This is a genomic window from Roseateles sp. P5_D6 (assembly GCF_054049415.1).
Genome location: NZ_JBFUMK010000008.1, coordinates 1 through 53746 on the forward strand (window position 1 = coordinate 1; position 53746 = coordinate 53746).

Annotated in this window: 59 protein-coding genes and 1 riboswitch (1 of these 60 cut by a window edge); of the genes, 38 read left to right on the top strand and 21 right to left on the bottom strand. The window is 67.7% G+C overall.

Annotation, left to right across the window (positions count from 1 at the left end; all coding sequences use genetic code 11):
• On the bottom strand, window positions 1–509 hold a 509-nt coding region (locus ACXJKM_RS12385; RefSeq protein WP_457352647.1), incomplete at its 3' end, for a hypothetical protein.
• Between the two features lie 581 nt (window positions 510–1090).
• On the opposite strand from ACXJKM_RS12385, the gene dgoD reads away from it, so the two are divergent.
• The 12 genes from dgoD (at window position 1091) to ACXJKM_RS12445 (ending at window position 14809) form a co-directional block, all read left to right on the top strand.
• Window positions 1091–2239, top strand: a complete 1149-nt coding sequence (dgoD, locus tag ACXJKM_RS12390; RefSeq protein ID WP_056202424.1) for a galactonate dehydratase — start codon at window positions 1091–1093, stop codon at window positions 2237–2239.
• A complete protein-coding gene (locus tag ACXJKM_RS12395; protein ID WP_457352649.1) occupies window positions 2233–3132 on the top strand; it encodes a 2-dehydro-3-deoxygalactonokinase in 900 nt (299 codons plus the stop codon). Before dgoD ends, ACXJKM_RS12395 begins: the two co-directional genes overlap by 7 nt.
• A 1-nt stretch (window position 3133) precedes the next feature.
• Window positions 3134–3751: a 2-dehydro-3-deoxy-6-phosphogalactonate aldolase gene (locus ACXJKM_RS12400; protein WP_056202418.1), complete on the top strand. Its 618-nt coding sequence runs from the start codon at window positions 3134–3136 to the stop codon at window positions 3749–3751.
• A 36-nt stretch (window positions 3752–3787) separates the two neighbouring features.
• Window positions 3788–6181, top strand: a complete 2394-nt coding sequence (locus ACXJKM_RS12405) for a beta-galactosidase (RefSeq protein WP_457352651.1) — start codon at window positions 3788–3790, stop codon at window positions 6179–6181.
• 83 nt (window positions 6182–6264) lie between these two features.
• On the top strand, window positions 6265–7170 hold the full coding sequence (locus tag ACXJKM_RS12410) for an SMP-30/gluconolactonase/LRE family protein (RefSeq protein ID WP_457352653.1): 906 nt from the start codon (window positions 6265–6267) through the stop codon (window positions 7168–7170).
• Window positions 7171–7196: 26 nt separating this feature from the next.
• Window positions 7197–8171 carry an arabinose ABC transporter substrate-binding protein gene (locus ACXJKM_RS12415; protein WP_457324440.1) on the top strand — a complete coding sequence of 325 codons (975 nt, stop codon included), beginning with the start codon at window positions 7197–7199 and terminating at the stop codon, window positions 8169–8171.
• 1 nt (window position 8172) lies between these two features.
• Window positions 8173–9684 carry an L-arabinose ABC transporter ATP-binding protein AraG gene (gene araG / locus ACXJKM_RS12420; protein ID WP_457324438.1) on the top strand — a complete coding sequence of 504 codons (1512 nt, stop codon included), beginning with the start codon at window positions 8173–8175 and terminating at the stop codon, window positions 9682–9684.
• Window positions 9685–9686: 2 nt separating this feature from the next.
• Window positions 9687–10667, top strand: coding sequence for an L-arabinose ABC transporter permease AraH (araH, locus tag ACXJKM_RS12425; protein ID WP_457352654.1), 981 nt, complete (start codon window positions 9687–9689; stop codon window positions 10665–10667).
• A 170-nt stretch (window positions 10668–10837) separates the two neighbouring features.
• Window positions 10838–11605: an SDR family oxidoreductase gene (locus tag ACXJKM_RS12430; RefSeq protein ID WP_457324439.1), complete on the top strand. Its 768-nt coding sequence runs from the start codon at window positions 10838–10840 to the stop codon at window positions 11603–11605.
• Window positions 11602–12552, top strand: a complete 951-nt coding sequence (locus ACXJKM_RS12435; RefSeq protein WP_457352656.1) for a LysR family transcriptional regulator — start codon at window positions 11602–11604, stop codon at window positions 12550–12552. Before ACXJKM_RS12430 ends, ACXJKM_RS12435 begins: the two co-directional genes overlap by 4 nt.
• A gap of 49 nt (window positions 12553–12601) precedes the next feature.
• Entirely contained in the window at window positions 12602–14020 is a 1419-nt protein-coding gene (locus tag ACXJKM_RS12440) for a dihydrolipoyl dehydrogenase (protein WP_457352658.1), read from the top strand.
• A gap of 18 nt (window positions 14021–14038) precedes the next feature.
• Window positions 14039–14809, top strand: coding sequence for an exodeoxyribonuclease III (locus ACXJKM_RS12445; protein ID WP_457352660.1), 771 nt, complete (start codon window positions 14039–14041; stop codon window positions 14807–14809).
• 27 nt (window positions 14810–14836) lie between these two features.
• On the opposite strand, the gene ACXJKM_RS12450 is transcribed toward ACXJKM_RS12445, so the two are convergent.
• Window positions 14837–15049 (bottom strand): DUF4287 domain-containing protein, encoded by a 213-nt coding sequence (locus ACXJKM_RS12450; RefSeq protein ID WP_057301230.1) that lies wholly within the window; start codon window positions 15047–15049, stop codon window positions 14837–14839.
• Between the two features lie 122 nt (window positions 15050–15171).
• On the opposite strand from ACXJKM_RS12450, the gene ACXJKM_RS12455 reads away from it, so the two are divergent.
• Window positions 15172–16080 (top strand): SDR family oxidoreductase, encoded by a 909-nt coding sequence (locus ACXJKM_RS12455; protein WP_457352661.1) that lies wholly within the window; start codon window positions 15172–15174, stop codon window positions 16078–16080.
• Here ACXJKM_RS12455 and ACXJKM_RS12460 read toward each other — a convergent pair.
• The 3 genes from ACXJKM_RS12460 to ACXJKM_RS12470 form a co-directional block, all read right to left on the bottom strand.
• On the bottom strand, window positions 16077–16724 hold the full coding sequence (locus ACXJKM_RS12460) for a CatA-like O-acetyltransferase (protein WP_457352663.1): 648 nt from the start codon (window positions 16722–16724) through the stop codon (window positions 16077–16079). The two genes, ACXJKM_RS12455 and ACXJKM_RS12460, sit on opposite strands and share 4 nt — an antisense overlap.
• Window positions 16725–16828: 104 nt before the next feature.
• Complete coding sequence (locus ACXJKM_RS12465) at window positions 16829–17080, bottom strand: hypothetical protein (protein ID WP_157281978.1); 252 nt, start codon at window positions 17078–17080, stop codon at window positions 16829–16831.
• Window positions 17081–17380: 300 nt separating this feature from the next.
• Window positions 17381–18109: a helix-turn-helix transcriptional regulator gene (locus ACXJKM_RS12470; protein ID WP_082532931.1), complete on the bottom strand. Its 729-nt coding sequence runs from the start codon at window positions 18107–18109 to the stop codon at window positions 17381–17383.
• A gap of 87 nt (window positions 18110–18196) precedes the next feature.
• Here ACXJKM_RS12470 and ACXJKM_RS12475 point away from each other — a divergent pair, with 87 nt between their 5' ends.
• Together ACXJKM_RS12475 and ACXJKM_RS12480 are read left to right on the top strand one after the other, a co-directional pair.
• The gene (locus ACXJKM_RS12475; RefSeq protein WP_056202384.1) at window positions 18197–18613 is read left to right on the top strand and encodes a DUF4902 domain-containing protein; all 417 of its coding nucleotides are present in this window, start codon (window positions 18197–18199) and stop codon (window positions 18611–18613) included.
• Between the two features lie 68 nt (window positions 18614–18681).
• Complete coding sequence (locus tag ACXJKM_RS12480) at window positions 18682–19224, top strand: PaaI family thioesterase (RefSeq protein WP_056202381.1); 543 nt, start codon at window positions 18682–18684, stop codon at window positions 19222–19224.
• Here the strand turns inward: ACXJKM_RS12480 and ACXJKM_RS12485 are convergent.
• From ACXJKM_RS12485 to edd, 3 genes are all read right to left on the bottom strand, one after another.
• Entirely contained in the window at window positions 19221–19775 is a 555-nt protein-coding gene (locus ACXJKM_RS12485; protein ID WP_457352665.1) for an MOSC domain-containing protein, read from the bottom strand. The genes ACXJKM_RS12480 and ACXJKM_RS12485 overlap by 4 nt on opposite strands.
• Window positions 19772–20395 (bottom strand): bifunctional 4-hydroxy-2-oxoglutarate aldolase/2-dehydro-3-deoxy-phosphogluconate aldolase, encoded by a 624-nt coding sequence (gene eda / locus ACXJKM_RS12490; RefSeq protein ID WP_200955318.1) that lies wholly within the window; start codon window positions 20393–20395, stop codon window positions 19772–19774. The genes ACXJKM_RS12485 and eda overlap by 4 nt, the downstream gene beginning before the upstream one ends.
• A 170-nt stretch (window positions 20396–20565) precedes the next feature.
• The gene (edd, locus tag ACXJKM_RS12495) at window positions 20566–22395 is read right to left on the bottom strand and encodes a phosphogluconate dehydratase (protein WP_056202374.1); all 1830 of its coding nucleotides are present in this window, start codon (window positions 22393–22395) and stop codon (window positions 20566–20568) included.
• Between the two features lie 136 nt (window positions 22396–22531).
• Between edd and ACXJKM_RS12500 the strand changes: the two genes are divergently transcribed.
• Window positions 22532–23155: a gamma-glutamylcyclotransferase gene (locus tag ACXJKM_RS12500; protein ID WP_157281976.1), complete on the top strand. Its 624-nt coding sequence runs from the start codon at window positions 22532–22534 to the stop codon at window positions 23153–23155.
• On the opposite strand, the gene ACXJKM_RS12505 is transcribed toward ACXJKM_RS12500, so the two are convergent.
• The gene (locus ACXJKM_RS12505) at window positions 23156–23764 is read right to left on the bottom strand and encodes a nucleotidyltransferase family protein (protein WP_056202371.1); all 609 of its coding nucleotides are present in this window, start codon (window positions 23762–23764) and stop codon (window positions 23156–23158) included.
• A gap of 399 nt (window positions 23765–24163) precedes the next feature.
• Here ACXJKM_RS12505 and pdxH point away from each other — a divergent pair, with 399 nt between their 5' ends.
• Complete coding sequence (gene pdxH, locus ACXJKM_RS12510) at window positions 24164–24799, top strand: pyridoxamine 5'-phosphate oxidase (protein WP_056202368.1); 636 nt, start codon at window positions 24164–24166, stop codon at window positions 24797–24799.
• Here pdxH and ACXJKM_RS12515 read toward each other — a convergent pair.
• Genes ACXJKM_RS12515 through ACXJKM_RS12535 form a run of 5 tightly spaced genes read right to left on the bottom strand, consistent with a single transcriptional unit; the run spans window position 24796 to window position 31126 of the window.
• The gene (locus tag ACXJKM_RS12515; RefSeq protein WP_056202365.1) at window positions 24796–25281 is read right to left on the bottom strand and encodes a DUF3299 domain-containing protein; all 486 of its coding nucleotides are present in this window, start codon (window positions 25279–25281) and stop codon (window positions 24796–24798) included. The genes pdxH and ACXJKM_RS12515 overlap by 4 nt on opposite strands.
• Window positions 25282–25301: 20 nt before the next feature.
• Window positions 25302–26489, bottom strand: coding sequence for an FtsX-like permease family protein (locus ACXJKM_RS12520; RefSeq protein WP_056202362.1), 1188 nt, complete (start codon window positions 26487–26489; stop codon window positions 25302–25304).
• Window positions 26486–27127 (bottom strand): ABC transporter ATP-binding protein, encoded by a 642-nt coding sequence (locus tag ACXJKM_RS12525; protein ID WP_056202358.1) that lies wholly within the window; start codon window positions 27125–27127, stop codon window positions 26486–26488. Before ACXJKM_RS12525 ends, ACXJKM_RS12520 begins: the two co-directional genes overlap by 4 nt.
• Window positions 27127–27663, bottom strand: a complete 537-nt coding sequence (gene msrA, locus ACXJKM_RS12530; RefSeq protein WP_056202354.1) for a peptide-methionine (S)-S-oxide reductase MsrA — start codon at window positions 27661–27663, stop codon at window positions 27127–27129. Before msrA ends, ACXJKM_RS12525 begins: the two co-directional genes overlap by 1 nt.
• 10 nt (window positions 27664–27673) lie before the next feature.
• Window positions 27674–31126, bottom strand: a complete 3453-nt coding sequence (locus ACXJKM_RS12535; protein ID WP_082532930.1) for a DUF748 domain-containing protein — start codon at window positions 31124–31126, stop codon at window positions 27674–27676.
• A 37-nt stretch (window positions 31127–31163) separates the two neighbouring features.
• On the opposite strand from ACXJKM_RS12535, the gene ACXJKM_RS12540 reads away from it, so the two are divergent.
• Window positions 31164–31952, top strand: coding sequence for a YdcF family protein (locus ACXJKM_RS12540; protein WP_162247846.1), 789 nt, complete (start codon window positions 31164–31166; stop codon window positions 31950–31952).
• A 160-nt stretch (window positions 31953–32112) separates the two neighbouring features.
• On the opposite strand, the gene ubiD is transcribed toward ACXJKM_RS12540, so the two are convergent.
• The gene (ubiD, locus tag ACXJKM_RS12545; RefSeq protein ID WP_056202345.1) at window positions 32113–33651 is read right to left on the bottom strand and encodes a 4-hydroxy-3-polyprenylbenzoate decarboxylase; all 1539 of its coding nucleotides are present in this window, start codon (window positions 33649–33651) and stop codon (window positions 32113–32115) included.
• 219 nt (window positions 33652–33870) lie between these two features.
• Between ubiD and ACXJKM_RS12550 the strand changes: the two genes are divergently transcribed.
• The 18 genes from ACXJKM_RS12550 (at window position 33871) to tolA (ending at window position 48669) form a co-directional block, all read left to right on the top strand.
• Window positions 33871–34722 (top strand): lytic transglycosylase domain-containing protein, encoded by an 852-nt coding sequence (locus ACXJKM_RS12550; RefSeq protein ID WP_056202343.1) that lies wholly within the window; start codon window positions 33871–33873, stop codon window positions 34720–34722.
• A 19-nt stretch (window positions 34723–34741) separates the two neighbouring features.
• Window positions 34742–34867: riboswitch (ZMP/ZTP riboswitch) on the top strand.
• A 59-nt stretch (window positions 34868–34926) separates the two neighbouring features.
• Window positions 34927–36180 (top strand): serine hydroxymethyltransferase, encoded by a 1254-nt coding sequence (gene glyA / locus ACXJKM_RS12555; RefSeq protein WP_056202341.1) that lies wholly within the window; start codon window positions 34927–34929, stop codon window positions 36178–36180.
• An 11-nt stretch (window positions 36181–36191) separates the two neighbouring features.
• Window positions 36192–36635, top strand: a complete 444-nt coding sequence (gene nrdR, locus ACXJKM_RS12560; protein ID WP_056202338.1) for a transcriptional regulator NrdR — start codon at window positions 36192–36194, stop codon at window positions 36633–36635.
• Window positions 36636–36792: 157 nt separating this feature from the next.
• Window positions 36793–37344 carry a GspH/FimT family pseudopilin gene (locus tag ACXJKM_RS12565; RefSeq protein ID WP_056202335.1) on the top strand — a complete coding sequence of 184 codons (552 nt, stop codon included), beginning with the start codon at window positions 36793–36795 and terminating at the stop codon, window positions 37342–37344.
• Between the two features lie 114 nt (window positions 37345–37458).
• The gene (locus tag ACXJKM_RS12570) at window positions 37459–37932 is read left to right on the top strand and encodes a type IV pilin protein (protein ID WP_457352671.1); all 474 of its coding nucleotides are present in this window, start codon (window positions 37459–37461) and stop codon (window positions 37930–37932) included.
• Between the two features lie 2 nt (window positions 37933–37934).
• Window positions 37935–38543 carry a pilus assembly FimT family protein gene (locus tag ACXJKM_RS12575; protein WP_457352673.1) on the top strand — a complete coding sequence of 203 codons (609 nt, stop codon included), beginning with the start codon at window positions 37935–37937 and terminating at the stop codon, window positions 38541–38543.
• A complete protein-coding gene (locus ACXJKM_RS12580; RefSeq protein ID WP_157281970.1) occupies window positions 38537–39274 on the top strand; it encodes a PilW family protein in 738 nt (245 codons plus the stop codon). The genes ACXJKM_RS12575 and ACXJKM_RS12580 overlap by 7 nt, the downstream gene beginning before the upstream one ends.
• Window positions 39271–40602 carry a PilX N-terminal domain-containing pilus assembly protein gene (locus tag ACXJKM_RS12585; RefSeq protein ID WP_457352675.1) on the top strand — a complete coding sequence of 444 codons (1332 nt, stop codon included), beginning with the start codon at window positions 39271–39273 and terminating at the stop codon, window positions 40600–40602. Before ACXJKM_RS12580 ends, ACXJKM_RS12585 begins: the two co-directional genes overlap by 4 nt.
• Before the next feature lie 2 nt (window positions 40603–40604).
• A complete protein-coding gene (locus ACXJKM_RS12590) occupies window positions 40605–41921 on the top strand; it encodes a type IV pilus modification PilV family protein (RefSeq protein ID WP_457352677.1) in 1317 nt (438 codons plus the stop codon).
• 31 nt (window positions 41922–41952) lie between these two features.
• Complete coding sequence (ribD, locus tag ACXJKM_RS12595) at window positions 41953–42984, top strand: bifunctional diaminohydroxyphosphoribosylaminopyrimidine deaminase/5-amino-6-(5-phosphoribosylamino)uracil reductase RibD (protein WP_457352679.1); 1032 nt, start codon at window positions 41953–41955, stop codon at window positions 42982–42984.
• Window positions 42985–43033: 49 nt separating this feature from the next.
• A complete protein-coding gene (ribBA, locus tag ACXJKM_RS12600) occupies window positions 43034–44131 on the top strand; it encodes a bifunctional 3,4-dihydroxy-2-butanone-4-phosphate synthase/GTP cyclohydrolase II (RefSeq protein WP_056202317.1) in 1098 nt (365 codons plus the stop codon).
• Between the two features lie 16 nt (window positions 44132–44147).
• Window positions 44148–44621, top strand: a complete 474-nt coding sequence (gene ribH / locus ACXJKM_RS12605; RefSeq protein WP_056202314.1) for a 6,7-dimethyl-8-ribityllumazine synthase — start codon at window positions 44148–44150, stop codon at window positions 44619–44621.
• Window positions 44618–45112 (top strand): transcription antitermination factor NusB, encoded by a 495-nt coding sequence (gene nusB / locus ACXJKM_RS12610; RefSeq protein ID WP_056202311.1) that lies wholly within the window; start codon window positions 44618–44620, stop codon window positions 45110–45112. Before ribH ends, nusB begins: the two co-directional genes overlap by 4 nt.
• Before the next feature lie 10 nt (window positions 45113–45122).
• Window positions 45123–46301 carry a pyridoxal phosphate-dependent aminotransferase gene (locus ACXJKM_RS12615; protein ID WP_457352681.1) on the top strand — a complete coding sequence of 393 codons (1179 nt, stop codon included), beginning with the start codon at window positions 45123–45125 and terminating at the stop codon, window positions 46299–46301.
• Complete coding sequence (ybgC, locus tag ACXJKM_RS12620) at window positions 46298–46693, top strand: tol-pal system-associated acyl-CoA thioesterase (RefSeq protein WP_457352683.1); 396 nt, start codon at window positions 46298–46300, stop codon at window positions 46691–46693. The genes ACXJKM_RS12615 and ybgC overlap by 4 nt, the downstream gene beginning before the upstream one ends.
• Window positions 46690–47367, top strand: a complete 678-nt coding sequence (gene tolQ, locus ACXJKM_RS12625) for a protein TolQ (protein ID WP_056202298.1) — start codon at window positions 46690–46692, stop codon at window positions 47365–47367. Before ybgC ends, tolQ begins: the two co-directional genes overlap by 4 nt.
• Window positions 47367–47804: a protein TolR gene (tolR, locus tag ACXJKM_RS12630; RefSeq protein ID WP_457352685.1), complete on the top strand. Its 438-nt coding sequence runs from the start codon at window positions 47367–47369 to the stop codon at window positions 47802–47804. Before tolQ ends, tolR begins: the two co-directional genes overlap by 1 nt.
• 1 nt (window position 47805) lies before the next feature.
• A complete protein-coding gene (tolA, locus tag ACXJKM_RS12635) occupies window positions 47806–48669 on the top strand; it encodes a cell envelope integrity protein TolA (RefSeq protein ID WP_457352687.1) in 864 nt (287 codons plus the stop codon).
• A gap of 18 nt (window positions 48670–48687) precedes the next feature.
• Here the strand turns inward: tolA and ACXJKM_RS12640 are convergent, their stop codons facing one another.
• The 5 genes from ACXJKM_RS12640 to ACXJKM_RS12660 form a co-directional block, all read right to left on the bottom strand.
• A complete protein-coding gene (locus ACXJKM_RS12640) occupies window positions 48688–49968 on the bottom strand; it encodes a response regulator (protein WP_457352689.1) in 1281 nt (426 codons plus the stop codon).
• 95 nt (window positions 49969–50063) lie between these two features.
• Entirely contained in the window at window positions 50064–50564 is a 501-nt protein-coding gene (locus ACXJKM_RS12645) for a DoxX family protein (RefSeq protein ID WP_457352691.1), read from the bottom strand.
• Window positions 50561–51259 (bottom strand): HvfC/BufC family peptide modification chaperone, encoded by a 699-nt coding sequence (locus ACXJKM_RS12650; RefSeq protein ID WP_457352693.1) that lies wholly within the window; start codon window positions 51257–51259, stop codon window positions 50561–50563. The genes ACXJKM_RS12645 and ACXJKM_RS12650 overlap by 4 nt, the downstream gene beginning before the upstream one ends.
• The gene (gene bufB, locus ACXJKM_RS12655; RefSeq protein ID WP_457352965.1) at window positions 51256–52098 is read right to left on the bottom strand and encodes an MNIO family bufferin maturase; all 843 of its coding nucleotides are present in this window, start codon (window positions 52096–52098) and stop codon (window positions 51256–51258) included. The genes ACXJKM_RS12650 and bufB overlap by 4 nt, the downstream gene beginning before the upstream one ends.
• 13 nt (window positions 52099–52111) lie before the next feature.
• Window positions 52112–52375, bottom strand: coding sequence for a BufA1 family periplasmic bufferin-type metallophore (locus ACXJKM_RS12660; RefSeq protein WP_056202282.1), 264 nt, complete (start codon window positions 52373–52375; stop codon window positions 52112–52114).
• A gap of 100 nt (window positions 52376–52475) precedes the next feature.
• On the opposite strand from ACXJKM_RS12660, the gene ACXJKM_RS12665 reads away from it, so the two are divergent.
• Complete coding sequence (locus ACXJKM_RS12665; protein WP_056202280.1) at window positions 52476–53066, top strand: sigma-70 family RNA polymerase sigma factor; 591 nt, start codon at window positions 52476–52478, stop codon at window positions 53064–53066.
• A complete protein-coding gene (locus ACXJKM_RS12670; RefSeq protein ID WP_082532926.1) occupies window positions 53063–53257 on the top strand; it encodes an anti-sigma factor family protein in 195 nt (64 codons plus the stop codon). The genes ACXJKM_RS12665 and ACXJKM_RS12670 overlap by 4 nt, the downstream gene beginning before the upstream one ends.
• Here ACXJKM_RS12670 and pcp read toward each other — a convergent pair whose 3' ends face one another.
• Window positions 53258–53746, bottom strand: the 3' portion of a protein-coding gene (pcp, locus tag ACXJKM_RS12675; RefSeq protein ID WP_056202277.1) for a pyroglutamyl-peptidase I. It continues 165 nt past the right edge of the window; 489 of the gene's 654 nt are visible here — the last part of the coding sequence; its start codon lies beyond the right edge, outside the window; it ends in the stop codon at window positions 53258–53260. It abuts the gene before it with no gap.

Genomic DNA, 53746 nt, shown 5'->3' on the forward strand with positions numbered 1-53746 from the left:
TCGCCCAGGCCGTAGACGTTCTCGCCCACGCCCAGCGACAGCTGGTCGTGGACGTGGTGGCGCACCAGGCCGTCCTTGCCGGCCCACTGGATGAAGCCCAGGCCGCGCCAGTCGCTCTTGGTCAGCACGCGATCGCCTTCGCGGAAGGTCAGGCTCCAGCCGTCGCCCTTCTTGACGTCGACCGAGAGGGCGCCGCTGGTCAGCGTGGCCTGGGTGTCGCCGTTGTCGATCTGCACTGGATGCTTGCCAGCGCCGGGCATGGGGATGTGCAGGCGCGGCGCGCTCGACGCGGCGTAGTGCTCGACGCTGACGCGGATGACGCCGGGCAGCGGCGAGCTCAGCGTCACGGTCAGCGTGGGGCCCTGCAGCGTGTCGCCGCGGTGCTTGATGGGGCGGGTCGTGGCGAGCACGACCAGGCGGTCTTCGTGGACTTCGATCGCATAGGCCTCGGCCGCGTAATGTGCGGCCACGCCCGGCTGATGCATCCACTGTCCGTCAGTGAACTTCATGATGAATCAATCTTCCTTGTTGTCTCCGGTCGGCCGGTATTGCATTTGGTCAGACCGAAGTTGAGCATACAACACGCCCGGTCTTACCAAACAAATGGACAAACAAGACGCAAGGCGAAACAACCGGCAGACGGTTCGTCGGCCCGCATGCAGTGCAGATTGCACGAACACAGCGCGTTGGCTCCGCCTCCCACCAGGTACCGCATCGTTCCATGCCCGCAATGCATAGGGTTAACCCTTGTTGATATGGTGAAAACCCTAAGATGCGATCCGTCAACAACGAAGAAAGGGAAACAAATGGAACTGCTGATCGTGACTTTGGTGCTGGCGACGCTGGCGATCGTGGGTCAACTGGGCGACGCCGTGAGTGGCCAGTACAACAGCAAGCGCGACTGAAGTCGCACTGAAACGGGCATGTGAACCGCGTGCCGCAACCGCTCAAGGGCTGCTTCTGCAGCCCTTTTGCTTTTCGGCGCCTATCCACCAATATGAAATCCATATAGCCGCTGGCAAAGATTCGATATTTCAGAACTAGCAGCCCCTCCTAAGCTTTCGGCCGTTCCTGCACCAGTCATGGCCCCATGAGAATCACCAAGCTGACGACCTACCGCCTCGCCCCGCGGTGGATGTTCCTGAAAATCGACACCGATGCCGGCATCAGCGGCTGGGGCGAGCCCGTCATCGAAGGCAAGGCGCGCAGCGTCGAAGCTGCCGTGCATGAGTTCGAGCCCTATCTGATCGGGCAAGACGCCTCCCGCATCAACGACCTCTGGCAGGTCATGTATCGCGGTGGTTTCTACCGCGGTGGCGCCATCCTGATGAGCGCCATCGCCGGCATCGACCAGGCGCTGTGGGACATCAAAGGCAAGGCCCTGGGCGCACCGGTGCACCAGTTGCTCGGCGGCTTGGTGCGCGACAAGATGAAGGTGTATTCCTGGGTCGGCGGTGACCGGCCGGCCGATGTCATCCGCGACATCAAGCGGCTGCGCGAAGGGGGCTTCGACACCTTCAAGATGAACGGCTCCGAGGAGATGGGCCTCATCGACAGCGCCCGCAAGGTCGACGAAGCCGTGGCCCGCATCGCCGAGATCCGCGAAGCCTTTGGCCACGACATCGAGTTCGGCATCGACTTCCACGGCCGCATCGGCGCACCGATGGCCAAGGTCATGCTGAAAGCGCTGGAACCCTACCGGCCGCTGTTCGTCGAAGAGCCCGTGCTGGCCGAGCAGGACGAAACCTACGCCCGCCTGGCTGAGCACACCGCCATCCCGTTGGCGGCCGGCGAGCGCATGTATTCGCGTTTCGAGTTCAAGCGCGTCTTCCAGGCCGGTGGCCTGTCGATCGTGCAGCCGGATCTTTCTCACGCCGGCGGTATCACCGAGTGCCACAAGATCGCTGCGATGGCCGAAGCCTACGACGTGGCCTTCGCGCCGCATTGCCCGCTGGGGCCCATCGCGCTGGCCGCCTGCCTGCATGTCGACTTCGTCTCGCACAACGCCGTGCTGCAGGAGCAGAGCATGGGCATCCACTACAACCAGGGCGGCGAGCTGCTCGACTACGTGCTGAACAAGGAAGACTTCCACATCGAGAACGGCTACATGAAGCCGTTGACCAAACCGGGTCTCGGCGTGGTGGTGGACGAAGAGAAGGTCATCGAGGCCAGCAAGACGGCGCCCGACTGGCGCAACCCGCTGTGGCGCCACGCGGACGGGAGCGTCGCCGAATGGTGATGGATGGCGGCCGCCTCATCGCGCTCGACTGGGGCAGCACGCGGCTGCGTGCCTTCCTGCTGGGCGCCGACGGTGCCGTGCTGGCGACGCGCCAATCCGAGCAGGGCGCCTCGACGCTGGCCGGCGCAGATGCTTTTGCCCAGGCGCTGGCCGCCGTGACCGATGGCTGGCCCGGGCTGCCGATGCTCGCCTGCGGCATGGTCGGCAGCCAGCATGGCTGGCGCGAAGCGCCCTATGCGCCCTGCCCGGCCGACGCCGCCGCGCTGGCTCGCCAGGCATTGCAGGTCGATGCCAGGTTCTGGATCGTGCCCGGCCTGATGCATGACGGCGCCCAACCGGATGTCATGCGTGGCGAAGAGACCCAGATTGTTGGCGCCTTCGCCTTGCATCCCGAGCTGGCCGAACAGGCCTGCCTGGTGCTGCCAGGCACGCACTCGAAGTGGGCGCGCGTTGAGGCTGGCCAGGTGACGGGTTTTGCGACCCACATGACCGGCGAGCTCTACGCGCTGCTACGCCAGCATTCCGTGCTCGCCCGCTTGATGCCAGCGGACGGCAGTTCGGCGCCCTCCTCCCAGGCGTTCCTGGCTGGCGTCGATGCAGCGCGCGAGGACGAGGCCCTGAGCCACCAGCTTTTTGCCGTGCGCACGTTGGGCCTCTTCAAGCGCTTGCCCGCGGAGCAGTTGCCCGACTACCTCTCCGGCCTGCTGATCGGCCACGAGATCGCCAACGAACTGAAGGCCGCCACGCCCGAGCGTCTGGCCCTCATCGGCGACCCGGCGTTGTGCGCACGATATGCGCTCGCCCTCGGCCGTTTCGGCATGGACGAGCCGCTGCAACTCGACAACACCGCGCCCGCCGGCCTCTGGCGGCTGGCGCAAACCATGGGGCTTTGACATGCTCGACCAGGCACTGCAACAACTCCCCCTCGTCGCCATCCTGCGCGGCGTCAAGCCTGACGAAGTCGAGGCCATCGCCGACACCCTCTACGCCGAAGGCTTCCGCGTCATCGAGGTGCCCCTGAACTCGCCCCAGGCGCTGGACTCGATCGCCCGCCTCGCACGCCGCATGCCCAACGACGCGCTGATCGGCGCCGGCACAGTGCTCAGCGCCGACGCGGTGCGTGATGTGCAGATCGCCGGTGGCCGCCTCATCGTCATGCCGCATGCCGACGTCGCCGTCATCCGCGTGGCCAAGGCGCGTGGCCTGGCCTGCATTCCCGGCGCGGCCACGCCGACTGAAGCCTTTGCGGCCCTGCAGGCCGGCGCCGACGCGCTCAAGCTCTTCCCGGCCGAGCTGGTCACGCCGCCGGTGCTCAAGGCCATGCGTGCCGTGTTGCCGCGCGAGCTGAGCCTGCTGCCGGTGGGCGGCATCACACCCGAGACGATGGCCCCGTACAGGCAAGCGGGCGCCGCCGGCTTCGGGCTGGGCTCGGCGCTCTACAGCCCAGGCCTGACGGCATCCGACGTGGCACCGCGGGCAAGAGCTTTCGTGCAGGCCTGGCGCGCGCTCTGACACGCGACAAAAAAAGATAACGACACCGGAGACTCCATGAACCGCACGCTCACGCTGTGCGCAGGCTTGGTGCTGCTCGCTCTTGGCCAGGCCAGCGCCGACACGCTGCTCAAGCTCGATGCCCGCGCCGCCGCTCCGGCGCCGACAACCGGCCACCTGCAGCTCGGCACGGCACGCTCGCCTCAGGGCCAGACGCTGGACGTCAACAGCCAGTACCTGCTGCGCGACGGCAAGCCTTGGCTGCCGGTCATGGGCGAGTACCACTACAGCCGCGCACCCGCCTCGCAATGGGATACCCAGCTGCGGCTGATGAAGGCCGCCGGCATCGACATCGTTGCGAGCTATGTGTTCTGGAACCACCACCAGGAGCAGCCCGGCGCCTTCAACTGGAAGGGCACCCACGACCTGCGCCGCTTCGTGCAACTGGCCCAGGCCGCCGGCTTGCAGGTCGTCGTCCGGCTGGGCCCCTGGGCGCACGGCGAGGCCCGCTACGGCGGCATTCCCGACTGGGTCGTCGACAAGATGCCCACGCGCGGCAACGACCCCGAGTACATGGGCCATGTCGAGCGCCTGTACGCCGAGATCGGCGTGCAGCTCAAGGGCCTGCTGTGGAAGGACGGCGGTCCGGTCGTCGGCGTGCAGCTGGAGAACGAATACAACGTCCGCGGCCCTGGCAAGGGCGAGGACCACATCAGCGCACTAAGGAAGCTCGCGCTGAAGGCCGGCATGGATGTGCCGCTCTACACCGTCACAGGCTGGGACGGCACCGTCTACCCGTCCGGCGAGGTCACCCCCGTCTTCGGTGGCTACCCGGATGAGCCCTGGGCCACCAGCACTCGGGAGCTGCCGCCCAAGGAGACGCACGCCTTCCGCTTCAGCACCCGCGTCAGCGGCGATCTCGGCGCGCAGACCCAATCACACGCCCCTGGCACTGCCGAGACCGACAAGGACAAGGTGCCCTTCCTCGGCGCCGAATACGGCCCCGGCCTGCCAGCGATGTACCGCCGCCGCACGCTGGTGTCGCCCGACGACATTGCGGCCATGCTGCCCGTGCAGCTGGGCTCGGGCGTCAACCTGTTCGGCTACTACATGTTCCACGGCGGCCGCAACCCGGTTGGCGTGGGCGGCACCGGCCTGGAGGAAAGCACGCTCAGCGGCGGCTACAACGACACGCCACGCATCAGCTATGACTTCCAGGCGCCGCTGGGGCCTGACGGTCAGCAGCGCCCGGTACTGACCAAGCTGCGTCCCTTCCACTATTTCCTGCGCGAACACGGCGCCGCGCTGGCGACGATGACGGTACGCCAGCCCGAGCGCTCGCCGACCAACCCGGCCGACCTGCAGACGCCGCGCTGGTCCGTGCGAAGCAAGGGCGACGCCGGCTTCCTGTTCTTCAACAACCATGTGCGCCAGTACGCCATGCCGGCGCAGGTCGGCGTGCGCTTCGAGCTGCAGCTGCCGGGTGGCACGGTGACGCTGCCGAGCACGCCGGTCGACATTCCCAATGGCGCCTATTTCATCTGGCCCATCAACCTCGAGCTCGACGGCGTGATGCTGCGCCACGCGACGGCCCAGCCGGTCACGCGCCTCGACGCGGGCGCCCAGGGCATCGTCCATGTGTTCGCAACGACGGCCGGCGTCCCCGCAGAGTTCGCGCTGCCCGACGGCATCAGGACGCTGAAGCCGGACGCGAACCAGCTGCAGCGCATCGGCAGCCGCGACGGCCGCGCCGTCAGCGTGCTGCTGCTGGCGCCGGAACAGGTGGAGCAGTTGAACGTGCTGGAGATTGCCGGGCAGCGCCGGCTCGTTTTCAGCGAGCAGCAGGCCTGGGTGGCGGACGGCAAGCTGCAACTGCGCGGCATCGGCCCGCAGCCGCTTCGCGCCGCCGTCTTCCCTGCCCTGCCCGGGCCGCGTGCGGTCGGCCTGAAGGTCGGTCAGAACGGCCTGCTGCAACGCCTGGAGCTGGCGGGCGACAACGCCCAGCCGACGCTGCAGATCAGCCCCACCCGCCCGGCCCGGGCCGTGCCACCCGTGTTGAAGGGTGGCCTGGCCAAGGCGGCCGTGCAGCCTATTCCCGAGGCATTTGCCGCGGCGGCGACCTGGTCACTGAAGCTGCCCCAGCCGCTGGCGCCGAACGCGGAAGACGTGCTGCTGGAACTGGACTTCGTCGGCGACATCGGCCGCGTCTTCGCCGGCAGCCGGATGCTGGACGACTGGTACTACAACGGCCAGCGCTGGCAGATCGGCCTGCGCCAGTTCGCGCTGCAGCCGGGTGCCGAATTGCAGCTCAGCGTGCTGCCGCTGCGCGGCGATGCGCCGGTCTACATCGACGCGGCCCATCGGCCCGCCTTCGCCGCCGGCCAGACGCAGGTCGCCGAATTGCGCGGCGCCCGGCTGCTGACGGTCAGGCGTGCAGCGATCGCGCCCTGAGCGATCGATATTCCGAATCTGGATAGTTAAGCCCGGACATTCGATTTGTGCCGAATGGAACCGCTCCGTAACCTGGACTTCTGATGACATTGAACGGCGACCTTGAACTGACCTTGCCACAGGGCGCCCTTCTTGGTGAGGGCCTGCTCTGGCATGGCGGCCGCTGGTGGTGGACGGACATCGAGGCGGCGACCCTGTTTGCCTGGCAGCCGGGCGCGGCGGGACCACTGTCATGTCGCCTACCGGATCGCCTGGGCAGCTTCGCCCATTGCCGCTCGGGCCGCGTGTTGCTGGGCCTGGCCAAGCGCCTGGCTCTCGCGACGCTGGGCGACAACCTGGATCTTGGCCAGCTGCAGACCGCTGCCCCGGTCGACGCCGCCGAGCCGCGCACGCGCATCAACGACGGGCGCACCGACCGGCGCGGCAACTTCGTCTTCGGCACGATGAACGAGGCCCAGGAGCGCCGGCCCAAGTCCACGATCGCCAGCTTCTACCAATACTCCATGGCCCACGGCCTGCGCCGCCTGGCCTTGCCGGCGGTGGCGATTGCCAACAGCGTCTGCTTCAGCCTGGACGGCCGCACGATGTACTTCTGCGACACGCTCTCCCAGCGCATCCAGCAGTGCGATTACGACGCCGACACGGCCCAGGTCGACAACGTCCGCCTGTTCACGGCGATGGACCAGGACGACGCCTGGCCCGATGGCTCGGTCGTCGATGCCGAGGGCTGCCTGTGGAACGCCCAATGGGGCGCTGGCCGTGTAGCACGCTACGACCCCGAGGGCCGGCTGATGGGCGTGTTGCGCGCCCCGGCCGCTCACACCAGTTGCCCCGCCATCGGCGGTGAAGGCATGGACCAGCTGATGCTCACCACCGCCCGCACGGAGCTGAGCCGCGACGCTCTCGCCGCCCAGCCGCTGTCCGGCAGCCTGTTCGGCTTGCGCCTGCCCACGGCGCTGGGTGTGCCTGACGCCCTGTTTGAAGACTGACGGAAGACTAGGAGACAACAATGAAGATGCAACGACGCGCCGCACTGGCCCTGGCCCTGCTTGCCACCCCCTTCGCGCTGCAAGCGGCCGAACCGGTCAAGATCGGCTTCCTCGTCAAGCAGGCCGAAGAGCCCTGGTTCCAGGACGAATGGCGCTATGCCGAGCAGGCCGCCAAGGACAAGGGCTTCACCCTCGTGAAGATCGGCATCCCCAACGGCGAAAAGATGATGGCCGCCATTGACAACCTGGCGGCACAGAAGGCCGTCGGCTTCGTCATCTGCGCGCCTGATGTGAAGCTCGGCGCGGCCGTCAACCGCGCCGCCAAGCGCCACAACCTCAAGGTCATGTCGGTGGACGACCAACTCGTCGACGGCGCCGGCAAGCCCATCGCCGACATCCCCCACATGGGTATCTCGGGCTACGAGATCGGCAAGCAGGTCGGCCAGGGGCTGCTGGCCGAGATGAAGGCACGCGGCTGGAAGCTCGACGAGGTGGGCGTGCTGCGCGTGGCCTTCGACCAGTTGCCCACGGCGCGGGATCGCACCATGGGCGCGGTGGATGCGCTGAAGGCTGCCGGCGTGCCGGTCGCCAATGTGGTCGACGCGCCCCAGGCCAAGACCGACACGGAGAGCGCCTTCAACGCCGCCAACATCGCCTTCACGAAGAACGCCAAGTTCAAGAAGTGGGTGGCCTTCGGCCTGAACGACGAAGCGGCCTTGGGCGCCGTGCGCGCCGCGGAAGGCCGTGGCATCAAGCAGGACGCGATGCTGGCCATCGGCATCGGCGGCAGCCAGACGGCGCTCAACGAGTTCACCAAACCGACGCCGACCGCCTTCTACGGCACGGTGCTGATCAGCCCGAAGCGCCATGGCTACGAGACCGCCGTGGCGGTGTATGAATGGGCCACAGCGGGCAAGGCGCCGCCGCCCGTCACGCTGACCAGCGGCACGCTGATGACGCGCCAGAACCAGGCCGAACTGCGCAAGCAAATGGGCCTCTGAAATGTCTTCCTTGCAGTTCGACAACATCAGCAAGCACTTCCCCGGCGTCAAGGCGCTGAACGGGGTGAGCTTCGAGGCGAGGGCTGGCCAGGTGATGGGCCTGCTCGGCGAGAACGGCGCGGGAAAAAGCACGCTGCTGAAGATCCTCGGCGGGCAGTACAAGCCCGATGGTGGCCGGCTGCTGATCGATGATCAGGAGCGCCACTTCACTTCGGCTGGCGACGCCATCGCCGCCGGCGTGGCCATCATCCACCAGGAGCTGCAGTACGTGGCCGAGTTGACGGTGGCCGAGAACGTGCTGCTCGGCCGCCTGCCGACACGCCTAGGCCTCGTCGACCACAAGGCCGCGCGCCGGCTGGTGGCCGAACAACTGGCAGCCATCGGCGTGGACCTGGACCCCGCCTCGCGCCTGTCGGAGCTGTCCATCGCCCAGCGCCAGATGGTCGAGATCTGCAAAGCCGTCATGCAGGACGCCAAGGTCATCGCCTTCGACGAGCCCACCAGCAGCCTGTCGCACCGCGAGACCGGAATCCTGTTCCGGCTGGTGAAACGGCTGCGCGCCGAAGGGCGCACGCTGATCTACATCTCGCACCGCCTCGAAGAACTGTACGAGCTATGCGACGCCTGCACCATCTTCCGTGATGGCCGCAAGATCGTCACGCACGAGGTCATGGCCGAGGTGCCGCGTGAGCGCCTGATCGCCGACATGGTCGGCCGCGAGCTGCAGGATATCTACGACTACCGCAGCCGCCAGCAGGGCCCGATGCGGCTTGAAGCGCGCGGCCTGCAAAGCGACCGCCTGCCCACGCCACTGAGCTTTGCCGTGAGAGCCGGCGAGGTGTTGGGCTTCTTCGGCCTGGTCGGCGCCGGCCGCAGCGAGCTGATGCGCCTGCTCTACGGTGCCGACGCGCGCCGCGGCGGCGAGGTGCTGCTCGACGGCCAGCCGGTGCGGGCCCACAGCCCGGCGGACGCCATCGCCGCAGGCATCGTCCTCTGCCCCGAGGACCGCAAGGAACAGGGCATCCTGGCGCACAGCTCGGTCGCCGAGAACATCAACATCAGCTGCCGCCGCCACGGCCTGGCGGGTGGTGTCTTCCTGCGCCACGGCCAGGAAGCGCAGCGCGCTGACGACTTCATCAAAAAGCTGCGCATCAAGACACCGAGCCGTGAGCAGGAGATCCGCCTGCTGTCCGGCGGCAACCAACAGAAGGTCATCCTCGCGCGCTGGCTGGCCGAACCAGGGCTGAAGGTGCTCATCCTCGACGAGCCGACCCGCGGCATCGATGTGGGTGCCAAGAACGAGATCTACAAGATCATCCACGACGTGGCGGCCTCGGGCTGCTGCGTCATCGTCATCTCCAGCGAGCTGCCCGAAGTGCTGGGCATCACCGACCGCCTCATCGTCATGCGCGACGGCCGCATCAGCGGCGAACTGGACCGCGCCAACGCCAGCGAGACCGCCGCACTTGCCCTGGCCTTGCCTGACGGAGCGCCCACCGCACCACTGCATTGATCATGAACACGACCACTCTCACGCCCCGCCCTGCCATGTCCTCGACGTCCCGCGCCCTGCTCAAGGAACACAGCATGACGCTGGGCTACGGCCTGCTCTTCGTCGTGCTGGCCTTCACCGTCGAGAACTTCTTCTCCAGCGCCAACATCGTCGGCCTGCTGCTGTCGGTCGCCCAGATCGGCATGGTGGCCTGCACCATGATGCTGTGCCTGGCCTCGCGAGACTTCGACCTCTCGGTGGGCTCAACCATCGCCTTCGCCGGCGTGCTCGGCGCCATGGTGCTGGAGCGCACCGGCAGCGTCGGCCTGGCCATCGGCGGCGGGCTGCTGGCCGGCGCGCTGATCGGCGCGGGCAATGGCGTGCTGATCGCCTATCTGCGCGTCAACGCGTTGATCGCCACGCTGGCCACCATGCTGATGGTGCGGGGCCTGGCCTTCATCGCGTCCAAGGGCCAGGCCGTGGGCATCGCCGACGAAGGCTTCATCAGCTTCGGCGACACGAGCCTCCTGAGCCTGCCGCTGCCGATCTGGATGACGGGCTTCAGCTTCCTCATCTTCGGCGTGCTGCTCAATCACACGGTGTTCGGCCGCAACACGCTGGCCATCGGCGGCAACCCCGAGGCGGCACGCCTGGCGGGTGTGCGCGTGGAACGGCTGCGCGTGTGGATCTTCCTGCTGCAGGGCGTCGTCACGGCGTTGGCGGGCCTGATCCTGTCGGCCCGCATCACCAGCGGCCAGCCCAACGCGGCCACGGGCTTCGAACTGGACGTCATCTCGGCCTGCGTGCTGGGCGGCGTGTCACTGCAGGGCGGCAAGGCGCGCATCTTCGGCGTCGTCATCGGCGTGCTCATCATGGGCACAGTCGAGAATGTCATGAACCTGCTCAACGTCGACGCGTTCTATCAATACCTCGTGCGTGGCCTCATCCTGCTGGCCGCCGTCCTTCTCGACCAACTGAAGACCCGAGGCGAACGCCGTGGCTGACATGGCGCCCCTCGCCCAAGGATTACCTTGGTCGGTCCCCCGCCGGGACGGCGATGCTTGCGGCATTGAGCCGCAAGCACATCGCCAGCGCGGGCCGGCTAGGGAGCGGCCCGTCGCTCGGCCCGCAAATACGACGAACCGTGGGACGTTCGCCACGATGGAAAGCTGAGATGAGTTCACGTCTGCAAGGCAAGGTCGCGCTGGTGACCGGTTCCACCCAGGGCATCGGCAAGGCCATCGCCCGGCTCTTTGTCGCCGAGGGCGCCAGAGTCATCCTCAACGGGCTGGCAGCCGACGAGGCGCTGGGCGCGGCGTTGGTGCAGGAGCTGGGCGATGACAACGCCATGTTCATCGCCACCGACATCGCCGATGAAGCCGCCGTGCGCGCGATGGCTGCGCGCGGCGTCGAGCGCTTCGGCACGATCAACGTGCTCATCAACAACGCCGGCATGGACGTCTTCGCCGAGCCGCTGGCGATGACGACGGCCCAATGGCAACGCTGCTTCGCCGTCGACCTCGACGGCGCGATGCACTGCAGCCGTGCCGTGCTGCCCGGCATGCTGGAGAGCGGCGGCGGCAGCATCGTCAACGTCGCCTCGGTGCACGGCCACCGCATCATCCCCAACGCCTTCCCCTATCCCGTCGCCAAGCACGCACTGATCGGCATGACCAAGGCGCTGGGCATCCAATACGCCGCGCACAACATCCGCGTCAACTCCATTTCGCCGGGGCTGATCCTGTCCGAGCGTGTCGTCGAGTGGCTGGCCAACTCACCCGAGGACGCCAAACGGCAGGTCGAGCTGCTGCCGCCCAAGCGCATCGGCGAGCCCATCGAGGTTGCCTACACTGCGCTCTTCCTCGCCAGCGACGAAGCCCGCTTCATCAACGCAACCGACATCCTCATCGATGGGGGCCGGTCGCAGCTCTATCACGAATGACTGACCCGCGCTCGGATCGCTTTGTCCGCTCCCACCTGAAGACCCGCCAGCTCGTGCTGCTGGTGGAACTCGGTCGGCACGGCTCGATCCTGCATGCCGCCCAGGCCGCCAACCTGACGCAGCCGGCGGCATCCAAGCTGCTGGCCGATCTCGAGCACGCTCTGGGCGTCAAGCTCTTCGAGCGCCTGCCGCGCGGTGTGGCGCCAACCTGGTACGGTGAGGTCATGATCCGGCGCGCCGGCGCGGCCCTGGCCGAGCTGGACGCCGGCCATCAGGAGCTCATGGAACTGCTGTCGGGCCTGTCGGGCCGCGTGGCGGTCGGTTCCGTGCTGACGCCCTCGACGACGCTGCTGCCGGCCGCCATCACGCAGCTCAAGGCGCGCCAGCCGCGGGTGCATGTCGCCATCTCGGTGGACACCAGCAAGCTGCTCATCCAGCATCTACAGAACGGTGAGCTCGACCTCGTCATCGGCCGGGTGCTGGACAGCGAGTCGGCCGCCCAGCTCAGCTTCGAGCCGCTCACCGACGAGCCGCATTGCCTGGTCGTGCGCGCCGGCCACCCGCTGTCCGACCGTCGCGACCTCACCCTGCCCGAGCTGGCCCGCCAGAGCTGGATCCTGCCGCCCGGCGGCAGCATCCTGCGCGACCGCCTGACCGCCCTGTTCCTGTCCGCCGGCCTGGACCAGCCCCAGCAGACCGTCGAGACCCTGTCCCTGCCTGTCATCACCAGCCTGCTGGGCCAGTCCGACATGTTGTCGGCCCTGCCCGAAGAGCTGGTCAAGCCCTATCTGGAGGCGGGTTTGTTGGCTGTGCTCAACTTCGACCTCGGCCTGCGCATGGACGCGTATGGCATCGTCACCCGCCGCGGCCATCAGCTGTCGCCGGGGGCGGAGCTGATGCTGAACTGCCTGCGCGAGGAAGCCGCGCGGCGCGGCCTGCACACCTGACGCGGCAGCGGCTATCCTGCCCAGTCGGACACTCAGGAAGCCCAGCACCGTGACCTTCTCCTGCGACGTCGCCATCATCGGCGCCGGCACTGCCGGCATGGCTGCCTACCGCGCCGCGCGCGCCCACACCGACCGCGTGCTGCTGATCGAGGCCGCCCACTACGGCACCACCTGCGCGCGTGTCGGCTGCATGCCCAGCAAGCTGCTGATCGCTGCGGCCGAAGCGGCCCAGGCCGTGCGCGAGGCGCATCGCTTCGGCGTGCAGGCCGAGGCGCCGCGCATTGACGGCCGGGCCGTCATGCAGCGGGTGCGGGACGAGCGCGATCGTTTCGTCGGTTTCGTGCTCGAGACGGTGCATGGCTGGCCGGAATCCACGCGGCTTTTCGGCCGGGCGCGCTTCCTCGCCCAAGGCGTGCTGGACGTTGATGGCCAGCGCGTCGAGGCCCGCACCGTCGTTATCGCAACCGGCTCCCGGCCCTTCGTGCCGGCGGGCTGGCGCGAACGGCTGGGTGCCAGGCTGATCGTCAATGACGATGTCTTCGACTGGGTCGACCTGCCGAAGTCGATCGCTGTCGTCGGCGCCGGCGTCATCGGCCTGGAGCTGGCCCTGGCCCTGCACAAGCTCGGTGTGCGCGTGCGCCTGTTCGCTCGCGGTGACCGCGTCGGGCCGTTGACCGATCCCGAATTGCAGCCGCTGGCCCAGAAGCTGTTTGCCGAAGACCTGCCATTGACGTTGAGCGCCACGCTGGACCCGACGCCGGACGGCGACCAGGTGCTCGTCGGTGGCGAGCGCTTCGATGCCCTGCTCTGCACGGCAGGCCGCCAGGCCAATCTCGACGGCCTGGGGCTGGAGACCCTGAACCTGCCACGCGATGCCCAAGGCCACCCGCTGATCGACCGCCACACCAGCCAGTGGGGCGGCATGCCGGTCTTCATCGCCGGCGACGTCACCAACGACCGGCCATTGCTGCACGAAGCGTCGGACGCCGGCCGCATCGCCGGCGACAACGCGGCGCGCTGGCCCGATGTGCACAGTCGCCCACGCCGTGCGCCGCTGGCGATCGTCTTCAGCGAGCCGCAGATCGCCATTGCGGGGGCAAGCCATTCGGAGCTGGTCGCCACGGGCCGCGACTTTGACGTCGGCCGCGTCAGCTTTGCTGATCAAGGCCGCAGCCGCGTCATGCTCGTCAACCGCGGCGGCCTGCATGTCTATGCCGAGCGCGGCACGGGCCGGTTGCTGGGCGCCGAGATGATCGGCCCGGCCGCGGAGCACCTCGGCCACCTGCTGGCCTGGAGCGTGCAGCGCGGCGACACCGTGCAGCAGATGCTGGACTGCCCCTTCTATCACCCGGTCGTGGAGGAAGGCCTGCGCACGGCGCTGCGCCAGCTGCACAGCGATCTCCACCTGCCTGCGCCGCCCATCGAGAACTGCATGGACTGCGATACCGAGGCCGAGGTCGGCGGCTGACGACGCTAGGATCACAGGATGAAGAAGTTCGCTACCTGGAACGTCAATTCCCTCGCCGTCCGCCTGCCGCAGGTGCTGGACTGGCTGGCTGCCCACCCCGTCGATGCGCTGGTGCTGCAGGAGACCAAGCTCACCGATGACAAATTCCCGACCATGGAGATCGGCGAGGCCGGCTACCAGGTGCAGTGGTTCGGCCAGAAAACCTACAACGGCGTCGCGCTGATCAGCCGTGAACGCGCGGATGACGTCGTCAAGAACATCACCGGCTTTGCCGACGAGCAGGCCCGGGTCATAGCCGGCACCGTGGGCGGTGTGCGCGTCATCGGTGGCTACTTCCCGAACGGCCAGGCGCCCGACAGCGACAAGTTCACCTACAAGATGAACTGGCTGACCGGCCTGCGCGGCTGGTTGATCGAGGAAATGAAGCAGCACCCCGAGCTGGTGCTGATGGGCGACTTCAACATCGCGCCCGAGGACCGCGACGTCTACGACCCCGTCGCATGGGCTGGCCAGATCCACTGCACGCCGCAGGAGCGCGAGCACTTCCAGCAGCTCATAGCCCTGGGGCTGACCGACGCCTTCCGGCTTTTCGAGCAGCCTCCCAAGAGCTGGAGCTGGTGGGACTACCGCAACCTGGCCTTCCGCAAGAACCAGGGCCTGCGCATCGACCACATTCTCGTCAGCGAGGCTTTGAAGCCCCGCGTGACGGCCTGCGAGATCGACAAGCTGCCGCGCAAGAACGAGCGGCCGAGCGACCATGCGCCGGTCATCGTCACCCTCGACGACTGACCTCGGATAGCGCGCGGACGACGCGGGCTACTTCTTCGCGAGGACCCAGGCCACCAGCGCATTGGCGTGTCCGTGGCCCATCTCGTGCTCGGCCTTCAACAGGTTGACCAGCTCCATGTGCTTCAACGGCCCGGCCCGGGTGATGACCTGTTCCCAGTGCGCGATGGGCTGGCCGTATTTCTTCTCGATGGAGGGGAAATAGGAGGCGGGGCCCTTGACCTTGTTGTCTTGCGTTGCCATATCGATACCCTTCAAGTTTGACTGACGCCCGGCGATCGGCCGGCATCTGCTGCATGACGAATCGGAGCAGCGAGTTTCGACAAACCGCGAATCGCAAACCGGTCATTTCAAAGGCGAGTGACATGCACAACAGGCATCTGGCAGGCAAGGTGGCCCTGGTGGCCGGCGCCACGCGCGGCGCAGGCCGTGGCATCGCGGTGGCCCTGGGCGAGGCCGGTGCGACGGTCTATTGCACCGGGCGCAGCACGCAGGCGGCCCGCTCGGAGATGGATCGACCCGAAACCATCGAGGAGACGGCAGCTCTCGTCGATGCTGCGGGCGGCCGTGGCATCGCGGCAAAGGTCGATCATCTGGTGGCCGACGAAGTGCGCGATCTGGTCGCTCGCATCGAACGTGAACAGGGGGCACTGCACGTTCTGGTCAACGACATCTTCGGCGCGAGCAAGATCGAATGGGGCAAGACCGTCTGGGAGTCGGATCTCGAATTCGGCCTGCACAGCCTGCGCCTGGCCATCGACACTCATGCCATCACCAGCCACTTCGCGATCCCGCTGCTGCTGAAGGCGCCGGGCGGCCTGGTGGTGGAGATCAATGACGGCACCGAGGAATACAACGGCACGCGCTACCGCAATTCCTTCTTCTACGACCTTGCCAAGGCGGCCGTGCTGCGCATGGGCTTTGCACTGGGCCATGAGCTGAAGTCGCACGGTGCCACGGGTTTGTCGCTGACGCCGGGCTGGCTGCGCTCCGAGGCCATGCTGGAGGCCTTTGGCGTGCGCGAGGACAACTGGCGCGACGCCATCGACCGCGTGCCGGGCTTCGCGATTGCCGAAAGCCCGGCCTTCGTCGGGCGGGCCGTCGTGGCGCTCGCGACCGACCCCGACGTCGCGCGCTGGAACGGCCAGTCGCTGTCCAGCGGCCAGCTGGCCCGCATCTACGGCTTCACCGACCTGGACGGCAGCCAGCCTGACGCCTGGCGCCACATGCTCGACAGCGAGGCGGGCGACGTCGACGTGGCGGCCTATCGTTAGATCGCGTCCAGATTTGCCTGGAAGCGTTCGAAGAAGCGCCCGATGTGCACGCCGTCGCACAGTGCATGGTGCACATCGACGGCGACCGGCATCAGCAGCCGGCCGTTCGTTTCGGTGAAGCGGCCGAAGGCCACCTTGGGCCGGTCGTCGCCTTGACCGCGCGCGTGGGTGAACGCAGTAAACCCCAGCCAGGGCAGCGCGGTCATGTGGACCAGCGTTTCCTCGCGCACGTCGCCGGGCTCATCGGCGGCGAAAAGGTCGCCACTGGCATGGCGCACGCGCTCGATGCCGGGCTTGGCGCGGGCGGCAAAGCTGGCGAGCGAAGGTTCGCGTGGCAGCGTCAGGAAGCCAAAACTTCCGTCGTCGCGCAGCACCGTCGTGCTGGCATGGATGACGCCGAACTCGCGCACGCCCCGGCCGCCGTCGGTCAGGGTCTGGCGCATCGCATCGACGCCATTGGCGGCCTCCAGCGCGGCGTGGTGGTAGGCCAGCCAGGGCGTGGCGCCGTGAGCAGCGGCGCGCTCGCGCAGGCCGGTCACGTCGACCGGCGCGGTGATGCTGAAGGCCGGCTGGGCCATGGTGCGGAAGTGCGCCAGCGCGGCGCGGCGCGGCCAGGCGTCGAGAGGGATGTCGCGGTCTTGCATACGGACCGCATGCTCGCACGAAGGCACATGCGTGAACGTGGACAAAAAAGGAGCCCGGTCTGCCGAAGCAGGCGGGCTCGAAGGAGTTGAAGGGTGGTTGCGCGTCAGCCGCTCAGCTCGCCGCCTTGCATCGGCCGCACGCCGAAGTCATAGAGGGCCCGCTGGAGTTCCTCGGCGCGATCTTCGCCAAGGTCGGCAAAGAGGCGGCTGTTGGGCGTGCTGCGGATCTGGCCGATCTGGTTGTAGCCCAGCGTCTTGGCGCATGCCAGGGTGCGCGACGTCAGTGGCAGGCAATCGAGCGGCGCCTGATCGGCGAGGCTCAAAAGCCGGGCATAGGTTTCGGGGGAAATGGACACGGTGCCTGTGCTGCGGCAAGGGTGGGGGGCCGGGGCCGTGTGCAGCGGCATCAGGAATGCGAGGGATGCGGAGCTCGTTGGCTGGAGCTGGTCATCTGCGCAATCTATCGCTGTATGCATTGGGCAAGGAACCCGTCGATCAGGTCAGCCTCCAAGCTTGGGCAGACCGAGAAGTTCGCAGATCAGGTCGATGACTTTCATGGGGGGCTCCTGCAGGGTGGGGGCTAGATGTCGCCTGCCCGCACTTTCCCTGTTTTAGCCCCCCTAGAAACCTAGCAAGTCTGCTAGGTTGAAACCGCATTACAGAATGCCGGCCGCCACGCACTTGAGCACTGCCTGGTGCTTGGACGTCACGCCCAGCTTGCGCATCACATTGCCAAGATGGAAGTTCACCGTCTTCTCGCTCATGCCCAGGATGACGCTGACCTCCCAGGCCGTCTTGCCCTGGGCCGTCCAGCTCAGCACGTCCAGCTCGCGCCGGGTCAGCTTGGGCAGATCACCCTTGTTGAGCTTCGCGCCCAGCAGCCGGTCCGCCGCCGTCAGCGCATGCGCAGCCAGCAGCTGCAGGCCCGCAACCATCTGCATCAGCTGCATGCCCGGCTCGGGCAGCGCCTCGTCGCGATCCACGCCGAGCAGGAAGTGCTTGTCACCCGGCAGGTGCAGCTTGACGGCGATTCCCGTCTTGTAGCCGTAGGGTGCCTGCGCTTCCCAGATGTCCCCGGCGTCCGCCGCTACATACGTTTTCTGATCGTAGACGACTGGCACGGCATGGCTCATGAGCTTGGCCATGACGGGATCCCGACGGGCCTCGCCCAGGTCCTTCGCCACCGCGAGATACCCCTCGGGCGTGTTCCCCAGCGACGTGATCTGCACATCGGCGTCCTGCAGGCGCCCACGCATCAGCACGCCGGAGATGATCGGGAAGCCCAGCGCATCCGCCGTCGCGACAAGACGGCGCTCGAAGCTTTCGAAGTCGTCACTCAGGCCGACGTCGATCAGCTGCTGGTAGTTCATTTCGGGCTTACCCATACCTGCCAAGTCTGCCAGCTTGTTCCCCACTGGCCCTGACCAGAGACTGCCCTCCCGTTCGAATCACACGACACAGAGGAGCCGTCCATGCCAACCCTGATCCAGTTGCCCGAAGGCAGCGTCTGCTGGCCGGTGGCCGCGCTGTCCAGCGCCGCCCAGGATGTCCGCCACGCCCGGACCCAGGTGCACCGCGTGCGCCGCGACGAGCACCGCGTCAGCGGCTCGACGCGTTGGGAGCGCTGCTATGCCGACGCCTGCGCCTGGGTGGAATGGGACTGGGTCGAGATCAACGAGGGCACCGTCGCGCAGGCCGATCCGCTCAATGTGCGCTCCAACGTGCTGCTGCTGGACGCCCGCGGCCGCCCGCTGCTGTCGTCGCGTCGACGCGCGACGTTGGCGACGCTGGTGTATCTGCTGCCCTGGCAGGGTCCGGTGCTGGACAAGCTGAGGATGGACGAACCTTCGCGCCGCAAGGCCGTTGCGGAGCAGCGCCTGGCCGCTTGAACACTGGTGACAGCGCGGGGCACCGGCTTTGCGCAGAATCGAGGGCTTCATCGCTTGAAGCCGCCGCCATGAGTTCTCCCTCCCCCGAAGCCGTCCTTTCCCAATGGCAAGCTGACGAGGCCGCGCTGCGCACGCGGCAGCAGGGTGAAACCGGCCTGGCTTCGCGGGCCATGCTGGCTGGCAAGACCGGGCTGCAACAGATGCAGGCCATGCTGGATGGCCTGGCACCCCGGCCACCGATCAGCGAGACGCTGGACTTCCTGCTGATCTCGGTGGAGGACGGAATCGCCGTCTTCCAGGGGCGACCACAGTTCAAGCACTACAACCCGCTCGGCAGCGTGCACGGCGGCTGGTTCGCGACGCTGCTCGATTCCGCCCTGGGCTGCGCGGTGCACACGACCTTGCCGGTGGGCCGCGGCTACACGACGCTGGAGTTCAAGATCAACCTCGTGCGCGCGCTGAGCGACAAGGTGCCCTTCGTACGCGCCATCGGCAAGGTGGTGCACCGCGGCCGCCAGGTGACGACGTCGGAGGCGACGCTGGTCGGCCACGACGGCAAGCTCTACGCCCACGCCAGCACCACCTGCCTGTTGTTCGACCTGCCGAGCTAGACGCGCTCGAGCTTTTGGTGCGGCAGCGGCGGCAGCCGTACCGTGATCGCATCGCCCGGCTTCACGGCACCGCCGGCCAGCACGATGCTCATGATGCCGGCCTTGCGCACGACCTCGCCGTCGGCATCGCGGTCGACGACGGCCTTCAAGAGGCCAGCCTCGAAGTTCTCGATCTGCGGGCAGGGATTGCGCAGGCCGGTCACCCGCAGCACGACCTCGGTGCCGATGCGCAGTTCGGTGTCGCGCGGCAGCGCGAGCAGGTCGATGCCGCGGGTCGTGAGGTTCTCGCCCATCTGGCCGGGCTGAACGCCGAACCCGCGGGCGGCGAGTTCGTCGAAGAGCTCGCCCTGGATCAGGTGGACCTGGCGCAGATTGGGCTGGGTCGGGTCCACGGCCACGCGCGAGCGGTGCTTGACCGTCACGCCGCAATGGGCGTCGCCTTCGACGCCCTGCCCTGCGATGAGGCGCAGCTCGCCTCTCGCGAACTTGGAGAAGCTGTGCGTTGCGCTGGACCAAACGGCCGCAACGGTCGCAACGACCGCCAGCGTCATGCGCGCAGTGCCGCGGCCTCGGAGGCCAACTTGGTGATGCGCGCCCAGTCCTTGGCGTCGACCGCGTCCTGCGGCGTCAGCCAGGAACCGCCGCAGACCTTGACGTTGGGCAGCTTCAGGAACTGCGGCGCCGTCTCCAGCGAGATGCCTCCGGTCGGGCAGAAAGCCACGTCCGGGAAGGGGCCGGCCAGCGACTTCAGCAGGTTGACGCCGCCGACGGCAACGGCCGGGAAAAGCTTCAGGAAGCCAAAGCCGGCGGCATTGGCCTGCATGACCTCGGAGGCCGTCGACACGCCGGGCAGCAGCGGCAGGCCCTGGGCCTGGCAGGCGGCGGCCAGTGCGTCGGTGTAGCCGGGGCTGACGCCGAACTGGCAGCCGGCATTCTTGGCGTTCGTCACGTCGGCCGGGCTGCGCAGCGTGCCGGCGCCGACGATGGCGCCCGGCACCCTGGCCATGGCTTCCATGGCCTGCAGGGCGACGGGGGTGCGCAGCGTCACTTCGAGCACGCGCACGCCGCCAGCAACCAGCGCTTCGGCCAGCGGCACGGCGTCTTCCAGGCGCTGGATGACGATGACGGGGATGACGGGGCCGTGGCTGGCCAGGCTCAGGGTGTCGATCATTTCAATTCTCCATAAGACCGGGGTATTCGGGCCGAGCGCTGGGCCGCTCCCGAGCCGGCCCGCTTGGCGAAGCTTGCGGCTCAATGCCGGAAGCTTTGGCGTCCCCTCGGGGGACCGGCCAGGCTGGCGCGCGTTCAGCGCCGCCAGACTGGACGAGGGGCTGTCTCACTTCACAACCAGGTGCAGGCGCCTTCTTCGGCGCTCAGGACATTGCGGCGCAGGCCGGCAAAGAGTTCGCGGCCTAGGCCGTGGGCATTGACGTCGGCTTCGTCCGGATCGAGCGTCGCCACCTCGCGGGCCGCCCAATCGGCCTCGTCGACCAGGGCGGCCAGCGTGCCGGTCTGCGCGCAAACGCGCACGACGTCGCCATCACGCAGCTTGGCCAGCGGCCCACCGGCCAGGGCCTCGGGGCTGACGTGGATGGCCGCGGGCACCTTGCCCGAGGCACCGCTCATGCGGCCGTCGGTGACCAGCGCCACCTTGAATCCCTTGCCCTGCAGCACGGCCAGCGGCGGCGTCAGCTTGTGCAGCTCGGGCATGCCATTGGCGTGCGGGCCCTGGAAGCGCACGACGACGATGACGTCGCGCTCCAGCTCGCCGTTCTTGAACGCGTTCAGCATGGCTTCCTGCGTCGTGAAGATGCGGCAAGGCGCCTCCACGGTGTGGCGATCTTCGGGCACGGCCGAGACCTTGATGACGGCGCGGCCGAGGTTGCCGGCCAGCAGCTTGAGGCCACCGGTGGCGCTGAAAGGCGCGGCGGCCGTGCGCACGACACCGTCGTCGCCACTGACGGCCGGCAGCGGCTCGCGCACCACCTCGCCGCTCTGGCCCACCGCCCGCGGCACGAAGGCATAGGGGCGCAGGCTGTCGCCGGCGACTGAGATGACGTCCTCGTGCATCAGGCCGGCGTCCATCAGCTCACGGATGACGAAGCCCGGGCCGCCGGCGGCCTGGAACTGGTTCACGTCGGCGCTGCCATTGGGGTAGACGCGCGACAGCAAGGGCACGACGGCGGACAGGTCGGAGAAGTCCGTCCAGTCGATCAGGATGCCGGCCGAACGGGCGACGGCGACCCAGTGGATCAGGTGGTTGGTCGAGCCGCCGGTGGCGAGCAGCGCCGCCATCGCGTTGACGATGCAGCGCTCGTCGACGAGGTGGCCTATAGGCTTGGCGGCCCGGCCCGCCACGCGGCCACTGATGTTGATCGCCGTGGCGACCGCCTCGCGCGTCAGCGCCGTGCGCAGGTCGTCGTGCGGATGCACGAAGGCGCTGCCCGGCGTGTGCAGGCCCATCGCCTCCAGCAGCATCTGGTTGCTGTTGGCGGTGCCGTAGAAGGTGCAGGTGCCGGCGCCGTGATAGGCCGCCTGCTCGCTCTTCAGCAACTCGTCGCGGCCGACCTTGCCCTGGGCGTAGAGCTCGCGCACCTTGGCCTTGTCGCTGTTGGAGATGCCCGAGCTCATCGGCCCGGCGGGCACGAAGACGCAGGGCAGATGGCCGAAGTGCAGTGCGCCGATCAACAGGCCCGGCACGATCTTGTCGCAGATGCCCAGCAGCAGGGCCGCATCGAAGACGTCATGCGTCAGCGCTATTGCCGTGCCCATCGCGATGGTGTCGCGCGAGAACAGGCTCAGCTCCATGCCGGGCAGGCCTTGCGTCACGCCATCGCACATCGCCGGCACGCCGCCCGCGACCTGCACCGTGGCGCCCAGGCGATGGGCCTCGGCTCGGATCTGCTCCGGGTAGCCCTCGTAGGGCTGGTGGGCCGACAGCATGTCGTTGTAGGCCGTGACGACCCCGAGGTGGGGGGCTTTCTCGGCGACGATGCGCAGCTTGTCGTTGGACGGCATAGCCGCCACGGCGTGGGCGACGTTGGCGCAGCCCATGCGCTCGAAACCGCGCTGGCGGCCGCCGAGCTTGGCGATGCGGGCGAGATAGTCGCCACGCAGCTTGGCGCTGCGTTCGCGGATGCGGTCTGTAACTTGAATGAGTGTGTCGTGCATGCGGGTCTCCTGCGGCTCTCGTAACCGGCCCTTGGGAATTTAGGTAACCATATTACTTGCCTCCAGCGCTGCGCGGGTTACGGGCTGGGTACCTGAGAAACGTCGTGCAACTCTCTGGCATGACAAGATGGGGGCGATGGCGTCACAGGCAATCCATATTCCCCATGGCCCGGCGCGCAGCGCCCATCTGTTGCAGCGCACGACCGCCGAATGGCGGGCTAGCGGCGAAGACCTGCTGCTGTTTGCCTATGGCTCGTTGATCTGGCGGCCCGAGTTCGAGTATGCCGACGCGCTGCCGGCGCGGGTGTTGGGCTTTCACCGCGTGCTGCGCATGCGTTCGCGCGTGAACCGCGGCTCGCCCCAGGAGCCGGGCCTGGTGCTGGCGCTGATCTCGGGTGGCAGTTGCCGCGGGCTGGTCTACCGCATCCCGCGCACCGTCGGTGAAGAGGTGTTGCCGCGTTTGTGGGAACGCGAGATGCCCAACGGCGTCTACGAGCCGCGCTGGCTGAACTGCGACACCGGCGCGGGCCGGCTGCGCGCCCTGGCGTTCACGCTGTCGCGCCAGAGCCCGAACTGGACCGGGCCTTTGCATGAGCCGGAGCTGCTGCACATCTTTCAACACGCCAGCGGCCGCTACGGCACGACGCTGGACTATCTGCTGCGCACCGTTCAGGGTTTGCGCGAACATGGGATCCGCGACGCGGAACTGGAGCGCCAGGCCCACCTGGCGGCGCAGCACGGGCTGTGCGCCCCGCTTTGATCAGCCCCTGAGCCGCGCGAGATCTTCCTCGGTGTCGACGTCGACATGCACGCCGGGGTCGTCGACGGGAATGGGTTGCGCCGCGTAGCGAGCCACGATGCGCCGCGCGCCCTCATCGCCCTGCAGGGCCACCAGCTCCGAGTAGAGCTCAGTGCCAAAGCCGACCGGATGGCCCTGGATGCCGCGGTACTGGGCATAGCAGACGGGGTAGCGCTCCAGCCCCTCGGCCACGGCCATGATGGTGGTCGGCTGCACAAGCGGCATGTCGGCCGGCAGGATGAGCCAGCCGTCGGCATCACCCGTGGCGCTGACGCCGGCGACGATGGAATGCCCCATGCCGATGGGCTGAGGCCGGCCGTGGGTATCGCGCTCAGGCAGCGTCACGACGTCGCGCGCCGCGATGAGCTTGTGCACGGCCGGCGCCAGGGCTGCCGTCGTCACAACGACAACCGGAAGCTGCGTCGCGATGGCATGGCGCAAGGTGCGCGCCAGCAAGGTATCTCCACCGGGCGTTCCCGCCAGGTGCTGTTCCAGCTTGTGGCCCGAGCCGCGGAAGCGCGAGCCGCGACCCGCGGCCAGCACAACGACGACGGGGCGTCGCTTTGTCATTTGCTATTCGTCCTTCAAAACCCACTTACCTAGCGCCGGTCTGAGCCGTTTGCTGCAGTGCCACAAGCATGCCGAGTGAGGCTTCGCTTGAAACTGGGGCGTTCACTTAAGGGAAGGTCTGCATACGTAGGGAGGTCGTCAGGCCTGGCGTTGGGCCCGCGCCGGGGCGAGTTGCGGGGTGAGGCAAGGCGCCTGCGAGGCGTGTGGCGGGCCTACACAACGAGCGGGTAACGACGAATCACCCCGCAACTCGCCCCGGCCCTCCGGGTTGGAGCTGCAAAGGGCTCAGTCGTTGTTGCAAGTGCTCGCGACGCCACCGGCATCGCTGCGCCTTGCGCCTAGACTGAGCCCTTTGCAGCACCAACGCGGGCCTAACGCCAGGCCTGATGACCTCCCGCCATGAGCAAGTTGAGCGACTTCCGAAAGAGCTACGAACTAGGGGAGCTGGATGAGGTGCAAGCTGCGGATGGACCGCTGGCGCTCTTCAACCGCTGGATGGATGAGGCCATCGCCCACGATATGTCCGAGCCGACCGCGATGACGGTGGCCACGGTCGGTGCCAACCACCGGCCGTCGACCCGCGTCGTGCTGCTCAAGGGCTGCGATGCACGCGGCATGGTCTGGTTCACCAACTACGAAAGCCGTAAAGGTGAAGAGTTAGCAGGCAACCCTTACGCGGCCTTGCAATTCCACTGGGTGGAGATGGAACGCGTCGTGCGCATCGAGGGGCGCGTCGAGAAGACCTCGGCCCAGGAATCGGACGACTACTTCAAGAGCCGGCCGCTGGATTCGCGCCTTGGGGCCTGGGCTTCACCACAGAGTCGGGTCATCAGTTCACGTGCTGTGCTGGTGGCCAACGCCGCCAAGGCGGCCGTTCAGCAGGGCCTGAACCCGGACCGGCCGCCGCATTGGGGCGGCTACCGCCTCGTGCCGGACCGTTTTGAGTTCTGGCAGGGGCGCCGTTCCCGGCTGCACGACCGGCTGGTCTTCAGCCTGGATGCCGACCGCTGGGTGCGCGAACGGCTGGCGCCCTAATTGACGGCGTTGCCGTCCTCGACGCGGTAGTACAGGCCGTAAGGGTCGTCGTTGAGCACGGCCAGCACACCCTCAACGACGACGGGTTCCAGCGTGTAACGCACCGGCTTCTTGGTGCGCACCTCGACCAGTCCCTCGGGCCCGGCCGGTACGCAAAAGGAGCAGGTCGTGGGCACCGACGACAGCAGGAAGTGCTGCTGCTTGTCGCCCGCCTCCAGCGGCATCATGAAGCCCTGCACCTTGATGGTCTTGCGGTCCAGCGCCTGCACGGCCGCGGGGAAGGTCGGCACGATCTTCTTTTTCTCGGCCTTGGCGGTGACTTGGGACAGCAAATGCCAGGACACGATGTCGGCGCGCTCCTCCAGCGGCTTGAAGGGGCTGCGTGGGTCGTGATAGCCAGGCCCCTGCCCCATGCCCGGCGGCGTTTGGGCGAACGCAGCAGCAGCGGCAAGACAGACGGCGAGAAGGGGCTTGAACTTCATGATGGCGGGATTGTCGGGGTTCAGCGCGGAGCTTGCAGCAGGGTTGTGACATCCAGCCGATAGGCCCGCCATGCGGGCCAGGCAGCGGCCAGCAGCGCCAGGGCGCCGGCAAGCAGCGGCACCAGCCATTCGGCTTCGCTCATGCCGAGCTGGCCCAGGCGAAGCGACTGTCGCTCGGCGAGCAGACGCTCCAGCAGCGCAACAAGGCCGTGCCCAGCCACCAGCCCCAGCACGGCGGCGAGGCCGGCGAGCAGCAAGGCCTCCAGCGCGATCAGCGCGGCGACACGCGAGGCCGGCGCGCCCAGCATGCGCAGCATCGCAAGATCGCCCTGGCGTGCCCGCACCGCATGCAGCAACGCGACCCAGACCGACAGCCCCGCCGCCGCGAGCAGCACGATGCCAAAGCCCCGCAGCACTTCGGTGCCGGCACCCACCAGGCGCATCAGTCGGGCTGTTTCCAGCGCCGGCGCGGCGGATTGCAGGCCGTCCTGCGCATTGACCCAGCGCGGCAGCATGACGGCGGCCAGCGGGCTGCGGTAGCGCACGAGGGCGAGCGTGATCTCCTTCCTTTCGCTCTCCTCGTCGTGTGAGACGGCGTGGTCTTCGTGCACCTCCCACACCGATGCCAGATCGGTCAGCACGAGGCGGTCCAGCACGCTGCCGGATTCGGCCAGCACGCCGACGACCTCGAACTGATGTTCGCCATGCGCGCCGCCACCCTCGGCCAAGCCGTGGCTGCCGGCGAAACGGTCACCGGGCTTCAGCCCGCTCGTGCGCGCGACTTCGGCGCCGAGAACGGCCTGCATCGGTTTCGTCCAGAGCGCGCCCTGCCCCATTTGGCCGCCATAGAGATCGATGTACGCCGGCGTCGTGCCAGCGATGCGGTAGCCGCGGAAGGAGTCGCCCAGCGACAGCGGCACAGCCTGGGCGACGAGGGGCTGCTGCTTCAACAGCTCCAGCGTCGCCAACGGGATATTGCCGGTCGGCGCGTCGAGGTGGAAGACACCGGCCAGCATGATCTGCATGGGGCTGCCCTTGGCGCCGACGACGAGGTCTATGCTGGCGAGGTCGCGCTTCAGCCCCGCCTCGACCTGGGCACTGGCGCGCAGCACGAAGGTCACGGCGGCGAGGCCGAGCGTCAGCAGCAGCAGGTTCAGCGCTGTCGTCAACGGGCTGGACCACAGGTATCGCCACGCGAGGCGGATCACAAGACCACCTCGCTGACGTCATCCCGCTCTGCCAGCGCTTCGACGACACGCGCGTCATGGCTGGCGATGACCAGCGTGCAGCCCTCGCGCTCGGCCGCATCGAGCAGCAGGGCCAGCATGTGCAGGGTGTGCTCATCGTCCAGGTTGGCGCTGGGTTCATCGGCCAGCAGCAGGCGCGGACGGCGCATCAGTGCGCGCGCGAGCGCCACGCGCTGGGCCTGGCCAACGCTGAGCTGGTGCGGCCGGCGATTCGCCAGCTCAGCAATGTCCAGCGCCTCCATCAGCTCGGCCGCGCGCTCCGGGTCGGCGCCCTGCCCTGCGGCCAGCGCCGGCAACGCCAGGTTCTCGGCCACAGTCAGCGCCTCGCTCAAATGCAGGCGCTGGGGCACGACGCCCAACGTGGCTCCACGCCAGGCGTCCAGCGCGCGCGGGCTCAGCGTCTGCAGCTCGGTTTGCGCAACGTTCAGTTCGCCCTGTTGCACGCGCAGCAGGCCCGCCAACAGGGCCAGCAAGGTCGACTTGCCCGAGCCCGAGGCGCCACGCAGCAGCAGATGCCGGCCCGCGGCGAGCGCGAAGTCGGCATAAGCGAGCTCGGCGCCGCCGGCGTAGCGATGGCGCAGGCCGCCCCAGGCCAGCATCACTTGACCAGGCGCTTGAAGCTGGCCAGGAACTTGTCCACCTTGCCGGCAACGACAAAGGCGCAATAGCCCTGCTCGGGGTTGCGGGCGTAGTAGTGCTGGTGATAGGCCTCGGCCGAGTGGTAATTGGTCTCAGGTAACAGTTCGGTGACGGCGCGGCCGGCGTGATGGTCGTTGACCTCCTTCAGCACCTCGGCCGCGAGCTGGCGCTGCGCCTCGGTATGCCAGTAGATGCCCGAGCGGTATTGCGTGCCGACGTCGGCACCCTGGCGGTTCAGCGTCGTCGGGTCGTGGATGGTGAAGAACACCTCCAGCAGTTCGCGCAGCGAGACCTCGGCGGGATCGAAGTCGATGCGCACGACCTCGGCATAGCCGGTGTTGCCGCCGCAGACGGCCTCGTAGGTCGGCTTGGGTCCCTGGCCATTGCTATAGCCGTTCTCGACGCGGTGCACGCCGCGCACGCGCTCGTAGACGGCCTCCAGGCACCAGAAGCAGCCGCCGGCCAGGGTGATGCGTTCGAGATTCGTAGCAGACATGGAATGACCTTCAATGAGCGCCAAGGGAGAGCTCGACATGGGGGCGCCAGGTCTCATCGCAACCCTGGTCGCAGAGCTTGGGCGCGGCGAGAAAGACGCGCGCATTGGGCGCGCCGCGGGCCAGCAGCGCATCGCGCACCGCCGTGGCGCGGGCCACCGCCAGCTGGCGCAGTGTTTCGTCTTCGATGGCGTAGCTGCCCAGCAGCAGGCCGCGCATCTGCTCGGGCGGCAGATCCTTGGCCAGGCCGAGCAGGTTCTTGGGCTTGTTGGGCAGCTTGCTGGCCTGGTAGAGGCGCTTGAGCGCGGCATCGGGTGTTGCGTTTTCGGCTTTGAGTGCACTGGCCAGGCGCTGTTCACGCAAGGCCTGGCCTTCGGCGGCGATGCCGGCCCAGCCCGTCAGCGTCAGCTGCACGCCGGGCTTGTCGACCAGCAGCTTGGCTACGCGGTCGAGCTTGGTCGAGTCGGCCAGTTCGACGCCACCCGGCACGAAGGCGATCTGGGCCTCCTCGGGTGCGTCGCTGCCGCTGAACAGGGCGAAGGGCGAGGTCAGCGCCTTGCCGATGAGATTGAGCACGAGCTTCCAGACCAGGCCGCCGACGCTGAACTCCGGATCGTTCAGGGAGCCGCTGACGGGCAGGTTGACGTCGATGACGCCGTTGCCGTCCTTCAGCAGCGCCACGGCGAAGCGCACCGGCAGCGAGGTCGCGTCAGGGCTCTCCACGCGCTCGCCAAAGGTCAGCTGGTTCAGGATGATCTGGTTGCTGGCCACCAGCTGGCCGCCGGGCTCGACCTTGTAGCGCAGCTTGGTCGACAGCTTGCCGCGCTCGATGGCGTAGCCGGCGTATTTGGCGGCGTAGGGCGACAACGGCGCCAGCTCGATGTCGGTCGCGTTGGCGGCAATGTCCATGGCCAGTGGTGCGCCCGGTTTGAGCTGACCGTCGATCTCCAGCAGGCCGGTGCCGGCGACCTTGCCCTTCAGCGTCAGCGGCGCCATCGCGCTGCTGGTGGACGAGAAGGCGCCCAGCGAGCCTTGCAGCTCGGTCAGGCGGGCGCTGTAGTTGGGGCGCACGAAGCGGTCGTTGAAATCGACGACGCCGCGGTTGACGCGGATGCGTTCGGCGGCGAATTCCGGCTGCGCTGCCGATGCGGCTGGCGCGGGCGCTGCAGCCGCTTCCGCCGGGCCGATGTCGCGCAGATTGAAGCGACCCTGGTCGTTGACGATCAGGCGGGCATAGGCGTCTTCGAGCAGCGCGTCCTTCACGGCCAGGCGTGGCGGCGCGCCCGGCGCCAGGGCGAGCTTGAGGCCGTCGAGCTGCAGTGCCTGCCAGCTCAGCAGGTCTTCGCCGACGACGCGCAGGCCCTCGACGACGCGGGTCTGCAGCAGCGCCAGCGGCCCGACGCGCACGTCGCCGCCCACGTTGGCCGTCCAGGCGCCGCCGGCCTGCTGGGCGGTGACTTCGGCCTTCAGCCCCAGCTCAGCGCGCTGCAGATGCAGTCCCCAGGCCGGGTCGAGGTAGGCGTTGAGCAGATGCAGCGGCAGGGCCTTGGCCTGAAGGCTGCCGCTGGCCGAGAGCGGCGCAATACCGACGCGGCCGCTCCACTGCAGGCTGCCGGCGCTGGCGGCGATGGGCTGATCATTCGCGCCGAGGGCCGCGAGTTGGGTGGTGATCTGCACCTGCACGGGCGTTGTGGCGGGCCAGCTCAGAGCGCCGAGCTGCAGGCGCAGCGGCTCGGCGGTCAGTGCCACGGGCGTGACGCCTGCGGGCACGGCGGCGTCCTGCCAGCGCAGTGCGCCGCGCTCGACCGTCAGGCCAGCAAGCTGCACCTTCCAGGCCGGGCCGGCAGCGGACGCGGCGCTGTCAGGCGGCAGCAGGCCGGCGATGTTCAAGCGGCCACCCTGCTCGCGGGCGAGCAGAGCGCGCGGCGCGTCCAGCGCCAGCGTGCCGAGGGTGATGGCGTGCGTGGCAGGTTCGACGCTGGCCTTGTCGAGCTGGGCCGAGGCCAGCGTCACCAGCCGCGGCGCGCCGGGCAGGCCAAGGCGAGCGTCGCTGATGCGCAGCTCGGCCAGGGTCAGCTGGGCACGGTCGGCGGCGCCTTCGGCCAGCGGGTTCGTGACGGTGAGGCCAGCCTTGGTGGAGAGGCCGGCGGCCAGCCGTACGCCGCTGGGCAACGGCAGCCAGGCGGCCAGGCGCTCGACGGCGAGGCCATCCAGCTCAGCATCAGCCTGCAGCAGCTCGGGCGACAGCTTGGCCTGGGCCGTCAGCGTGGCCCGGTCCAGGCGCAGGCTGGCGTCGAGCTGGGCAGGCGACTTCAACGGCCAGGCGGCTGCGCCGAGCTTGATCTGGATGGCCTCTAGCGCCAGGCCCTTGTTGAGAGTGAAACGACCCTCCTTGACTTCCAACCCGGCAAGGCTGAACTGCCAGGGGGCCGCAGTTGGCGAGGACACGCCGCCAGACCCTGACCCTGCCGGCAGCGGGCGCAGCCAGGCATCGGGCGACTCCAGCAGGATGGCGCCGAAGCCCAGCTGTCGACGCAGCGGTTGCACATCGGCGAGCGGCAGGCTCAGCCGCTTGAAGCCGAGCAGGGCCTGGCCGTCGGGCTGGGTCAGGGCCAGCTCGTGCAGCTGGATGAGGCCACTGAGCTTGACACCCGGCGTCTGCTTGGGGCGCTCGGCAAAGTCCACCGCCACGTCGACATCGAGCCTGCCGCCGGCCAGTCGGACGGGCGCGCTGGCAGGCACATAGGCGGCCAGCGGTGCGAGATCCAGCCCGGCAAATTTGAAGGACAAACGAGCACTGACGTCGTCGTCAAAGGGCAGCGCCTCGGCGCGGCTGTCGAAGGCGACGCCGTCGAGCTTGCCGTTCAGCTGGGGCTGCACCTTGACCTTGACGTCGGCCGGCAGCGTCGACATGAAAGGCAGGGCCAGGTGCAGGCCGGCCAGCTCGTGCTTGCGCTGCACCGGGCGGTCGTCGAAGAGGATGCGACCGTCGGCCAGCTCGATGTTGTAGACGGCGAACTCGGCGTCCGGCTCCTCGGGCGCCCCGGGCTTGGCGGCAAAGCGCTGGATCAGGTCGTCGATGTCATAGCGGCCCTCGGCCACGCGGGCGAGGCGCAGTTCGGGCTTGGTCAAGGCCACGGATTCGATGACGGCACGGCCGCGCAGCAGAGAGCGCAGCGACAGGGCAGCGTCCAATTTCTGCAGCTTGAACAGCGGTGGCTGCCCGGCGTCGGCGCCGGCAATACTCAGCCCTTCGATGACCAGGGCCAGACGCCAGGGCTGGAAACTGGCCTCCTCGACGGTCACCGGCCGGCCCAGGGCCTCGCTCGCCAGTGCAGCGCCACGGCCGGTAACCCAGCCGGGTAGCGCCAATGTCACGACCAGCAGCAGCAAGGTGACCAGGGCCGACAGCGCGGCGATGGTCCAGAGGGCGAGGCGGGCGGGGGAACGGGAGGTCACTGTCACGGCAAAAGCATTATTGATGTCGGCGAAGATGCCACAGGTGATCTCCCTCGACTATTCAGGCTTCAAGACGTTGCTGCTTGCCGCCGCCCTGCCCCCAGCGCCCCTGTTGCTGCTCGCGGCCTGGGGCGGTTGGCGACTCCAACGAGGCCGGCGCCTGGGCGGGGTGTTGCTGGGCCTGGCGCTGATCGGCGTCTGGCTGTCGGCCACCGAGGCGGTGGGCGAACTGCTGAGCCGGGCCGTGGGGCTGCCCACGGCTCTTGAGCCAGCCCGGATTGACGCGTTGCGCGCTCGCTCAGACGGCGCGGTGCTCGTGCTGGGCGGCGGCGTGAAGCGCCATGCGCCTGAGTTCGCCGCTGGTGCTCCGGCCCGCATCACCGCCGAACGCCTGGCCTATGGCGTCTGGGTTGCCCGGCGCAGCGGCTGGCCGCTGGCCTTTTCCGGCGGTATCGGCTGGACAGCGACTGAACTGCGCGAACCCGAGGCCGACATCATTGCCCGCGTGGCGGCTCAGGACTATGGCCTCCCACTGCGCTGGGCCGAAGCCAGTTCACGGGACACGCGGGAGAACGCCGCCCACACGCTGCCGCTGCTGGCGAAGGCGGGCGTGAAACAGGTCGTGCTGGTCACGCATGAGGCGCACATGCGCCGCGCGCTGCGCGCCTTCGAGGCCGAGGCCGCACCGTTGGGTCTGACGATGCTGGCGGCCCCCATGGGTCTGCGCGATGACGCGTTGAGCAGCTTTGACGACTGGTGCCCCTCCGTCGAGGGCTTTGCACGTGTGCGCTATGTGGTCTACGAGACCTTGGCGTGGTGGGCGGGCCGATGAGGCGCCACAAATAGAAACCCCGCCGGGCTTTAAGGCCGGGCGGGGTGGGTGGCTATGCCACCTTGGGGCTCCACGGCGATTTGCCGAAGGGCTCCTGGCGCGCAAGGGATTGCGCCAGAGGTTGTGCCTCAAAAGGCATCTCAACAGTAGGCGAGCACGCTCAGGGCTTCAAGAAGAGTTGCCCGAATAGCGCCTCGGCCCGCGCCGTGATCTCGGGCGGCAGGCTGATACCGCGACCCCATTCGCGGCTGGTCTCGCCGGGCCACTTGTTGGTCGCGTCCAGCCCCATCTTGCCGCCCAGGCCGCTGACCGGTGAGGCGAAGTCAAGGTAGTCGATGGGCGTGTTGTCCACCAGGGTGGTGTCGCGCACCGGGTCCATGCGCGTCGTGATGGCCCAGATCACTTCCTGCCAGTTGCGCGTGTCGATGTCGTCGTCGACCACGACGATGAACTTGGTGTACATGAATTGGCGCAGGAAGCTCCAGATGCCGAACATCAACCGCTTGGCGTGGCCGGGGTAGGCCTTCTTGATGGATACCACGGCCATGCGATAGCTGCAGCCTTCAGGCGGCAGATAGAAGTCAACGATCTCGGGAAACTGCTTTTGCAGGATGGGCACGAAGACCTCGTTGAGCGCAACGCCAAGGATGGCGGGCTCGTCCGGCGGCTTGCCGGTGTAGGTCGAGTGGTAGATCGGGTTCTTGCGCTGGGTCAGGCGAGAGATCTCGAAGACGGGGAACCAGTCCTGCTCGTTGTAATAGCCGGTGTGGTCGCCGAATGGGCCTTCCAGCGCGTGCAGATAGCCGCCCTTTTCCTTCAGCGGCACGCCGCGCTCGCTGACGCCGGTGTAGCCGGGTGCGGCAGGCGGGATGTGGCCTTCCAGCACGATCTCGGCCGAGGCCGGTGCCTGAAGCGGTTGGTTCTTGCCCACGCCGGTATTGACCAGTTCAGTACGCGAGCCGCGCAGCAGGCCGGCGAACTGATATTCGGACAGGCTGTCTGGCACCGGCGTGACGGCGCCCAGGATGGTGGCCGGATCGGCACCGAGGGCCACGGCGATCGGAAACGGCTCGCCCGGATGGGCCAGCGCGTGGTCGCGGAAATCCAGCGCACCACCGCGGTGCGCCAGCCAGCGCATGATGACCTGGCGGGGGGAAATAAGCTGTTGGCGGTAGATGCCCAGGTTCTGGCGGGTGCGGGTCGGCCCCCGGGTGATGACCAGACCCCACGTGATCAGGGGGGCTGCGTCGTCCGGCCAGCAAGTCTGTATGGGCAGGCGGCCGAGGTCGATGTCGCTGCCCTCCATGACCTCTTCCTGGCAGGCCGCGCGGCGCTGCACGGCGGGCTTCATGTCCCACAGGGCCTTGGCCATCTGCAACAGTTTGCCGGCGTCTTTCAGGCCCTTAGGTGGGTCGGGCTCCTTGAGGCTGGCGAGCACCCGGCCGACATCCCGCAAATCGGCCAGAGACTCAGCGCCCATGCCGAGTGCGACGCGACGCGTTGTCCCGAAAAGATTGGTCAAGGCGGGGGTGGAAAACCCGGCCGGCGCCTCGAACAGCAGGGCCGGTCCGCCGGCCCGCAGCACGCGGTCGCTGAGGGCAGTCATCTCCAGCACCGGCGAGACTTTTTCACGCACGCGCTTGAGCTCTCCGAGGCCTTCGAGGCCGGCGATGAAGTCCCTCAGATCGCTGTATTTCATAACCAAAAGTAGTTTTGAAGAGGCAAAACAACCTTGACTGGTTATCTACGCCTCGTAAAATTCGTCGCTTCGGGTTTTTACTGAAGCCCAACCGGCCAGGTCCTCCGGGCACAGAGATGCCACAGACCAGAGCAATCGGCCGGGAAATTATCACCGTCGCCCCACCCAGACCGCTTCGCATCGAGGCAGCCTGAGGCGGGTTGCGGCACAAGGAGTCGAATGACGACACGTCAAGACCTGTTCAGCCTGGCTCGCCACACGCGGGATTCGGCGTCGCTGTTCGTCAAGGACATCGGCAACGGCCTGCTCGTGGTCAGCCACAACACACTGGCCCTGCTGGGGCTGGCCGTGGTGTCGGTGCTGCTGGTGTTCACGAGCCAGGCCGGCCTGCGTGAGAAAGTGGAATCCGCCACCCTCGGCTGGCTGAATGCGCGCCATGAAGCGCGTGCCGAGGCCGAGGGCAACACCCTGATGGCGTCGGCCGAGCCCGATGCCATTGCCCGCGCCACCGCCACCGACCCCCGCGAGCTGAGCCGCCAGCAGGCCGCCGTCGCCCATTGGCTGGCGCGCCGGTACAGCGTGGCGCCGGAACCCATCAGCCGCCTCGTGCAGGAAGCCTGGGCCGTGGGCCAGCGCGCCAAGGTCGAGCCAACGTTGATCCTGGCCATCATGGCCATCGAGTCGCGCTTCAACCCTTTTGCGCAGAGTGCCGTTGGCGCCCAGGGCCTGATGCAGGTCATGACCCGCGTGCACGACGACAAGTACGAAGCCTTCGGCGGCACGTTGGCGGCCTTCGATCCGGTCACCAATCTGCGCGTGGGCGTGCAGGTTTTGAAGGAATGCATCCAGCGCGCCGGCGGCCTGGAAGAGGGCCTGCGCTATTACGTCGGCGCGGCCAATCTGGCCGAGGACACAGGCTATGCGGGCCGCGTGCTGGCCGAGCACGACCTGCTGAAGGCGGTCGCGGCCGGCCGCACGGTGCCGACCATGACGACCGTCCGGCCGCTGGTGCGCGAAGCGGCGTCTGCCCCCTCGACCGGCGACTCCGCCCAGGTGGCCCTGCTGCGCTGAGGCGCGGCTGACATACACTGAGCATTCACGCGACTGGCGATCAGGGTCACTAGCTGACCTGAGGTGGGCCACCACCGGGGAGCGTGAGGCGGCTGTCCTCTGTCGACATGACAACCGCTATCAGCCGTTCGCCTGGGCAGCCTTGGGACATCACGCCTGCCGTGACCGCCGGGGATTCACCGCCTGACCTTCGGAAACACCAGCATGTTTGACCGCAACACCTCCACCCTCGCCTTGGTCGACCCCGAACTCTGGACCGCCGTCCAGAACGAGAACCGCCGCCAGGAAGACCACATCGAGCTGATCGCCAGCGAGAACTACACCTCGCCGGCCGTCATGCAGGCCCAGGGCAGCCAGCTGACCAACAAGTATGCCGAGGGCTACCCCGGCAAGCGCTACTACGGTGGCTGCGAGTACGTCGACGTCGTCGAGCAACTCGCCATCGATCGCCTGAAGCAGCTCTTCGGCGCCGAATTCGCCAACGTGCAGCCCAACTCCGGCTCGCAGGCCAACCAAGGCGCCTTCTTCGCGCTGCTGCAGCCGGGCGACACCATCATGGGCATGAGCCTGGCCGAAGGCGGCCACCTGACCCACGGCATGGCGCTGAACATGAGCGGCAAGTGGTTCAACGTCATCAGCTACGGCCTGGACGCCAATGAAGCGATCGACTACGACGCCATGGAAGCCCTGGCCCGCGAGAAGAAGCCCAAGCTGATCATCGCTGGCGCCTCGGCCTACTCGCTGCGCATCGACTTCGAGCGCTTCGGCAAGATCGCCAAGGAGATCGGCGCCTACTTCATGGTCGACATGGCGCACTACGCCGGCCTGATCGCCGCGGGCGTCTATCCCAACCCTCTGCCCCACGCCGACGTCGTCACGTCCACCACGCACAAGAGCCTGCGCGGCCCGCGCGGCGGCATCATCCTGACGAACGACGAGGCGATCGCCAAGAAGATCAACTCGGCCATCTTCCCCGGCATCCAGGGCGGCCCGCTGATGCACGTCATCGCCGGCAAAGCCGTGGCCTTCAAGGAAGCCCTGACGCCCGAGTTCAAGGTCTACCAGGAGCAGGTCGTCAAGAACGCCAAGGTGCTGGCCGACACGCTGATCGAGCGCGGCCTGCGCATCGTCTCCGGCGGCACGGAGAGCCACGTCATGCTGGTGGACCTGCGTCCCAAGAACCTGACGGGCAAGGAAGCCGAGGCCATCCTGGGCGCCGCCCACATGACCTGCAACAAGAACGGCATCCCCAACGACCCGCAAAAGCCCATGGTCACCAGCGGCATTCGCCTGGGCACGCCGGCCATGACGACGCGCGGCTTCAAGGAGGAGCAAGTTCGCCAGACGGCCCACCTGATCGCCGATGTGCTGGACAAGCCGCATGACGAGGCCAACCTGGCCGCCGTGCGCGAGAAGGTTGCGGCGCTGACGGCCGCCTTCCCGGTCTACCGCGGCTAAGTCGAGCCTCAATGCGCTGCCCGTTCTGCTCTCACACCGAAACCCAGGTCGCCGAGACCCGGGAGTCGGATGAGGGTGACGTCGTCCGGCGCCGGCGCCGCTGCCTGTCCTGCGACAAGCGCTTCACGACCTATGAGCGGGCTGACATTGCCATGCCCTCGGTCGTCAAGAAGGACGGGCGGCGCGCCGATTTCGACGCGTCCAAGCTGCGTGCCTCCATGCAGCTGGCCCTGCGCAAGCGGCCGGTCAGCGTCGAGCAGATCGATGCGGCCATCAACCGCATCGAGGAGAAGCTGCTCGCCAGCGGCGCCCGCGAGCTCGCGTCCACGCGACTGGGCGAGCTGGTCATGCGCGAGCTCAAGCGCATCGACAAGGTCGCCTACGTTCGATTTGCGTCGGTGTACCGCAGCTTCGAGGACGTCGACGAGTTCCGGCAGCTGATCCGCGAGATCTGATACCGGGTTGACCCTATCCCCCGGCGGGGGGAGATGAGGGGGAGACCAGGGGGATGGGGCACCCGCCATCCCTCTTCGTTCCGCCTTTGGGGGGAAAGACGCGGTGAGCCCCGCTTCCTAGAGTTCGTTCCATCAACAACGAACCCAGGGAAGCACCATGAACCGCACCGCCAACACCCGTCGCAGCAACCGTGGTTTCACGCTCGTGGAGCTCTGCGCCAGCGTCGGCATCTGCGCCGCCCTGCTCGGCCAGGCGGTCCCAGCCATGGGTACGATGCGCCAGCAGCAGCAACTGCGCGTCAGCGCGGACACCCTGGCCAGCGACCTGCGCCTGGCGCGCAGCGAAGCGGCCCGCCTGGGCGACTCGGTCTTCTTCCGCATCAGCGGCAAGGGCGCCAACGCCTGCTACGTGATGTACATCGGCGCCAAGGACGACTGCGATTGTGCTGGCGGCAAGGCCGCCTGCAAGAAGCCGAGCAGCCAGGTCATCAAGGCCGAGTGGCTGCCGACGACCCAGCCCGTGCGCCTCAGCAGCAACGCCGAGACGCTGCAATTCCAGTACCTCCAAGGCCTGGTCACCCAGGCCGGCAGCATTGATCTCAGCCTGAGCGGCGGCCAATCCATCCGCCAGGTCGTGGCGCTCACCGGCCGCGTGCGCAGCTGCTACGTGGGCACGAACAAAGTCAGCGGCATGCCCAAGTGCGCCTGAGGGCCGTTTCATTCGCCCCTTCATTCATGGTGGATGCCGACCAGCGGCGCAACTCGGCGGATGAGCGGCCAAGACGTTACCGATCGTTGTGACGTACTGCCAAAAAATCGGGCCATGTGTACTTGTTCCCGCCCGCGACGCCGTGGCTTCACCTTGATCGAGCTGATGGTCGCGCTGGCCATTGCCGGCATCCTCGCCGCGGTTGCCTATCCCGCCTACACCTCGCACATGCAGCGTGCCCGCCGCGCAGACGCCATCTCCGCACTGACCGCCGTCATGCAGGCGCAGGAGCGTTTCCGCAGCAATTCAGCCACCTACGCGTCGACCCTCAGCGCACTGAACTTGAACATTGCCAGCATCACGCCCCTTTACAGCGTCAGCCTCTCAGGCGTCGGCGCAACCCCGGGGTTTGACGTCGGCTACATCGCCACGGCAACCCCTATAGCTGGCGGCAAACAGGCGACGGATCTGACCTGCAAGACCCTGACGGTGACCCTGGTGGGTGCTACACCCCAGTACTCGGCGACAGGCGACCCCAGCAACAGCGGCACGAATCGCGACACCGGCTCTGAATGCTGGCCTCGATAGTCATGACAAACCCTGTCCATGCCCTGAAGGCCCGGATATCCGGCCTGACGCTGATCGAGATCATGGTGGCCGTGGCGGTTCTCGGCGTCATATTGGCGATGGCCATTCCCTCTATGGCCGACTTGCTGGAAAGGCGCCGGGTGACGGCCGCTGCCGAAGAGGTTTCCGGCATATTGACTTACGCCAAGGCGGAAACGAATGCGGCCAATTCTCTGCTTTTCGTTCGATTCGACCCGCACGCGACGATGAGCTGCGCGATGGTCGTGACATCGGCGGGGGGCAACAATTGCAGATGCCACTATCCGGCGAACAATCTTTGCCCCACCGGAGGCGGCAGGTCATTGCGCCTGTTCCAGTTGCCCAAAACCCATGTGCAGTTCGATGCTGAGGGTGTCTGGGCCGCTGGCAACAACTACATCCGATTCGCGCGCGATCAGATGACGATGGAGACTGGGAATTTCCAAGTCGACGTGGTGGGCCTGGGAAAAGGCTACACGCTGCGCATTGAGGTGAATGGCATCGGGCGTGTCAGGGTTTGCGCGCCGTCTGCGCCGGCCGAAAGAAACGAGGCCAAGCCGTTTCAAAGGATGAGTGGGTACGCGTCATGCTGAATACCGCACGCACCAAGTCGTACCGAGCCCAACGCGGGTTGGGTCTGGTTGAATTGATGGTGGGCATCACGGTCGGCCTGATCGTCACCGCCGGCGCGGCCGTCGTGGCCACGCGGCAGATCAACGAACATCGGCGCCTGATGCTGGAAGTGCAGATGCAACAGGACCTGCGGATCGCCGCCGACCTGCTGCAGCAGGACATGCGCCGGGCGGGTTACCGCGGCCTGCCTTCAAAGGGGGTCTGGGAGCCCGAGCGCAACGCGGGCGCAACGCCGGCCAAGGAAGCCGCCTCCAGCCCTTACACCGCATTGACCCAGACCACCGCTGGCGGCAGCGATCTCTTTTACCGCTATGCGAAGAAGGCCAACGGCATTCTGAACGTGAGCAACATCGTCTCAGGCAACGAGCAATTCGGCGTCAAGTTGGAAGACGAGACGCTCTCCATTGCGCTGGGCCTGCTAGCCAACGGCGCTCACAACTGGCAGCCCATCACCGATCCGAACGTCGTCAGGATCACGAATTTCGCAGCCAACATCGTGACGCAGCAGATTCCTCTTGACGATCTCTGCGACCCGTCCTGCACGTCGGCGGGAACCTGCCCGACCCAGTCCTTGAGAACCGTCAATTTCACGATCCGGGCGGTCGCCAGGGCCGATCCCAGCGTCGTCCGTACGCTGACGGTCAGCGAAAAGATTCGCGCCGACGACATCAGTGGGGAATGCCCAGCATGAAGCAAGAACCTTTCATGCATTTCGCACGGCCCCAGCGCGGTGCCGCGACGCTGGTCGTGGTCATGGTGCTTTTCCTGGTCATGGCCCTGCTGGCCGCCTATGCCAACCGCAACCTGATGTTCGAGCAGCGCATCTCCGGCAGCTATTACCGCGCCAGCATGGCTCAGGAAATGGCCGAAGCAGGCGTGGAGTGGTCCGTGGCCATGCTCAATGGCACGGGCATCGACGACAACTGCGCCACGGTCGCCACGGGCGGTACGCGCTTTGTCGACAAATACCTCAATGTCTCGGCCGCCGATCGTGCCGTCACGAGCAAGCTCCCGACCCCTTCCAACCTCAACCTTGTCGTCGATTGCTCCTCGACCGACACGGGTCTGGTCTGCCGCTGCCCGGCACCCGCTAGCCGCACGGCCCAACCCAGCACGGCCCTCGCAGGCGCCCTGATCCCAAGCTTCGGCATCGCCTTGGGCACGGACGCCGCCACCCATTACGGCAGCTTCCTGTTGTCAGCCTATGGGTGCACCGACAGCAGCGTCGACAACTGCGTCAGTGCCAACACCGAGGCCCGCAGCCAGCGGGCGGCGGCCACGGTGCTGCAGAACACCGCCATCGCCTTCATTGCAGCGGTGCCTTCCTCGCCGGCCGCACCGTTGACGGTCAAGGGCAACCTGACGACCGCAGGCAGCGGCGGCCTGGGCCTGCACAACACCGACCCGCGCTCGGTCGGCCTGCTCGTCGTCTCCGGTGGCCTGGCGCCGACGCTGAATGACGATCGCATGGACAGCGTACCGGGTACGCCGCCGGATCAGGCGCGGGTCTTCGGCGACACCTCTCTACAGAACCTGGGTAACACCACCGAAGGCAACATCAAGTTCTTCCGCAACTTCATGGGCATGGCGCCGAGCCGATATCTCAACCACCCTGCCGCACGCGCCGTGACCTGCGCGGTCGATTGCGGCACGGCGCTCGTCGACGCCGTCAACGCCGGCAAGCGCATCCTGACTGTCAGCGGCGACATGGCCATCAGCTCCGATGTCACCATCGGCACGGCGGCTGCACCGGTCGTGCTCGTCGTGTACGGCGACGTGGCCCTCACTGGCCCCATGCAACTGAACGGCATGCTGGTCGTCCTCGGGGACCTGACCTGGACGAACAACACCGCAGGGGCCTCGCAGGTCACGGGCATGGTGGTGGTCCAGGGTCAAATGACCACAACGGGCCAGATGGACATCATCTACCAGCAGTCCATTGCGAACGAGTTGCGCAACCGCCTGGGCAGCTACGCCCGCGTTTCAGGTGGCTGGATCGACGGGACCTACGGAATTTGACGATGCTCAAGTCCTTGCACTCCCAAACTTCCCGCCGCGCCTCGCGCCGCCAGCGCGGCGTCACGCTGATCGAGGCCCTGGTGGCCTTGCTGGTGATGTCCTTCGGCATGCTCGCCCTCGTCGGACTGATGAGCAATCTGCGCCGGGGCGCCGACCTGGCCAAGCAACGCAGCGAGGCCATGCGCATCGCCCGCGCCGAGATGGCCACGTTGAAAACCTTCACGACGGTGACGCGGACCGCGGCGACGCCAGCCGCGACACCGGCCTATAGCGATATCAGCGCCCAGGCGGCAACGCCGCTCACGCCGGCGGACTCGAACACCACCTACAGCATTGAGCGCCTGGTCACGCAGTTGGCTGGCGCCAGGCATGTCCGCGTCAGCGTGGCCTGGACCGACCGCGCTGGCGACCCGCAGTTCGTCAACCTGGACACGGTCGTCGCCGCTGTTGACCCGCTCTTCAGTGCGGCCGTGGGCTTCACGCCGCCGGCAGGGCCTGTCACGCTACCCTCGAACCGGCACCCGGCCATCCCGGTTGGAGCCAAGCAACTGGATGGCAAGAACAGCGCCTTCATCCCGAGCAGCGCGCGCGCGGACGTGTGGGTCTTCAACAACCTGACCGGTTTCATCACGGGTGTGTGCACCCAGTTCGCGGTGGGCACGGCCGTTTCAACGGTGACCGCCTCCGCCGTTGCTTCCTGCAAGGACAGCCTGGCCGGATCGGGAGCCGGCTACGCCTATCTGCTCAGCGGCGTGATCCGCTTTTCCAACACCAACCCGCCCAACCCCAGCGCGCCAGGCGGCAGCGCGGTTCCCCTGGGGCTGGGCATCGTCGACGGCAGCTATGCGCTGCCGCATCTGGTCAACGGCCTTCCGGTGATCACCAACGGCAACATGGAGCTTGACAGCTTCAGCGCCACCGCGCCGAGTTCCGAGTGCTTCAACGACTCGCTCAGCTTGCCCCCTCCCCTTTTCGTCACCTACAACTGCATCGTCTATCCCGACGCCAGCACGCGGTTCTGGTCCGGCAAGCTGCAACTGACGACCATCACGACGGGCACGACGGCGGCTGACTACAGGGTCTGCCGCTACAGCGCCGACTACAACGGCAATGGGAGCCCGTACACGTCCGATCTGAAGGCCCTGGAGAACGAAGAACACCCTCCGGTCTATGCCCGGGTCACGGGTTCGCTGGCACGTCAGAACTTCCTGGTCATCAAGGGCAACCTCGACTGCCCGACGGCGCCAGCGGTGAATCCAAGTGCCGGCGTCTTCGCCGACTACTCGACCATCCAGCTGCAGCCTGCCCCTGGACCTTAGCCGCCGCGTTGGCGGGCCCTAGACTGCTCGCATGAATTCGCCCGCAATCACGGCGGCGCTGCTGCGAGCGCTTTCCCTGGCCGAGCAGGCCATCGGCCTGACCGACCCCAACCCCCGCGTCGGCTGCGTCATCCTGGCTCCCGACGGCCGGGAACTCGGCGCGGGCCACACCCAGCCGGCTGGCCAGGCCCATGCCGAAGTGATGGCGTTGCGCGATGCAGCCGCGCGCGGCCACGATGTGCGCGGCGCGACCGCCGTTGTCACCCTCGAGCCCTGCTCCCACCATGGCCGAACGCCTCCCTGCTGCGATGCGCTGATTGCCGCCGGCATCGCGCGCGTCGTGGCTGCGGTCAAGGACCCCAACCCACAAGTCGCCGGCCAGGGCCTCGCGCGCCTGAAGGCTGCCGGCCTGCAGGTTGAACTGGCGGACCCGGCCATCGCCGAGGCGGCCAGCGAACTCAACATCGGCTTCTTCTCGCGCATGCAGCGCGGCAGGCCCTTCGTGCGCCTGAAGTCGGCCATCTCGCTCGACGGCCGCACCGCCCTGCCCGATGGCCGCAGCCAATGGATCACCGGCGAGGCCGCCCGCACCGACGGCCATGCCTGGCGCAAGCGCGCAGGCGCCATGCTGACCGGCATCGGCACCGTGCTGGCCGACGACCCGCGCCTCGATGTGCGCCTGGTGCCGACTGCTCGTCAGCCGCTGCGCATCGTGCTGGACCCGCAAGGCCGCATGCCAGGCGGCGCCCGCATCCTGCAGCCCCCCGGAGAAGCCCGCGTCATCGGTCCCGGGCGGGCCAATCTGGCCGCGCTGCTGACCGAACTCGGCGCCCAAGGCATCAATGAACTGCATGTCGAAGCCGGTCCGACGCTTTCCGGGGCTTTCCTCGATGCCGGCCTGGTCGACGAGCTGCTGATCTACCAGGCGCCCATGCTGATCGGCGAAGGCCGCCCGCTCGCGGCGCTGAGCCCGCTGGCCGAACTCGGCGACGCGCGTCGCTGGCGCCTCATCGAAGCCACACCCATCGGCCCGGATCTGCGCCTGCGGCTGCGTCCCAAGTAACGCCCCACGCGGCACCAGCCGCTAGGGTCGCCACCTACAATCGCCGGCTATGCCCATCTCCCCCATTCCCGAGCTGGTGGCCGAGCTGGCTGCCGGCCGCATGGTCATCCTCGTCGACGAGGAAGACCGTGAGAACGAAGGCGATCTCGTGCTGGCGGCCGACCTCGTCACGCCCGAGGCCATCAACTTCATGGCCCGCTACGGCCGCGGCCTGATCTGCCTGACCCTGCCCCGCGAGCATTGCGAGCGCCTGCAGCTGCCGCCGATGACGCGGCGCAACGGCACCCAGCATGGCACCGCCTTCACGGTGTCCATCGAGGCCGCCACCGGCGTCACGACCGGCATCTCCGCCGCCGACCGTGCCCGCACCGTGCAGGCGGCCGTCGCTGCGGACGCCAAGGCCAGCGACCTCGTGCAACCCGGCCACATCTTCCCGTTGCAGGCCCACGACGGCGGCGTGCTGATGCGCGCCGGCCATACCGAGGCCGGCTGCGACCTGGCGCGCATGGCCGGCCTGTCGTCCACCTCGGTGATCTGCGAGATCATGAAGGACGATGGCACCATGGCTCGCCTGCCCGACCTTGAGATTTTTGCTGCCGAGCATGGCCTGAAGATCGGCACCATCGCCGACCTCATCGAACACCGCAGCCGCCACGAGAGCCTGATCCAGCGCGTTGCCGAGCGCCGCCTGAACACGGCCCAGGGCGAGTTCGACTGCCAGGTCTTCACCGACCGCACCGGCGGCACCCACCTGGCGCTCAGCCAAGGCCAGTGGACGCCCGACACCGAAGTCCTCGTGCGCGTGCACGAACCGCTGTCGGTCATGGACCTGCTGGAAGCCGGCCCCTGCGGCCACTCCTGGGGCCTGCCCGCCGCGCTGGCCGCCGTCAAGGCCAGCCCGGGCGGCGTGGTCGTGCTGCTGAATTGCGGCGAGGACGCCGCCGGCGTGCTGGCCCGCGTGCAGGCCTGCGAGCCGGCCCCCGCCACCAAGGGCGCGATGGACCTGCGCACCTATGGCGTCGGCGCCCAGATCCTGAAGGCCCTGGGCGTACACCGCATGCGCCTGCTGGGCAGCCCGCGCCGCATGCCCAGCATGACCGGCTATGGCCTCGAAGTGACCGGCTTTACTGCGCCTCCCAACTGTTGAACCCGAAAGGCCCGCGATGCAAGATTCCGAACCAGGCCTGCCCAGCTTCGAGGGCGCTCTCGATGGCAGCGAGCTGACCATCGCCATCGTCCAGGCGCGCTTCAATGACGCCATCACCTCGACCCTGGCCAGCGCCTGCCTGGCCGAGCTGTCGGTGCTCGGCGTGCCGACCGAAGCCATCCGCCACGTCACCGTGCCGGGTGCGCTGGAAGTGCCACTGGCCCTGCAGGCCCTGGCCGAGAGCAATGACTTCGACGCGCTGATCGCCCTGGGCTGCATCATCCGCGGCGAGACCTACCACTTCGAGCTGGTGGCCAACGAGAGCGGCGCGGCCGTCACCCGCGTCGGCCTGGACCATGGCATCCCGATCGCCAACGCCATCCTGACCGTCGAGAACGAAGCCCAGGCCTGGGCCCGCGCCGAACCCAAGGGCCGCGACGCTGCCCGCGTCGCCGTCGAAATGGCCAATCTGCTGAAAGAGATCGAGTGAACGCCTCCACCCCCAAGACCGCCACGAAGACGGCCAACAAACCTGGCGTCAAGCGCGCTCCCGCCAAGTCCGCCCGCCGCCGCTCACGCGAGGCCGCCGTGCAAGGCCTCTACCAATGGCTGCTGACCGGCGAGGACATCGGCGCCATCACCGCCCTGGGCCGTGAGCAGGAAGGCTATGCCAAGCTCGACGTGAAGCACTACGACGCGCTGCTGGCTGGCTGCGTCAACGAAGCGGCTGATCTCGACGCCATCCTGTCGCGCCACGTCGACCGCAAGACCACCGAGCTCTCGCCCATTGAGCACGCGATCCTGATGATCGGCGCCTACGAGCTCAAGCACTGCGTCGACATCCCCTACCGCGTTGCTATCAACGAAGCGGTCGAGCTGGCCAAGTCCTTCGGCGGCACCGATGGGCACAAATATGTGAACGGCGTGCTGGACCGCGCGGCGGGCGACTTGCGCCCCGTCGAGGTCGCAGCCAAGCGTTGACGAAGCGCTGATGAAACTGGCCGCGCGGCTCGACCGCATCGAGCCCTTCTATGTGATGGAGCTGGCCAAGGCCGCGGCCCGGGTCGCGGCCGGGCCACTGTGCGATCCGGCGCTGGGCGGCCGGCACATGATCCGCCTCAATGTCGGCGAGCCCGATTTCGGCGCTGCGCCTGCCGTCCGTGAGGCGGTCGCCCGCGTGGCCCAGGGCCCGACGCCCTACACCGACGCCCTCGGTTTGCCCGCATTGCGCGAGGCCATCTCGCGCTGGTACGGCCAGCGCTTTGGCCTCGCCATCGCACCCGAACGCATTGCCATCACGGCCGGCGCGTCGGCCGGCCTGCAACTCGCCTGCCTCGCCCTCTTCGAGCGCGGCGACGAGGTGCTGATGCCCGACCCCTGCTACCCCTGCAACCGCCACTTCGTGACGGCTGCGGACGCCACGCCGCGGTTGCTGCCGACCGGCGCCGCGGAGCGCTTCCAGCTCGGTGCGCAGCAGGTCCGCGACGCATGGACGCCGGCGACCCGCGGCGTGCTGCTGGCCTCGCCCAGCAACCCGACCGGCACGTCCATAGCGCCCGAGGTGCTGGCCGGCATCGCCGGCTTCGTGCGTGAGCGCGGTGGCGTCATGGTGGTTGACGAGATCTATCTGCCGCTCAGCTACGAGGAGCACTTCGGCCACAGCGCGCTTGCACTGGGCGAGGACATCATCTCGGTCAACAGCTTCTCCAAGTACTTCGGCATGACGGGCTGGCGCCTGGGCTGGCTGGTGTTGCCCCCTGATCTCGTGCCCGCCATCGAGCGGCTGGCCCAGAACCTCTATATCTGCCCGTCCACGCTGGCGCAGATGGCGGCGCTGGCGGCCTTCGAGCCCGCCTCCATCGCCGAGTTCGAACGCCGCCGTGCGGTACTGCGCGAGCGCCGTAACTACATCGTGCCCGCGCTCAACGCCCTGGGCTTGAATGTGCCGGTGCCCCCGGACGGCGCCTTCTACGCCTGGATGGATGTCAGCCACCATCACGCCGACAGCTGGGCCTTCGCCCACGAACTGCTGCAGAGTGCCCAGGTGGCGCTGACGCCAGGCCGCGACTTCGGCCTGACCGATCCGCAGCGTTGGATGCGCCTATCTTTCGCCTCGTCGATGGAAGACCTCGAAGAAGCCGTCGCCCGCCTGCGCCAGGTGCTGTCATGAATTTCCAATTCCCGATCCGCGTCTACTGGGAAGACACCGACGCCGGCGGCATCGTCTTCTACGCCAACTACCTGAAGTTCTTCGAGCGCGCTCGCACCGAGTGGCTGCGTGCGGCGGGCGTCGAGCAGCACCAGCTGCGCGAGGACACCGGCCTCATCTTCGTCGTCGCTGCTACCAGCCTGCGCTACGCCGCGCCGGCCAAGCTGGATGATCTGCTGACCATCACTGTCGAACCTGAGCCCGCGGGCCGCGCCAGCCTCGTGGTTCGCCAGCGCGCGCTGCGCGCTAACACGCTGCTGTGCGAAGGCGAGATCCGCATCGGCTGCGTGCGCGCCAGCGACCTGAAACCCCAACGCCTGCCCGACACCGTCGTGGCAGCGATCACCGCATGAACCAAGACCTGTCCATCGTCTCCCTGATCCTGCACGCCAGCTTCGCGGTGCAGCTCGTCATCGCGGGCCTGCTGCTCGTGTCGCTGGCGAGCTGGAGCGTCATCTTCGGCAAGCTGATCGGCCTGGGCCAGATCAAGCGCCGCAACGATGCCTTCGAGGCCGAGTTCTGGAGCGGCAAGAACCTCAACGACCTCTATCAGTCGGTCGGCAACCGTGCGGACGCCGCACCTCTGGAGCGCATCTTCGCCTCCGGCATGCGCGAGTTCCTGAAGTTGCGTGAGAAGCGCGTGACCGATGCCGGCGCCCTGCTCGACGCAGCCCGCCGCGCGATGCGCGCGAGCTTCCATCGCGAGCTGGACGCGATGGAGCACAACCTGTCCTTCCTCGCGTCGGTGGGCTCGGTCTCCCCGTATGTCGGCCTGTTCGGCACCATCTGGGGAATCATGCACGCCTTCGTCGGCTTGTCGAATCTGACGCAGGTGACGCTGGCCACGGTCGCGCCGGGCATTGCCGAAGCGCTGGTCGCCACGGCCATCGGCTTGTTCGCCGCCATTCCCGCCGTGCTGGCCTACAACCGCTTCGCGCGCCAGATCGACCGCAGCGCAATCACGCTGGAGACCTTCATCGAGGAGTTCTCCAACATCCTGCAGCGCAATTCCACCGCCCACAGCTGATGGCCTCCATCTCCTCCCGTGGCGGCCGTCGGCGGCGCACGATGAACGAGATCAACATGGTCCCCTTCATCGACGTGATGCTGGTGCTGCTCATCATCTTCATGGTCAGCGCGCCGCTGATCACGACTGGCCTGGTGGACCTGCCCAGCGTGGGCAAGAGCCGCCAGCAGCCCGAGCATGTCATCCAGATCATCGTTGGCACGGACGAGAAGCTGAAGATCAAGGTCGACCAACTCGAGCCCGAATCGATTCCCGCGAACCGCCTGGCCGAGCGCGTCAAGAAGGCGCAGGGCAAGGATGCGACCAGCCCCGTAGTCATCTCCGCCGACAAGAACGTCAAGTACGAGGCCGTCGTGCAGGTCATGGACGCGCTGCAGCGCGCCGGCATCCAGCGCGTGGGCCTGGCTGTGAAGAGCGGCGCCTCCTCCTCCAAGTGAGATGACGAGCGCGACCTTACGCCCCCCCGAGGCTGCGGGCCTCGGCCGCGGCATGACCCTGGCGCTGATCGCCCATGGCCTGCTGATCCTCGCGCTCAGCTATGGCCTGAACTGGCACAGCGATTCATCGCCCGCCTTCGAGGCCGAGCTGTGGTCGGCGGTGCCCCAGGTGGCCGCGCCGCGCGAGGAAGCGCCGCCCGAGCCCGAACCCGAAGCGCCCAAGCCCGACACCCGCGCCCAGCAGCGAGCAGCCGAAGAGGCCGCCGCCGAGCAGCGTGAGGCCGAGATCGCCATCGCCAAGGAGAAGAAGCGCAAGGAGGAAAAGGCCCGCGACGAGGCTGCCAAGGTCGAGCGCGACAAAGCCGCCCAGGAGAAGCTGGCCAAGGACAAGCTCGCCAAAGAGAAAGCGGACAAGGAAGAGCAGGACCGCAAGAAGGCCAAGGACACCAAGGCAGCCAAGGACGCGAAAGAGGCGAAAGACACCAAGGAGGCCGATGCCCGGCGCGAAGCGCTGCGTCAGGAAAACCTGCGCCGCATCCAGGGCATGGCCGGTGGCACGCCGGGCTCCACCGGCGCCGCGGCCCAGAACTCGGCGCCGTCCGCGGGATATGCCGGCCGCATCAAGGGCAAGATCCGCCCCCTCATCATCTACCCGGACGATGGCGTCGCGAACCCGACCGCCGAGGTGCAGGTGACGCTGGGCCCCGACGGCCGCATTCTTGGCAGCAAGGTGCTCAAGGCCAGTCCCGACCCCGACTGGGATCGTGCCGTGCTGCGCGCCATCGAGAAGGCCGAGACCCTGCCGCGCGACATCGACGGCCGCGTGCCACCAGTGCTGATCCTCACCTTCCGCCCGCGCGAATAGTCCTGACGGCCCGAGGCTTCAAAGCTCCAAGGAGATCGGCCGCCCCGGCAGCACCCGGTGCAACTCGTCGGCCAATGCCTGAAGGTCCATGGGTTTGCTGAGGTAGCCATCCATACCGGCTTTCAGGCAGGCATTGCGCCGCAGATCCGTGTCGCCGGCAGTGGCGGCAATGATGGGGAAAGGCGGCAAGTTGCCGACGCGCTGCAAGGACCTCAGATGCTCGCTGGCTTCCAGCCCGTCCATGACCGGCATGTCCACGTCCATCAGCACCATGTCTGGCGGCTCGTCGCAGCAGGAGTCGAGTGCCTCGATGCCGTCGCCGGCCACCACCACTTCGTAGCCCAAGGCCTCGAGCTGGCCCCGCGCGACGATCTGGTTCACGACGTTGTCGTCCACGACGAGCACACGGCGGCTCTCCTGCACGTACAGCGGCGTGGGCGACGTCAGCCGCGACAGTGCGGTTGAAGTCCGGGTATCGACATGCGCGGTGAAGCGCTCCAGCTCCAGCGGGCTGAGCGGGAGCACCCGGATGTCGACCGAGCACTGGCGCCGAAAGCGCAGCGTGTCGGAGCCAGAGACCACGGCGAGCACCGTCCACAGGCTGGGCAAGGCCTGGGCGATCTGTTCGAGCTGGGCCAGTTCCTGGCCGCTGTTCTCCGCGACGATCATCAACATCGGTGCCGCAGCAGCGGATATCGCCGCCGCGGCCTCCTCGATCCGCTCGAACGACACCACGTGCCAGCCCAGGTGCCGCAGCCTCGTCTCGACCGAGTCCAGCGCGCCGGGCGGAGGGCTGACCAGCCATGCCACCGAGCCGGTGGCGTTGGGTGAGTGCTCGAACACCACCTCTTCCGCGACAACTTCGCCGCTCAGTGAGATGACCAGGCCGTCAAGCCCCGCGTCGACGAACTGGACCGAGCCGGCGGTGGCCGGACAAGGCGCTTGCGCTCGCGCAATCAGCCCTTGGGCCACATCGGCATCCTCGGCAACCAACTGCAGGCGCTGCAGCACGCCCATGACATCGGACGGGCAATTCGCCCCAGTGCCGGCGGCGTGGATGACGATGCTGCTTCGGCCGAAGACCGGCGGCTCGACCACCGCGGTGAACATGACGAAACCCGACTCAAAGCAGTCGACGATGCCCAGCAATATCCGGTGGATGCCGGCACGCAGGTAGGGCCCAGGATCGTGAAGCTCGAGGCGGGGCCCGTGATAGTCGAAGTAGGTGACAAGCCCCTTCTTTCTGGCGTGGGGCAGCACGTCGCGCGCGCTCTGGGTGAACAGCTCTGAAAACTCCATCGGCGGACTCTTGCTAACTGTCCGCGAGACTAGGGCAAACCCAGCTGCCAGATGGTTTCCAATTGTGGCCGCTGCTTACACACGGATGCCTTGTGTCAATGCACGCGGCCAGCCGCCGGGTTCAGCACCATGCGATCGACGGACCAGCGCCCCGCGCCCCACAGCGCGATGGCCAGGGCCAGCACGCCCCACAAGATGTGCTGCGCCTCACCGGCGGCCGACAGGTCCTCCGCCGGCAGTGAAAGCGCCGCCATCAGGTTGACGACAAAGAGGCTCACACCGGCGAAGCGGCCCGCCAGGCCGAGCACCAGCAGCGCCGGGATCACCAGCTCGCCCGCGGTGCCCATATAGGCCGCAAGCGCTGGCGGCAGCAGCGGCACCTGGTAGTAGTCGTTGAACAAGGCCAGCGTGGACGACCAGTCGCGCAGCTTGACCAGGCCCGACATGAAGAAGACCTTGGCCACGTAGAGCCGCGCCGCCAGCAGCGCCAGCGACTGCAGATGGCTGACCAGCGTGTCCAGCGGCGCGGGCAGCCGGGTGGGTTGCAGGCCCGGGTCGGTGAAGGGGCGAAGCACGGTGGAGATCAGAGCGTTCATGGTGTCGTGGTCCGGTTCGGTGTTGTGGCCCTGACTCCCTGCAGCCAGGCGTTGTGCAACGCGGCTTGCAGCCAGGCGGCGAAGTCGAAGTCGGTTTCACCGCCAGAACCTTTCACTGTGGCCGCCTCCAATGCCTCGGCAAGATTCACGGCGTCGATCAGGGCCCGCATGAAGACCGCATCGGCGGCCGACACGGGTTGCCATTTCCCGCGCCAACCGGCTCGCCAGACCACCACCGGCCCGTCGGACTGCGCCAGCACCACCAAGCCTGGCCGCAATTGCAGCCAGAGCTTGTCGGGCGACGTGGTGCCGAGCAGGGCCAGCGAGTCGGCGTCCAACGACGCGTCCTGCGCGCGTTCGGCCCGGTGCAACGCCCAATCCAGGCGAGCGAGATCGGGCAAGCCCGAAGCCTCGCCGGCGCGCTCCAGCAGGAAGCCTTCGAGCGCCCCACCCCACTGCCCCAGGTCACCGCTCTCGGGCGGGTGGGCGCGCCAGAAGGTCCAGGCCAGCGACGCGAATTCGTCCTCGCCGAGTTCCTCGCGCAAGCGCACAAAGGGCACGGCCAGGGCTTGGGCCGACAGCGCCCTCAGGTTGTTGCGATAGGCCGCCAGGCCGCGCTCGCTGCCAGTCAGGCCGGGCGGCGCCTCGCCGCGCCCCAGCAGCGCATCGACAAAGGCCTGCTGAGCGGCCTTCACGGGTGCAGCGCCCTCGCCCGCTGGCCTTCAGCCAGCAGCACCGCCAGATCGGGCACAGCGGTGTCCCACTCGATCAACGTCGGCAGCGGGCCGAGCCGCTGCAGCGTGTGTTCGTAGACACGCCAGACCTCGTCACGCACGCGGCTGCCATGGTCATCGATGACGAGACCGTCCTCCTGCTCGCAGTGGCCGGCCAGATGGATCTCGCCGACGCTGCCGGGGCGGATCGCGTCAACCCAGCGCATGGCTTCACGCGCCGCGTCGTCCGGCGCCAGGCCGGCGTTGCGAGCGTTGACGAAGAGGTTGTTGACGTCCAGCAGCAGGCCGCAGCCGCTGCGCCGCGTCAGCTCGTTGAAGAACTCGGGCTCGGCCAGGGTGTCGCCGGCCCAGCCGACGTAGGCGCTGATGTTCTCGACCAGCATGGGCCGGCCCAGGCGTTCCTGGACCTGCTGGACATGGGTCGCCATCAGTGCGAGGGATTCGTCGGTGAAGGGGATGGGCAGCAGGTCTGCCGCATGCAGGCCCGTGCCCACGCGGGCAAAGCAGGCGTGGTCGGACACCCAGCGGGGCTGTATGCGCCGTGCAAGGCGAGCGAGCCGCTCCAGGTGAGCATCGTCCAGCCCCGCCGCCGAGCCCAGTGCCAGGCCCACGCCGTGCAGGCTGACGTCATAGGCCGCGCGGCCCGCCTCCAGCACGGCCAGCGTGATGCCGCCGTCGGCAAAGAAGTTCTCTGAATGGACCTCGATGAAGCCGAGCGCGGGGCGCTCGGCCAGCAAGGTCTCGTAATGCGGCTGGCGCCAGCCGATGCCCACGCAGGGCAAGGGCGGCGCCGAGGTCATGGCGGTCAAGCCCTCACTTCTTCGCGGGCGCCTTGGTCGAGCCGCCTTCCTTCTCGCACGTGCCCTTGGCGACGTACTTCCATTCGTTGGCGTCCTTGTCGGCCTTGGACTGGCCGGCGCAGGAGTGGCTGCCATTGGCGGTGGCGCAGTCGTTCTGGCCGGCCTTGGCGATGCCGTAGCACTTTTCCTTGGCGGCATCGGCGGCCTGGGCCTGGGCAACCATGCCCAGGGACAAGGCGGCGGCGAGAGCGGAGGACACGAGGGCTTGGTTCTTCATGAGACAGGTCTCCAAAAGGTTGGGGGGAAAAAGGCGGCCGATCATCCGGCGGCAAGAACGAAGTCGCAAGACGCTGCCAAGTCCTTACACTGCCGCCGCCATGACCGCTCCAACCGCCTCAGCGGACTACTGCCGCCAGATCGAAGCCCTGCGCCCGCCGCTGCTGAAGTACGCGCGCCTGCAACTGCGCAACCCCGCCTGGGCCGAGGATGCCGTCTCTGAAACCCTGCTCGCGGCGCTGGAGAAGCCCCAGGCCTTCGCGGGCAACAGCCAGCTCAAGACCTGGCTGGTCGGCATCCTCAAGCACAAGCTCGTCGACCAGATCCGCAAGAACAGCCGCGAACTGTCGACCACCTGCAGCAGCGAAGACGGCGAGGACCTCGACGATCTGCTGTTCGCCAGCGACGGCCACTGGCGCGAGACCCAGCACGACTGGGGCAACCCCGAGGATTCGCTGCGCCAGGTCGACTTCATGAGGGTGCTGGAGGCCTGCGTCGAGAAGCTGCCCGGCCAGCAGGGCCGCCTCTTCATGATGCGGGAGTGGCTGGAGCTGGAATCGGACGAGATCTGTAAGGAACTGGCGATCACACCGACCAACTTGTGGGTCATGCTGCACCGGGCCCGGCTGAGACTGCGGGACTGCCTGCAGTCCGGCTGGTTCGGCGGCGCGACCGCTGGAGGGGCGACTTGATCAAGCTGAAGATCACCTGCCGGGAGGCCACGCAGATCACGCTCAAGGCGGAAGATCGCAGCATGCCGCTGACCGAGCGGCTGTCGCTGCGCCTGCACCACCGCATCTGCACCAATTGCCGGCGCTTTTACCGCCAGGTCGAGCTGATGCGCCAGGCCAGCGCGCGCTGGCGGCACTACACCGAGGACTGATCAGGCCACCGGTGCGCCCTCGTCGGGCAGGGCCGATGCCAGCGCTTCGTCGCCCTCCAGTGCAATCGCAATCGCCAGCTTGATGGCATCGATCTGAGCCGCCAGGCCCATGCTGGGTACCGTCGGTTGGGTGCGAGCCGCCTGCTCGGGCAGGGCCGGCACATGGATGAAGCCGCTCTTCACGCCAAGGCCAACGAGCCGGTGCTGAAGTTCGAAAAACACCTGGTTGCAGACAAACGCCCCCGCGGTCAACGACAGCCCCACCGGATGGCCGGCCGCGCGCAGCCCGTTGCGAATGGCCTTGACGGGCAGCGTCGAGAAATAGGCCGGCGGCGCGTCCGCCCGCACCGGCACATCCTGCGGGCGCTCGCCGGCGTTGTCGGCGATGCGGGCGTCGATGAGATTGACGGCCAAGCGTTCGATGGAAATCTCTGCCCGGCCGCTCGCAAGGCCCAGTGCGATGACGAGCCCGGGCTTGTGCACGGACAG

Excerpts from the sequence above, each read along its gene's own strand:
- dgoD (WP_056202424.1), top strand. The coding sequence starts at position 1,091 with ATGAGAATCACCAAGCTGACGACCTACCGCCTCGCCCCGCGGTGGATG.
- ACXJKM_RS12395 (WP_457352649.1), top strand. The coding sequence starts at position 2,233 with ATGGTGATGGATGGCGGCCGCCTCATCGCGCTCGACTGGGGCAGCACG.
- ACXJKM_RS12400 (WP_056202418.1), top strand. The coding sequence starts at position 3,134 with ATGCTCGACCAGGCACTGCAACAACTCCCCCTCGTCGCCATCCTGCGC.
- ACXJKM_RS12405 (WP_457352651.1), top strand. The coding sequence starts at position 3,788 with ATGAACCGCACGCTCACGCTGTGCGCAGGCTTGGTGCTGCTCGCTCTT.
- ACXJKM_RS12410 (WP_457352653.1), top strand. The coding sequence starts at position 6,265 with ATGACATTGAACGGCGACCTTGAACTGACCTTGCCACAGGGCGCCCTT.
- ACXJKM_RS12415 (WP_457324440.1), top strand. The coding sequence starts at position 7,197 with ATGCAACGACGCGCCGCACTGGCCCTGGCCCTGCTTGCCACCCCCTTC.
- araG (WP_457324438.1), top strand. The coding sequence starts at position 8,173 with ATGTCTTCCTTGCAGTTCGACAACATCAGCAAGCACTTCCCCGGCGTC.
- araH (WP_457352654.1), top strand. The coding sequence starts at position 9,687 with ATGAACACGACCACTCTCACGCCCCGCCCTGCCATGTCCTCGACGTCC.
- ACXJKM_RS12430 (WP_457324439.1), top strand. The coding sequence starts at position 10,838 with ATGAGTTCACGTCTGCAAGGCAAGGTCGCGCTGGTGACCGGTTCCACC.
- ACXJKM_RS12435 (WP_457352656.1), top strand. The coding sequence starts at position 11,602 with ATGACTGACCCGCGCTCGGATCGCTTTGTCCGCTCCCACCTGAAGACC.
- ACXJKM_RS12445 (WP_457352660.1), top strand. The coding sequence starts at position 14,039 with ATGAAGAAGTTCGCTACCTGGAACGTCAATTCCCTCGCCGTCCGCCTG.
- ACXJKM_RS12450 (WP_057301230.1), bottom strand. The coding sequence starts at position 15,049 with ATGGCAACGCAAGACAACAAGGTCAAGGGCCCCGCCTCCTATTTCCCC.
- ACXJKM_RS12455 (WP_457352661.1), top strand. The coding sequence starts at position 15,172 with ATGCACAACAGGCATCTGGCAGGCAAGGTGGCCCTGGTGGCCGGCGCC.
- ACXJKM_RS12460 (WP_457352663.1), bottom strand. The coding sequence starts at position 16,724 with ATGCAAGACCGCGACATCCCTCTCGACGCCTGGCCGCGCCGCGCCGCG.
- ACXJKM_RS12470 (WP_082532931.1), bottom strand. The coding sequence starts at position 18,109 with ATGGGTAAGCCCGAAATGAACTACCAGCAGCTGATCGACGTCGGCCTG.
- ACXJKM_RS12475 (WP_056202384.1), top strand. The coding sequence starts at position 18,197 with ATGCCAACCCTGATCCAGTTGCCCGAAGGCAGCGTCTGCTGGCCGGTG.
- ACXJKM_RS12480 (WP_056202381.1), top strand. The coding sequence starts at position 18,682 with ATGAGTTCTCCCTCCCCCGAAGCCGTCCTTTCCCAATGGCAAGCTGAC.
- ACXJKM_RS12485 (WP_457352665.1), bottom strand. The coding sequence starts at position 19,775 with ATGACGCTGGCGGTCGTTGCGACCGTTGCGGCCGTTTGGTCCAGCGCA.
- eda (WP_200955318.1), bottom strand. The coding sequence starts at position 20,395 with ATGATCGACACCCTGAGCCTGGCCAGCCACGGCCCCGTCATCCCCGTC.
- edd (WP_056202374.1), bottom strand. The coding sequence starts at position 22,395 with ATGCACGACACACTCATTCAAGTTACAGACCGCATCCGCGAACGCAGC.
- ACXJKM_RS12500 (WP_157281976.1), top strand. The coding sequence starts at position 22,532 with ATGGCGTCACAGGCAATCCATATTCCCCATGGCCCGGCGCGCAGCGCC.
- ACXJKM_RS12505 (WP_056202371.1), bottom strand. The coding sequence starts at position 23,764 with ATGACAAAGCGACGCCCCGTCGTCGTTGTGCTGGCCGCGGGTCGCGGC.
- pdxH (WP_056202368.1), top strand. The coding sequence starts at position 24,164 with ATGAGCAAGTTGAGCGACTTCCGAAAGAGCTACGAACTAGGGGAGCTG.
- ACXJKM_RS12515 (WP_056202365.1), bottom strand. The coding sequence starts at position 25,281 with ATGAAGTTCAAGCCCCTTCTCGCCGTCTGTCTTGCCGCTGCTGCTGCG.
- ACXJKM_RS12525 (WP_056202358.1), bottom strand. The coding sequence starts at position 27,127 with ATGCTGGCCTGGGGCGGCCTGCGCCATCGCTACGCCGGCGGCGCCGAG.
- msrA (WP_056202354.1), bottom strand. The coding sequence starts at position 27,663 with ATGTCTGCTACGAATCTCGAACGCATCACCCTGGCCGGCGGCTGCTTC.
- ubiD (WP_056202345.1), bottom strand. The coding sequence starts at position 33,651 with ATGAAATACAGCGATCTGAGGGACTTCATCGCCGGCCTCGAAGGCCTC.
- ACXJKM_RS12550 (WP_056202343.1), top strand. The coding sequence starts at position 33,871 with ATGACGACACGTCAAGACCTGTTCAGCCTGGCTCGCCACACGCGGGAT.
- glyA (WP_056202341.1), top strand. The coding sequence starts at position 34,927 with ATGTTTGACCGCAACACCTCCACCCTCGCCTTGGTCGACCCCGAACTC.
- nrdR (WP_056202338.1), top strand. The coding sequence starts at position 36,192 with ATGCGCTGCCCGTTCTGCTCTCACACCGAAACCCAGGTCGCCGAGACC.
- ACXJKM_RS12565 (WP_056202335.1), top strand. The coding sequence starts at position 36,793 with ATGAACCGCACCGCCAACACCCGTCGCAGCAACCGTGGTTTCACGCTC.
- ACXJKM_RS12570 (WP_457352671.1), top strand. The coding sequence starts at position 37,459 with ATGTGTACTTGTTCCCGCCCGCGACGCCGTGGCTTCACCTTGATCGAG.
- ACXJKM_RS12575 (WP_457352673.1), top strand. The coding sequence starts at position 37,935 with ATGACAAACCCTGTCCATGCCCTGAAGGCCCGGATATCCGGCCTGACG.
- ACXJKM_RS12580 (WP_157281970.1), top strand. The coding sequence starts at position 38,537 with ATGCTGAATACCGCACGCACCAAGTCGTACCGAGCCCAACGCGGGTTG.
- ACXJKM_RS12585 (WP_457352675.1), top strand. The coding sequence starts at position 39,271 with ATGAAGCAAGAACCTTTCATGCATTTCGCACGGCCCCAGCGCGGTGCC.
- ACXJKM_RS12590 (WP_457352677.1), top strand. The coding sequence starts at position 40,605 with ATGCTCAAGTCCTTGCACTCCCAAACTTCCCGCCGCGCCTCGCGCCGC.
- ribD (WP_457352679.1), top strand. The coding sequence starts at position 41,953 with ATGAATTCGCCCGCAATCACGGCGGCGCTGCTGCGAGCGCTTTCCCTG.
- ribBA (WP_056202317.1), top strand. The coding sequence starts at position 43,034 with ATGCCCATCTCCCCCATTCCCGAGCTGGTGGCCGAGCTGGCTGCCGGC.
- ribH (WP_056202314.1), top strand. The coding sequence starts at position 44,148 with ATGCAAGATTCCGAACCAGGCCTGCCCAGCTTCGAGGGCGCTCTCGAT.
- ACXJKM_RS12615 (WP_457352681.1), top strand. The coding sequence starts at position 45,123 with ATGAAACTGGCCGCGCGGCTCGACCGCATCGAGCCCTTCTATGTGATG.
- ybgC (WP_457352683.1), top strand. The coding sequence starts at position 46,298 with ATGAATTTCCAATTCCCGATCCGCGTCTACTGGGAAGACACCGACGCC.
- tolQ (WP_056202298.1), top strand. The coding sequence starts at position 46,690 with ATGAACCAAGACCTGTCCATCGTCTCCCTGATCCTGCACGCCAGCTTC.
- tolR (WP_457352685.1), top strand. The coding sequence starts at position 47,367 with ATGGCCTCCATCTCCTCCCGTGGCGGCCGTCGGCGGCGCACGATGAAC.
- tolA (WP_457352687.1), top strand. The coding sequence starts at position 47,806 with ATGACGAGCGCGACCTTACGCCCCCCCGAGGCTGCGGGCCTCGGCCGC.
- ACXJKM_RS12640 (WP_457352689.1), bottom strand. The coding sequence starts at position 49,968 with ATGGAGTTTTCAGAGCTGTTCACCCAGAGCGCGCGCGACGTGCTGCCC.
- ACXJKM_RS12645 (WP_457352691.1), bottom strand. The coding sequence starts at position 50,564 with ATGAACGCTCTGATCTCCACCGTGCTTCGCCCCTTCACCGACCCGGGC.
- bufB (WP_457352965.1), bottom strand. The coding sequence starts at position 52,098 with ATGACCTCGGCGCCGCCCTTGCCCTGCGTGGGCATCGGCTGGCGCCAG.
- ACXJKM_RS12660 (WP_056202282.1), bottom strand. The coding sequence starts at position 52,375 with ATGAAGAACCAAGCCCTCGTGTCCTCCGCTCTCGCCGCCGCCTTGTCC.
- ACXJKM_RS12665 (WP_056202280.1), top strand. The coding sequence starts at position 52,476 with ATGACCGCTCCAACCGCCTCAGCGGACTACTGCCGCCAGATCGAAGCC.